This window comes from Micromonospora sp. NPDC050417 (genome assembly GCF_044458865.1).
GTDB lineage: Bacteria > Actinomycetota > Actinomycetes > Mycobacteriales > Micromonosporaceae > Micromonospora_G.
The window spans coordinates 1-57,671 of sequence record NZ_JBITIH010000020.1; the positions used below are offsets into that span (position 1 = coordinate 1).

Annotated in this window: 48 protein-coding genes and 2 pseudogenes (1 of these 50 running past the window's edge); 25 read left to right on the forward strand and 25 right to left on the reverse strand. The window is 71.4% G+C overall.

The genetic code is table 11. The features are described 5' to 3' along the window. The coding region (locus ACIBF5_RS24070) for an IS982 family transposase (protein ID WP_396815128.1) at positions 1 to 543 on the forward strand (543 nt) is incomplete at its 5' end. Between the two features lie 21 nt (positions 544 to 564). Here ACIBF5_RS24070 and ACIBF5_RS24075 read toward each other — a convergent pair. From ACIBF5_RS24075 to ACIBF5_RS24085, 3 genes are all read right to left on the reverse strand, one after another. After that, a complete protein-coding gene (locus ACIBF5_RS24075) occupies positions 565 to 1,485 on the reverse strand; it encodes a DNA-3-methyladenine glycosylase family protein (protein WP_396815129.1) in 921 nt (306 codons plus the stop codon). A 329-nt stretch (positions 1,486 to 1,814) separates the two neighbouring features. After that, positions 1,815 to 2,843, reverse strand: coding sequence for a Pecanex-like protein 1 (locus tag ACIBF5_RS24080; RefSeq protein ID WP_396815130.1), 1,029 nt, complete (start codon positions 2,841 to 2,843; stop codon positions 1,815 to 1,817). A gap of 28 nt (positions 2,844 to 2,871) precedes the next feature. Continuing rightward, positions 2,872 to 3,804, reverse strand: coding sequence for a DUF4142 domain-containing protein (locus ACIBF5_RS24085; protein ID WP_396815131.1), 933 nt, complete (start codon positions 3,802 to 3,804; stop codon positions 2,872 to 2,874). A gap of 336 nt (positions 3,805 to 4,140) precedes the next feature. Between ACIBF5_RS24085 and ACIBF5_RS24090 the strand changes: the two genes are divergently transcribed. Both ACIBF5_RS24090 and ACIBF5_RS24095 read left to right on the forward strand, forming a co-directional pair. Continuing rightward, positions 4,141 to 5,082 (forward strand): ferric reductase-like transmembrane domain-containing protein, encoded by a 942-nt coding sequence (locus ACIBF5_RS24090; protein ID WP_396815132.1) that lies wholly within the window; start codon positions 4,141 to 4,143, stop codon positions 5,080 to 5,082. Next, positions 5,079 to 6,404 (forward strand): NAD(P)/FAD-dependent oxidoreductase, encoded by a 1,326-nt coding sequence (locus ACIBF5_RS24095; RefSeq protein WP_396815133.1) that lies wholly within the window; start codon positions 5,079 to 5,081, stop codon positions 6,402 to 6,404. The genes ACIBF5_RS24090 and ACIBF5_RS24095 overlap by 4 nt, the downstream gene beginning before the upstream one ends. A 74-nt stretch (positions 6,405 to 6,478) precedes the next feature. Here ACIBF5_RS24095 and ACIBF5_RS24100 read toward each other — a convergent pair whose 3' ends face one another. Then, positions 6,479 to 7,132: a hypothetical protein gene (locus tag ACIBF5_RS24100; protein ID WP_396815246.1), complete on the reverse strand. Its 654-nt coding sequence runs from the start codon at positions 7,130 to 7,132 to the stop codon at positions 6,479 to 6,481. A gap of 208 nt (positions 7,133 to 7,340) precedes the next feature. On the opposite strand from ACIBF5_RS24100, the gene ACIBF5_RS24105 reads away from it, so the two are divergent. Beyond that, positions 7,341 to 7,748: a hypothetical protein gene (locus ACIBF5_RS24105; RefSeq protein ID WP_396815134.1), complete on the forward strand. Its 408-nt coding sequence runs from the start codon at positions 7,341 to 7,343 to the stop codon at positions 7,746 to 7,748. Positions 7,749 to 7,751: 3 nt separating this feature from the next. Here the strand turns inward: ACIBF5_RS24105 and ACIBF5_RS24110 are convergent, their stop codons facing one another. Then, positions 7,752 to 8,498, reverse strand: coding sequence for an SDR family oxidoreductase (locus ACIBF5_RS24110; RefSeq protein WP_396815135.1), 747 nt, complete (start codon positions 8,496 to 8,498; stop codon positions 7,752 to 7,754). 102 nt (positions 8,499 to 8,600) lie between these two features. On the opposite strand from ACIBF5_RS24110, the gene ACIBF5_RS24115 reads away from it, so the two are divergent. After that, on the forward strand, positions 8,601 to 9,467 hold the full coding sequence (locus ACIBF5_RS24115; protein ID WP_396815136.1) for a helix-turn-helix transcriptional regulator: 867 nt from the start codon (positions 8,601 to 8,603) through the stop codon (positions 9,465 to 9,467). Positions 9,468 to 9,486: 19 nt separating this feature from the next. Here the strand turns inward: ACIBF5_RS24115 and ACIBF5_RS24120 are convergent, their stop codons facing one another. From ACIBF5_RS24120 to ACIBF5_RS24155, 8 genes and pseudogenes are all read right to left on the reverse strand, one after another. Further along, a complete protein-coding gene (locus ACIBF5_RS24120; RefSeq protein WP_396815137.1) occupies positions 9,487 to 10,254 on the reverse strand; it encodes an anti-sigma factor family protein in 768 nt (255 codons plus the stop codon). Next, positions 10,251 to 10,814 (reverse strand): annotated as a pseudogene (locus ACIBF5_RS24125) (sigma-70 family RNA polymerase sigma factor); the annotation flags it as partial. The gene ACIBF5_RS24120 and the pseudogene ACIBF5_RS24125, both read right to left, overlap by 4 nt. A gap of 252 nt (positions 10,815 to 11,066) precedes the next feature. Beyond that, positions 11,067 to 11,924 (reverse strand): spermidine synthase, encoded by an 858-nt coding sequence (locus ACIBF5_RS24130; RefSeq protein WP_396815138.1) that lies wholly within the window; start codon positions 11,922 to 11,924, stop codon positions 11,067 to 11,069. Positions 11,925 to 11,983: 59 nt separating this feature from the next. Next, entirely contained in the window at positions 11,984 to 12,958 is a 975-nt protein-coding gene (locus ACIBF5_RS24135) for a hypothetical protein (protein ID WP_396815139.1), read from the reverse strand. Beyond that, a complete protein-coding gene (locus ACIBF5_RS24140; RefSeq protein WP_396815140.1) occupies positions 12,955 to 15,453 on the reverse strand; it encodes an AAA family ATPase in 2,499 nt (832 codons plus the stop codon). Before ACIBF5_RS24140 ends, ACIBF5_RS24135 begins: the two co-directional genes overlap by 4 nt. Further along, entirely contained in the window at positions 15,453 to 16,598 is a 1,146-nt protein-coding gene (locus ACIBF5_RS24145; RefSeq protein WP_396815141.1) for an exonuclease SbcCD subunit D, read from the reverse strand. Before ACIBF5_RS24145 ends, ACIBF5_RS24140 begins: the two co-directional genes overlap by 1 nt. A 9-nt stretch (positions 16,599 to 16,607) precedes the next feature. Beyond that, positions 16,608 to 18,377, reverse strand: coding sequence for an ATP-binding protein (locus ACIBF5_RS24150; RefSeq protein WP_396815142.1), 1,770 nt, complete (start codon positions 18,375 to 18,377; stop codon positions 16,608 to 16,610). Between the two features lie 302 nt (positions 18,378 to 18,679). Next, positions 18,680 to 20,014, reverse strand: a complete 1,335-nt coding sequence (locus tag ACIBF5_RS24155; RefSeq protein ID WP_396815143.1) for a PHB depolymerase family esterase — start codon at positions 20,012 to 20,014, stop codon at positions 18,680 to 18,682. A gap of 269 nt (positions 20,015 to 20,283) precedes the next feature. Here ACIBF5_RS24155 and ACIBF5_RS24160 point away from each other — a divergent pair, with 269 nt between their 5' ends. Both ACIBF5_RS24160 and ACIBF5_RS24165 read left to right on the forward strand, forming a co-directional pair. Beyond that, positions 20,284 to 20,889 carry a TetR/AcrR family transcriptional regulator gene (locus tag ACIBF5_RS24160; RefSeq protein WP_396815144.1) on the forward strand — a complete coding sequence of 202 codons (606 nt, stop codon included), beginning with the start codon at positions 20,284 to 20,286 and terminating at the stop codon, positions 20,887 to 20,889. 53 nt (positions 20,890 to 20,942) lie between these two features. Next, the gene (locus tag ACIBF5_RS24165; protein ID WP_396815145.1) at positions 20,943 to 21,557 is read left to right on the forward strand and encodes a hypothetical protein; all 615 of its coding nucleotides are present in this window, start codon (positions 20,943 to 20,945) and stop codon (positions 21,555 to 21,557) included. On the opposite strand, the gene ACIBF5_RS24170 is transcribed toward ACIBF5_RS24165, so the two are convergent. Together ACIBF5_RS24170 and ACIBF5_RS24175 are read right to left on the reverse strand one after the other, a co-directional pair. Further along, on the reverse strand, positions 21,542 to 22,489 hold the full coding sequence (locus ACIBF5_RS24170) for a pyrimidine reductase family protein (protein WP_396815146.1): 948 nt from the start codon (positions 22,487 to 22,489) through the stop codon (positions 21,542 to 21,544). The genes ACIBF5_RS24165 and ACIBF5_RS24170 overlap by 16 nt on opposite strands. Positions 22,490 to 22,614: 125 nt before the next feature. Continuing rightward, positions 22,615 to 22,776, reverse strand: coding sequence for a hypothetical protein (locus ACIBF5_RS24175; RefSeq protein WP_396815147.1), 162 nt, complete (start codon positions 22,774 to 22,776; stop codon positions 22,615 to 22,617). A 34-nt stretch (positions 22,777 to 22,810) separates the two neighbouring features. Here ACIBF5_RS24175 and ACIBF5_RS24180 point away from each other — a divergent pair, with 34 nt between their 5' ends. From ACIBF5_RS24180 to ACIBF5_RS24225, 10 genes are all read left to right on the forward strand, one after another. Then, positions 22,811 to 23,998: an endonuclease gene (locus ACIBF5_RS24180; RefSeq protein ID WP_396815148.1), complete on the forward strand. Its 1,188-nt coding sequence runs from the start codon at positions 22,811 to 22,813 to the stop codon at positions 23,996 to 23,998. Between the two features lie 10 nt (positions 23,999 to 24,008). After that, positions 24,009 to 24,431, forward strand: a complete 423-nt coding sequence (locus ACIBF5_RS24185) for a phosphotransferase (RefSeq protein ID WP_396815149.1) — start codon at positions 24,009 to 24,011, stop codon at positions 24,429 to 24,431. A 206-nt stretch (positions 24,432 to 24,637) separates the two neighbouring features. Beyond that, positions 24,638 to 25,417, forward strand: a complete 780-nt coding sequence (locus ACIBF5_RS24190) for a TIGR03089 family protein (protein ID WP_396815150.1) — start codon at positions 24,638 to 24,640, stop codon at positions 25,415 to 25,417. 160 nt (positions 25,418 to 25,577) lie between these two features. After that, positions 25,578 to 26,738: an alkaline phosphatase PhoX gene (locus ACIBF5_RS24195; protein WP_396815151.1), complete on the forward strand. Its 1,161-nt coding sequence runs from the start codon at positions 25,578 to 25,580 to the stop codon at positions 26,736 to 26,738. Between the two features lie 325 nt (positions 26,739 to 27,063). Next, entirely contained in the window at positions 27,064 to 27,630 is a 567-nt protein-coding gene (locus tag ACIBF5_RS24200; RefSeq protein WP_396815152.1) for a plasmid pRiA4b ORF-3 family protein, read from the forward strand. Positions 27,631 to 27,915: 285 nt separating this feature from the next. Beyond that, complete coding sequence (locus tag ACIBF5_RS24205) at positions 27,916 to 29,229, forward strand: ABC transporter substrate-binding protein (RefSeq protein WP_396815153.1); 1,314 nt, start codon at positions 27,916 to 27,918, stop codon at positions 29,227 to 29,229. Positions 29,230 to 29,323: 94 nt separating this feature from the next. Next, positions 29,324 to 30,313: a carbohydrate ABC transporter permease gene (locus ACIBF5_RS24210; RefSeq protein WP_396815154.1), complete on the forward strand. Its 990-nt coding sequence runs from the start codon at positions 29,324 to 29,326 to the stop codon at positions 30,311 to 30,313. 11 nt (positions 30,314 to 30,324) lie between these two features. Next, complete coding sequence (locus ACIBF5_RS24215; protein ID WP_396815155.1) at positions 30,325 to 31,227, forward strand: carbohydrate ABC transporter permease; 903 nt, start codon at positions 30,325 to 30,327, stop codon at positions 31,225 to 31,227. Further along, on the forward strand, positions 31,224 to 32,615 hold the full coding sequence (locus ACIBF5_RS24220; RefSeq protein ID WP_396815156.1) for a GH1 family beta-glucosidase: 1,392 nt from the start codon (positions 31,224 to 31,226) through the stop codon (positions 32,613 to 32,615). The genes ACIBF5_RS24215 and ACIBF5_RS24220 overlap by 4 nt, the downstream gene beginning before the upstream one ends. Before the next feature lie 83 nt (positions 32,616 to 32,698). Further along, on the forward strand, positions 32,699 to 33,745 hold the full coding sequence (locus ACIBF5_RS24225) for a LacI family DNA-binding transcriptional regulator (RefSeq protein WP_396815157.1): 1,047 nt from the start codon (positions 32,699 to 32,701) through the stop codon (positions 33,743 to 33,745). A 19-nt stretch (positions 33,746 to 33,764) separates the two neighbouring features. Here the strand turns inward: ACIBF5_RS24225 and ACIBF5_RS24230 are convergent, their stop codons facing one another. Together ACIBF5_RS24230 and ACIBF5_RS24235 are read right to left on the reverse strand one after the other, a co-directional pair. After that, positions 33,765 to 34,982, reverse strand: a complete 1,218-nt coding sequence (locus ACIBF5_RS24230; protein WP_396815158.1) for an acyl-CoA dehydrogenase family protein — start codon at positions 34,980 to 34,982, stop codon at positions 33,765 to 33,767. Positions 34,983 to 35,037: 55 nt separating this feature from the next. After that, positions 35,038 to 36,126, reverse strand: a pseudogene (locus tag ACIBF5_RS24235) (phosphotransferase family protein); the annotation flags it as partial. A gap of 251 nt (positions 36,127 to 36,377) precedes the next feature. Here ACIBF5_RS24235 and ACIBF5_RS24240 point away from each other — a divergent pair. Further along, positions 36,378 to 37,100: an amino acid-binding protein gene (locus ACIBF5_RS24240; protein WP_396815159.1), complete on the forward strand. Its 723-nt coding sequence runs from the start codon at positions 36,378 to 36,380 to the stop codon at positions 37,098 to 37,100. Positions 37,101 to 37,207: 107 nt separating this feature from the next. After that, entirely contained in the window at positions 37,208 to 38,296 is a 1,089-nt protein-coding gene (locus tag ACIBF5_RS24245; protein ID WP_396815160.1) for a GNAT family N-acetyltransferase, read from the forward strand. Between the two features lie 106 nt (positions 38,297 to 38,402). Here ACIBF5_RS24245 and ACIBF5_RS24250 read toward each other — a convergent pair whose 3' ends face one another. Further along, entirely contained in the window at positions 38,403 to 39,971 is a 1,569-nt protein-coding gene (locus ACIBF5_RS24250) for an aldehyde dehydrogenase family protein (RefSeq protein ID WP_396815161.1), read from the reverse strand. Between the two features lie 436 nt (positions 39,972 to 40,407). Between ACIBF5_RS24250 and ACIBF5_RS24255 the strand changes: the two genes are divergently transcribed. From ACIBF5_RS24255 to ACIBF5_RS24265, 3 genes are all read left to right on the forward strand, one after another. Then, the gene (locus ACIBF5_RS24255; protein ID WP_396815162.1) at positions 40,408 to 43,080 is read left to right on the forward strand and encodes a glycoside hydrolase family 9 protein; all 2,673 of its coding nucleotides are present in this window, start codon (positions 40,408 to 40,410) and stop codon (positions 43,078 to 43,080) included. Between the two features lie 228 nt (positions 43,081 to 43,308). Next, a complete protein-coding gene (locus ACIBF5_RS24260) occupies positions 43,309 to 44,268 on the forward strand; it encodes a hypothetical protein (RefSeq protein WP_396815163.1) in 960 nt (319 codons plus the stop codon). Continuing rightward, positions 44,265 to 45,956: a M16 family metallopeptidase gene (locus tag ACIBF5_RS24265; protein ID WP_396815164.1), complete on the forward strand. Its 1,692-nt coding sequence runs from the start codon at positions 44,265 to 44,267 to the stop codon at positions 45,954 to 45,956. The genes ACIBF5_RS24260 and ACIBF5_RS24265 overlap by 4 nt, the downstream gene beginning before the upstream one ends. A gap of 12 nt (positions 45,957 to 45,968) precedes the next feature. On the opposite strand, the gene ACIBF5_RS24270 is transcribed toward ACIBF5_RS24265, so the two are convergent. The 3 genes from ACIBF5_RS24270 to bioB are packed head-to-tail and all read right to left on the reverse strand — an operon-like array spanning position 45,969 to position 47,392. Then, positions 45,969 to 46,151: a hypothetical protein gene (locus tag ACIBF5_RS24270; RefSeq protein WP_396815165.1), complete on the reverse strand. Its 183-nt coding sequence runs from the start codon at positions 46,149 to 46,151 to the stop codon at positions 45,969 to 45,971. Between the two features lie 26 nt (positions 46,152 to 46,177). Beyond that, a complete protein-coding gene (locus ACIBF5_RS24275; RefSeq protein ID WP_396815166.1) occupies positions 46,178 to 46,381 on the reverse strand; it encodes a hypothetical protein in 204 nt (67 codons plus the stop codon). Between the two features lie 15 nt (positions 46,382 to 46,396). Further along, positions 46,397 to 47,392 (reverse strand): biotin synthase BioB, encoded by a 996-nt coding sequence (bioB, locus tag ACIBF5_RS24280; protein WP_396815167.1) that lies wholly within the window; start codon positions 47,390 to 47,392, stop codon positions 46,397 to 46,399. Positions 47,393 to 47,650: 258 nt separating this feature from the next. On the opposite strand from bioB, the gene ACIBF5_RS24285 reads away from it, so the two are divergent. Both ACIBF5_RS24285 and bioD read left to right on the forward strand, forming a co-directional pair. Then, positions 47,651 to 48,787, forward strand: coding sequence for an 8-amino-7-oxononanoate synthase (locus tag ACIBF5_RS24285; RefSeq protein ID WP_396815168.1), 1,137 nt, complete (start codon positions 47,651 to 47,653; stop codon positions 48,785 to 48,787). A 111-nt stretch (positions 48,788 to 48,898) separates the two neighbouring features. Further along, the gene (gene bioD, locus ACIBF5_RS24290; protein WP_396815247.1) at positions 48,899 to 49,603 is read left to right on the forward strand and encodes a dethiobiotin synthase; all 705 of its coding nucleotides are present in this window, start codon (positions 48,899 to 48,901) and stop codon (positions 49,601 to 49,603) included. 76 nt (positions 49,604 to 49,679) lie between these two features. Here the strand turns inward: bioD and ACIBF5_RS24295 are convergent, their stop codons facing one another. Continuing rightward, positions 49,680 to 50,870, reverse strand: a complete 1,191-nt coding sequence (locus ACIBF5_RS24295) for a cytochrome P450 (protein WP_396815169.1) — start codon at positions 50,868 to 50,870, stop codon at positions 49,680 to 49,682. Between the two features lie 9 nt (positions 50,871 to 50,879). Then, a complete protein-coding gene (locus ACIBF5_RS24300; protein WP_396815170.1) occupies positions 50,880 to 51,551 on the reverse strand; it encodes a class I SAM-dependent methyltransferase in 672 nt (223 codons plus the stop codon). Positions 51,552 to 51,750: 199 nt separating this feature from the next. Here ACIBF5_RS24300 and ACIBF5_RS24305 point away from each other — a divergent pair, with 199 nt between their 5' ends. Then, positions 51,751 to 52,773: a hypothetical protein gene (locus tag ACIBF5_RS24305; RefSeq protein WP_396815171.1), complete on the forward strand. Its 1,023-nt coding sequence runs from the start codon at positions 51,751 to 51,753 to the stop codon at positions 52,771 to 52,773. Positions 52,774 to 52,888: 115 nt separating this feature from the next. Here ACIBF5_RS24305 and ACIBF5_RS24310 read toward each other — a convergent pair whose 3' ends face one another. Beyond that, complete coding sequence (locus ACIBF5_RS24310) at positions 52,889 to 55,819, reverse strand: M36 family metallopeptidase (RefSeq protein WP_396815172.1); 2,931 nt, start codon at positions 55,817 to 55,819, stop codon at positions 52,889 to 52,891. A 162-nt stretch (positions 55,820 to 55,981) separates the two neighbouring features. Beyond that, a protein-coding gene (locus ACIBF5_RS24315) for an acyltransferase family protein (RefSeq protein ID WP_396815173.1) crosses the window boundary here: on the reverse strand, positions 55,982 to 57,671 show its 3' portion. 440 nt of this gene lie beyond the right edge of the window; only the last 1,690 of its 2,130 coding nucleotides appear in the window; the start codon falls outside the window, past its right edge; it ends in the stop codon at positions 55,982 to 55,984.

The window sequence follows — 57,671 nt, forward strand, 5'->3', positions numbered from 1 at the left end:
TCCAGGCCGACCGTGAAACGGTCTGACCTGGCAGGATGGGCAGGGTACGGCTACTGCGCCTCGCACTCGAGGTTCTTCTGGGGCCTGCGCCTGCACCTGGTCTGCACCCCGTCCGGTCTGCCTGTCGCCTGGGCGCTCGCGACCCCGAAGGTCGACGAGCGGCAGGTCCTGACCGCGATCCTCGAACACGACCCAGACCTCGTCACCGACCGCCCAGGCCTGCTGATCGTGGCCGACAAGGGATACGTCTCCGCCGAGTTGGACCGGTGGCTGACCGAACGTGGGGTCCGGTTGCTGCGACCGTCGTACCGCAACCGCACCCCACGCCCCGGCGAGCACCTACTCAAACCGATCCGCCAGCTCATCGAGTCGGTGAACGACACGTTGAAAGGCCAACTCGACCTCGAACTACACGGCGGCCGGAGCATCGAAGGCGTAGCCGCCAGGGTCGCGCAGCGACTCCTCGCGATGACCGCCGCCATCTGGCACAACCGGACCACCGGCCAACCCGTGACCAGGTCCCTGATCGCCTACGACCACTGACCAGAGATAGGACTTACTCGTCTAGAAGCGGGCGAAGGAGCGCAGCGGCATGCGCGGGCCGAAACGGGGAGCGTGGACGCCGGCGGCGGCCAGCAGGAGGCAGACCCGTCCCCGGTGCCCGCGGAACGGCTCCAGCAGTTCGAGCATCCGGGCGTCGTCCCCGCGCGCCTGCCCAGCCAGCGCCCAGCTCACCATGTTCGGAATGTGGTAGTCGCCCACGCTCACCGCGTCGGCGTCGCCGTAGCCGGTCCGGACCACCTCGGCGGCGGTCCACGGCCCGATCCCGACGATCGCGGTCAACCTCCGGGTCGCCTCGTCCGAGTCGGCGCACCGCTCCAGCCGGTCGGCGACCGCCGCGGCCCGACGTAGCGTCTCGGCCCGGCGCTGCTCGACCCCGAACGGATGGAACACCCAGTACGGGGCGGACGCCAGCGCGGCCGGTTCCGGCGGGGTCCAGAGCGCGGACACCGGCCCCGGGGCAGGGGTGCCGAAGTGCCGGACGGTGGCCGCGTAGCCCCGGAACGCCTCCGTGCCGGTGACCTTCTGTTCCATGATCGTCCGAAGCAGTCGGGGAAAGACCTGCCCGGTACGGGGGATCCGCAGTCCCCGGTGGGCGTGGGCCAGCTCGGCCACCACCGGGTGGGTGGCGGCCAGCGCCGCGAACCCCGTCAGGTCGTCACGGAGTCCGGCGATCGCGTCGGCCCGGTCGAGCACCCACGGGGCACCGGGGCCGTAACCGGTCGCCAGCAACTCCCCGCCGGTACGCCGCAGCGCGAGCGTCGCCGGCCCGTCCGGCGTACGGGTGGCCCACCAGAACGCGCCGTCGACAAAACGGGCACACGGGTCGTGGTTACCCATGGCGAGCAGTCCGACGGAGGCGGCCAGATGGTAGCCGTCGGGCGGGCGGAGGGTCCGCGTCGCCGCTGCTGCCGTTTCGGTCACCCGTTCACTCTGCCACGCTCCGTCGTCCGCGAAGGGCCCGGGCGATCCCGGGCTGACCTGGGCGAACACCGAAACCTGGGCGAACACCGAAACCTGGGCGAACATCGGAAACGGGAAGGCACCGGGACGCCCGTGCGCGTCCCGGTGCCGGTCTTGCCCGGAGCAGGTCGGCTGACCTGGCAGTGGTGCGCCGTCCTTCCTTGTCCGTCCGCTCGGTCGCGGGTCAGCCGTGGGATGGGTGGGGGACCTGATGACACACCGGTCGTGGAGGGGTGACTGACGGTGTGCCCACCTGCTCCGGGAAGTCGTTCCCGTCCGTCGATGGTCGGCTACCGGGTGACGGTCAACCGGATCACGTCGAAGGCGGGGATCTGGTTCGCCCGCTGCATCATCGGCACCCGGTGTGAACCGTCGCCGGCCCAGGAGGCGCACTGCGCCTCACCGGCGGCAGGCAGACCGGGCACGGTCACCGTGACCTCGTCGGCCTGGGCGCCACCCTTGCCGTCCTCGGTCGCCACGAAGAACGCCGGCACCGGCGCCGGGTCCGGTGCGCTCCGGTCGCTGGTCAGCATCCGACAGGCGGTGTGGAAGTGGCCACGGACCAGGCCGTCCTCGGTCAGGAACGAGCTCTCCTTGTAGTAGCCGCCCTGACCGGCCGCGAGGAACCGGTCCCGGACCAGGTTGCGGGTGCTGACCCGGATCGTGAACGACTGGTTGATCCGGACTCGGCGCGGCGCCTGGGTGATCAGCAGCGACGGGTTGTCCTCGGCGGTGCCGACCTCACCGAACTCGGTGCTGACGCAGCGGTCGCCGTTCTGGAAACCGTCGTGCGGCTGCTTCCGGCTCTGCTCGCAACTGTTGCCGAGGATCTCCAGCGGGGCGCCCGGGTTGGCCGGGTTGCCGACCGGGGGAGCGCTGCTCGACGTACCGGGGCGGGGGGTGCAGTTGCGACCCCGGTTGCGGTCCTGCTGACGGTTCTGCGAGCCGGCGATCAGCGGCTCCTGCCCGTCGCCGGGGTGCTGGATCGAGCCGTGGTCGTGGTAGGCCGCCGCGGTGTTGGAGGGGTTCGGCACGCCGCCGGTGGGGGCCGGGCTGCCGGGGTTGAGGGTGGCCGCCGGTGCGCTCGCCCCGGGAGAGGCGCTCGCCCCGGGGGGTGTCGTGGGCCGGGCGGGGGTGGTCGCCGGCGGGCAGAAGTTGTTACGGGGGCGCCAGCCGAGCGTGCCCGCGGAGGAGACCTGGGTGACCGCGACGATTCCGCCGAAGACGACCAACGTGGAGAGTACGGCGATCAGCCGGGTACGGCGGGGCGGTCGGTTCGACCGGCGCTGCCGAGAGCTGCGGGCGGGGGTGTCGTTCACGTGGAGCACCTCTTCCTTCGAGGGTTGATCAGCGGGGGCGGATCAGGCGGACCATGCTGTAGGCACCGGCGATCAGCGCGGCCAGCAGCACGAGCCAGACGACGGTCGGGTTGACGCCACCGGTGGCGGCGCGGGTGTCGACTCCACTGAGGAGCGAGCCGGTGCCGCCCACGACGGCCGCTGCCGCGGCGGCCGGGGCGGGGGCGGGGGGCAGCGGAAGCCGTTCGTAGTCGACCAGGCCGGTGCTCTCCAACAGCGTGATGTGGGTGAGGACGAACGCGTTGGCCTGTGCGGCGAGTTCGCGGACGACCTCGTTCCGGGTGCCGGCGCGTACGGCGCCGATCGCCGGGAAGATCTTGCCGTGGGCCGCCCGCAGCCGCTCCACGAAGACCAGGTCGAACTGGGGGCCGGTGGCGCGCTGCATCTCCGCCAGCCAACCCTTCTGTTCGGGGGTCGGTTCGGTGGGCAGGGCCACGCCGAGCTTGGCCGCCGCCTTGTTCACCAGGTCGTCCAGGGTCATGTGCTGCGGGCCGATCTTGCCGCCGACCTCACGGACCCTGGTGGACGCGCCCTTGGCGACCGCCATGTCGCTGGCCGGCATCTCCCAGAGCCCGGCCAGCTTGACCTTGACCAGCAGGTCCCGGTCGGCTGGCCCGACCGGCCCGGCGGCGGACGCCTTGGCGGGCATCTCCGCGAGCGGATTCGGCACCTCGCCGCTGACCGGGCCGCCCGACGGGTGCGCGGCCACCGGTCCGTACACCAGTGCCGGTGGCACCGCGTGTGCCGGCATCGGCTGGGGCGCCCGTACCGGCTGGGCCTGCGTCGACTGGCCGCCGAGCACGGCGGCCGAGGCCGCCACCGGGGCGCCGAGCACGCCGCCGAGCAGCGCACCCGCAATTCCGGTGATCAGCGCAAACGGCCAGTTCGATCCGCTCCGGGAACGTGGCGGTGCGGTCGACATGGGCTCACCTCCCCCTGACAATCAACAAATCTTCGACTGCCCGGAAACCGTACGGATCGCATTGTCCAACCGTCAATCCGGGGTCAACAAGATAGGGAACTCTTAGGTCTTACTTAACAGGAACTTATGTTGGCGAAGGTCAACCGCAAGCATCGGCCGTTCGACTGGTGGGTGCGGTTCAATGCCCAGGCCACAAGGATGGTCAGGGTCGCCTTGACTTTTGCGCCCGGGCTACCATACTGGCTGGTAGCCCAGATTCATATAGACACCAGGCGTTGGGTTGGTTTCCCTCTGTAACTCTCGACCGGTGCCACCCGGAATAGGAGGACCGCAGGCGTGCGTAGTGCGCAGGAAAGCGTGCATCTCATCGCCGCGACCGTGGGATTTATTTCATTCTTCCTGCTCTGGCTCGCGGTGCTGTCCGGCCTGGTCCTGCGCAACGGCTGGGCGCTCACCCGGATACGACACTCGACCGCTCATGCCACGCACTCCACGATCGCCCTGCTCGGGCTCTGCCTCGGGCTCGTGCACGGCTTTGCCCAGCTCGCGTCCCCCGGTGGCCCGGTCCGGCTGGTCGACCAGTTCGTCCCCTTCCTCAACCCGACCGACCCGATCGGCATCGGCGTCGGCACGGTGGCGCTGGAACTGATGGTGGCCACCACGCTCTCCGTACTGGTCCAGAGGCGGCTGGGATACACCCGGTGGCGGGCGCTGCACGCGTTGACGTACGTCGCGTTCATGCTGCTCGTCGCACACGTGCTGATCTCCGGATCGGATGTCGGGCCGCCCGTCGTCTGGGGCAGCGTGCTGGTGGCCTGGCTCTCCACCGTGGCGGTGTGGATCACGACCACTCCGTGGATCAGTGACCTCCGCCGTGACCTCGGCGACCGGTTCACCTCCCGCCGACACGGGCAGGAGATCGCCGTCGACGTGGACGCGAACCGGTGCGCCCGGTTCGGCTTCTGCGAACACGAGGCACCGGACGTCTTCACTCTGCGCGGTGACGGACGGCTGGCGTACAAGGCCATGGTGTCGGGCGACCAGACCAACGCGGTGCTCCGTGCCGTCGAGGTCTGCCCGGCGCGGGCGATTACCCTCAACCGGGTGCCGACCACCGTGCTCACCCCGCTGCCGGTCGAGCGGGATCCCGATGTGGACGCAGACACCGGGATCGACCGGCCCACCCGCGCCGGACGCCGTCCCCGGCCCCGTCCCGGCCCCGGGTCCGTGCCCTCGGCCAGCGGCACGGGGGTGCACCGACGCGACGGTGGGTCGTGAGGCGGCGACGTGCGCCACGCTCGGCGTACGACCGGGTGGTGGTGGTCGGCGCGGGTCGGGCCGGAGTGGCCGCCGCCGAGGAACTGCGCCGCGCCGGTTTCCGTGGCGAGGTACGGGTGCTCGGCGACGAACCGGGCGCCCCGTACGACCGACCGGCCTGCTCGAAGGGACTGCTCACCGGAGACCGGCGCCCCAGCGACGTACGGATGCCGGTGCTCGACGGCGCCGAGATCGACTGGCACCTCGGCCGTCGGGCGGTGCACCTCGACCCGGACGCCCGGATCGTCACCACCGACACCGGTGAGCGCTTCGGATACGACGGACTGGTGATCGCCACCGGTGCCCGAGCCGCGTTGCCGCGCGACTGGCCGGAGGGCGAGCCGGGGCTGCACACCCTGCGCACGCTCACCGACGCCTGGGCGCTGCGCGGTGCCCTGCGCGACGCCCAGCGGGTGGTGGTGATCGGGGCCGGGCTCACCGGCTGCGAGGTCGCGTCCGCCGTCCGCACCCTGGCCCGCGACTGCGTACTGGTCGACTCGTCGCCGTACGTCCTCGGCCGTGCCGTCGGTGAGACGGTCGGCCGCCTGGTCACCAAGGAGGTGGCCCGCGACGGGGTGCAGTTGCGGCTCGGCCGTCGGGTCACCGGCCTGAACCGGCGTCGCCGAGGCTGGCTGGTGGAGCTCGACGACGGCGACGAACTCCTCGCCGACCTGGTCGTGACCACCACCGGGGAGCGACCCGACGTCGACTGGCTCGACGGTACCGGGATCGACGTCAGCGACGGGGTGCGCTGCGACGAGAGCCTGCGGGTGCTCGGCGTCGAGGGCGTGGTCGCCGCCGGCACCGTCGCCCGCTGGCCGAACCTCCGTTACTCCGCCCGGCCGCGCCGGTACGGGCAGTGGATCGCGGCACTCCAGCAGGGGCGAGCCGCCGCGCACACCCTGCTCGCCGGTGATCGCGAGGTGCCGCCGGTGACCGTGGTGCCGAGGTTCTGGTCCGACCAGTACGGGCTGCGCATCCAGGTCTGCGGCGAGCTTCCCGAGCACGCCGAGGTGATGGTCACCGAGTTGCGACCCGGTCGTCGGGACGTGGCCCGGGCCGGTGTGCTGGTCGGCTACCACGATGACGGCCGACTCGTCGGTCTGGTCGCGGTCAACGCGCCGCACGCCTTCACCTCCATCACCCGATCCATGCTCGCCACCACCACGGTCACCGTGCCGACCCGCGCCACCGCACCGGTCACCGCGACCGCCGCCGTACCGGCCGCCGCCGAGGTGCCGGTTCCCGCGTCGGCCGCCCGGCGGCTCGCCGAGGCGAGCTGACCGGGAACGTCCCCCGGGCGCCGGCCGGCCGCGCCCGTACGGCAACGGCCGGCCGACGCGTCGGGGGCCACCGGTCAGTACGAGTACGCGTCGCCGCCGGTGCTCTCGGCGGCACCGCCCTCGCCCTCGACCGGCGGCGGGGGAACCGCCTTCGGGGTGCCCTCGGGCAGGCAGCTCAGGTTCTTCTTGCCGTCGGGGGCGACGACGAACCAGGTACCACCGACGCCCTGGCCCTTCCACTGGCCCGGCTTCAGGTCGCCGACGTAGCGGTAGAGCGGCCAGCCGCCGAGGGTGAGCTGACGGGTGCCGTCCTCCCGGGTCACCTCGCCGACCTTTTCCTCCTCGACACCGGTCAGTTCGGTGTTGCCGTCGGTCACCGCCGGCGGCCAGACCCGGGCGCAGTCACCATTACAGTTCGTGGTCGGCGGATTCGCCGAGTCCTTGTCGAACCGGTAGAGGATCCAGCCCTTCTGGTCGGTTACCACCGAGCCCATTTTGGCGACCTTCTTGGCGATCAACTGCGTGGTGAGAGGGACGTTCGCCGGGGGCTTGGCCGGAGACGCGGAGGCTTCGGGAGTGGGCGAAGCCGCAGCCGCCACCTCGGCATTCGCCACCGGCTCCGGGTCGGCGGCCTGGGTTCCGTCGTACCCGGCCGGAGCGCAAGCCGTCAGGGCGGCGATCGCGGTCATTGCAGCCAGCGTGCTCGCAACGGTGACGGTTCGCTTCATCAGTGCCACGTGTCCTCCTCAGCTTGGCTGGTCACCCGGAAGTACGGGGAGTCGCGCCGAGCGGATGAGTGATTCACCGTGGACAATTTCACAGCAGGTGGGTTGAACTGTCGCGCGCGATTTCCCGTACCGCGGCGCGCGGCGGGGCGCGGACCACCACGCCGGTGCGGGGGTGACGAGGGAGGGCCCGGATCGGTAGCGTCCCAGCATGCTCAACCTCACCCGTGACGATCTGCTGGCCGGTTTCACCGCCGCCCAGCCGTACACCATCGAAGCCGTCGCCGACGCTCCCAGCTCGCCCGGCGTGCACGTGGTCGTCGACGGTGGCGCGGTCGTCTACGTCGGCTGGACCGGCAACCTGCGGCGCCGGCTCCGCCAGCACCTCACCGGCAGCCGCGGCTCGTCGCCACTGCACGACCAGGTCGGCCAGATTCTCGACACCCCGGGCAGTGCGGCGCCGGCCGCCGACATCGCCGAGTGGCTCGGCCGCTGCACGGTCCGCTGGCAGGAGACCGAGAACCCCGGGGGTACGAAGGACGCGCTGGTCGTGGCGTTGCACCCGTGCTTCAACCGGCAGGTGCCCCGGCAGCGCAGGGCACCCGCCGGTCGGGTCTGACAGCTACCAGGGCAGCACGCCGTACGAGCCGTCCGTCAGGTAACCCCACAGCAGTCCACTCGGCCCGTCCCCGGGCAGGGTGGCCAGGTGCACGCTCACCTCGGCCCCCTGCTCCGAGGTACGGAACCCGCTGTGGTGGTTCAGGTCGGTCGCGCAGTAACCGGGGTTCGCCGCGTTCACCTTGACCACCGTGTCCCGCAGCTCCTTCGCGTACATGGCGGTGACCATGTTGAGCGCCGTCTTCGACGACGGGTACGGCACCGAGGTGAGCGGGAACAGCGGGTTCGTCGGGTCGGTCATGACCCCGATCGAGCCGACCTCGCTGGAGACGTTCACGATCCGGGCGCCCGGCGCGGCCAGCAGCAGGGGCAGCACCGCGTTGGTGACCGCGACGACGCCGAAGACGTTCGTCTCGTACACCGTCCGCAGGGTCGCCAGCGTCGTCTCACTCGGCAGCGCGCTCCCGTCGGCCCGGACGATCCCCGCGTTGTTCACCAGTACGTCCAGGTGGCCGTACCGGTCCTCGATCCACGTCGCGGCGCCGGCCACCGACTCCTCGTCGGTGACGTCCAGCGCCACGGTGTGCGCGTCGGCGCCGCCGTCGCGCAGCGCCCGCTCGGCCTCCCGGCCCCGTTCCGGATCACGGGCCCCGACCAGCACGGTGAAGCCGCGTCCGCCGAGCTGCCGGGCGGTGGCGAATCCGATTCCCTTGTTCGCCCCGGTGATCAGGGCGGTCATCTTCGTGGTCATGGGAGCGAGCCTGTCGACCGGCGCGGCCGGGCGGGAGAGACCGGCCGAGGCTGGTACCGCCGGTACCACCCACCCCGCCGCCGGTTGGGGCACCCTTGGCTGATGGGTGGGGTGGATGCGGGGGCCGGACCGCGGCGCGACGAACTGGCGGCGTTCCTGCGGAGCCGACGGGCGCGGCTGCGCCCGCGCGACGTCGGGCTGCCCGACGGCATCCGACGCCGGACGCCGGGGCTGCGCCGCCAGGAGGTGGCCCAGCTCGCCGGCATGTCGATCGACTACTACATCCGGTTGGAGCAGCGTCGGGGCCCGCACCCGTCCCGGCAGGTGCTGATGGCGCTGGCCCGGGCGCTGATGCTGAACCGGGACGAACGCGCCTACCTGTTCCAGATCGCAGGCGAGAGCGCGCCCGCGACGACGGGTCCGAGCCGGGAGGTGGCCCCCGGCGTACGGCACCTGATCGACGCGATGACCGAGACACCGGCGTACGTCGTCGACGCCAAGTACGACGTGCTCGCCTGGAACCGGTTGGCGGTCCACTTCGTCGGCGACCTCGACACGGTGCCGACCGCTGACCGGAACATGATCCGCTGGATGTTCCGTGGGCACGACTCGGACCGGCACTGGGACGACCCCGACACGCTGCGGTTCGTACGCGGTTCGATCGCGGACCTACGTGCCGCGTACGGGCGCTACCCGGGGGACCGGAGCATCGAGGAACTGGTCACCGAGCTGCTCGGCACCTCGCCCCGGTTCGCTCGGTTCTGGGCCGACCACGAGGTGGAGGTCCGCCGAAGGATCGTGAAGCGGGTGCCGCACCCCGAGTTCGGGCCGCTGGAGTTCGAGTGCCAGATGCTGCACGTACCCGACGCCGACCAGCGGATCATCGTCTACGTGCCGGAGCCGGGTTCGCCCACCCAGGCGGTGTTCCGACGGCTCGCCGACCGGGTCGGGCAGTCCCCCGGAGCCTGAGGCCCCGGGGGTCGGACGGCTACAGGGGAACGGTCACCAGCGCGGTCGGCGTTCCCTTCGCGTCGACCGCCTGCACCTGCATCCGGTCGATGTCGGTCCGCTGCGCCGACGTGGTGCTCTGCAACAGCAACGGCTCCGGGTGGGCCGGGGTGCCGTAACCCTCCGGTGGCACGGTCCAGCTCGACAGCACCTCGGGGTCGCCGTTCTTGCGCAGCACCACCAGCCGGCAGGTACGCGGACCGGTGAGGTTGCTCAGCGCGAACGACACCTGGGTGCCGAACGGCCGGGCGTCCAGCAGCAGATCCGCCTTCACCCCGGTGTCCTTGTCGGTCACGGTCAGCTTCTCCGCGTCGGCCATCTCGGGGCCGCCGAACCCACCACCGGTGAACGGCGAGGTCGACGGGACCGGCAGTGCGTTGTTGTTGGTGGCGTTGTTCGTGCCGCCGACCCAGCTCGCCCCGGCGACCAGGGCCAGGCCGCTCAGCAGTGCCACCACGACCACGCCCGCGGCGAGGCTGAGGACCCGCTGCTTGCGGGCCCGGCGCCGGTCGAGGCTGACGACGTTCAACGCCCGGGTGACGAGCTGGTCGTTGGCGGTGGACCGCTCCATCACCGCGAGGTCGTCGCCGTCGACCTCGGCGAGCAGGTCGACCACCGGCAGCATCGATTCCAGTTCGCCGGCGCAGGCCCAGCAGTCGGCCAGGTGCTCCTCGAACCGTAGGGTGTCCTCCTCGTCGAGCACACCGAGGGCGTACGAGGCGACGTCGAAGTGATCGGACCGGCTCATTCGGTCACCCCCCGCTGTTGCAGCGCGGTCCGCAGGGCGCGTAGCGCGTAGTAGACCCGGGACTTGGCGGTGCCCAGTGGCAGCCCCAACTCCTCGGCGGCTTCCGGCACCGTACGGCCCCGGAAATAGGTCGCGACCAGGATTTCCCGGTGCGAGTCGCTCAGCGTGCGGAGTGCGTCGGTAACCGTCATCAGGCGGAGCACCCGTTCGGTTTCGTCAGCTTCGGAGAATGTTTCCAGATCACGGTCGTACGTTTCCGCTGGCCGGGCCTGACCGCTTCGGTGTTCGTCGATGACGATTCGTCGGGCGACGGTGACCAACCAGGGCCGCAGGGACGTCTGTCCCTGGGCACCGAGCCGGTGCGCGTTGCGCCAGGCACGCAGCAGCGTCTCCTGTACGACGTCCTCGGCCCGTTGCCGGTCCCCGCCGGTGAGGCGGAGCACGAACATCAGCAGAGGGCCCGCATGCTGCTCGTACAGAAGCCGAACCAAATCGTCCGAACGGTTGGCCTCGGCTGATCCGGATTGGTGGCGGCCGGTAGCCGATCGTGGCGTCACGCGCCCATCATTGCCGGCCGCGTTTCGGACGTCGATACCGCCCCCGGCATCAATTTCTCTTCGCGGTCGGGGTACGCGCACCCAGTCCGCCCGGACCAGATCGGCAGGCCGCTCTTCGGTCACCGTACGCATTCACCCCTCCGCTTCCCGTCATCAGGCACCGAGGGGTACGGATTCCGTCCGGCAACGGATCAAACAATTTTTCTTCCGGCTCCGGCCCGGGTGCGGCGGTTGCGCCCACTCAGCCGGTACAGGTCACCCGGCGACGCCGAAGGCGCCGGCCGGGGGCGGGGCGGAGGCCGTGGCGGTGGCGTCCACCACCACCTTGGCCCCGCCGGCGAAACGATCGAGTTCGTCATCGGCGAGGACACGGCCGGGGAACCAGTCACCGGCCGCGCGACGGGTCAGTTCGGCCACCGGTGGGGCCACCCGGCCGGCGACCAGCACCAGGTTGCCGAACCGCCGGCCGCGCAACACCGCCGCATCGGTGACCAGGCAGACCATCGGCAGCACCGAGCCGACGGTGGCGACCTGCGCGCGTACGTGCCGCAGGTCGCCACCGTCGGCGACGTTGACCAGGTAGGTGCCGGCCGGCCGGAGCACCCGGGCCACCTCGCCGGCGAACTCCACCGAGGTCAGCCGGGCGGGAGTTCGGGCACCGGCGAAGACATCCGCGATGACCACGTCGTAGGAGTCGTCCGGGGAGGACTCCAGGGCCTGCCGGGCGTCCGCCACCCGTACCTTCAGCCGGGCCTGCGGGGGCCAGGGCAGTTCCCGCCGGACCAGTTCGACCAGGGCGGCGTCGACCTCGACCACCCGCTGGGTGGAGCCGGGGCGGGTCTGGGCGACGTACCGGGGCAGGGTCAGCGCGCCGCCGCCGAGGTGCAGCACCCGCAGCGGCTGCCCGGCCGGGGCGATCAGGTCGATCGCGGCGGCCATCCGACGGACGTACTCGAATTCGAGGTGGGTCGGGTCGTCCAGGTCGACGTGCGACTGCGGTGCGCCGTCCAGGTGGAGCGTGAACGCGCGCGGCCGGTCGGGATCGGGCACCAGTTCGGCGAGGCCGGTGTCGACCCGTACGGCAAGTCGGTCCGGACCTCGTTTACGTGCCATGGCGACCAGTATCGCCGGTCAACCGGTAGCGGGCCGTCGACCATGGTCAGGATCACCGGTCAGCGGGACGCCCGCCCGGCGGCCACGGTCAGCGTCCGGTGCAGCAGCCGGGCGTCGCCGAGCAGGGCCCGCAGCCGACGTTCCAGGCCGGCGATCGGGATCAGGTTCTGCGGCGCACGCGGGTCCTTGTACGGGGACGAGGCGAACCGGGGCAGGGTCACCAGGGACCGGTCGGCGAGCCCGACCGCCTCCGACGGATCCAGTTCGGCGGAGCACTCGACCCGGACCACACCGGCCCACGGGGCACCGGCGGTGCCCGGCAGACGCAGATACCAGGAGTAGCCGCCCCAGGCGGTGCCGAGCTTGAACACCGGTGACCGTTCGCCGGGCGCCAGCCCGGTGACCACGGCGGTGAGCCGGGCGTCGAGATACTGGCTGTGCTGGGTCTTGATGTAGCCGATCGCACGCGGCAACTGGCGCCGGTTACGCAACGGACCGTCGACCACCAGCAGGTCGTCGTCGCTGCGGGCGGCGCCGGAGACCTCGACCTCCAGCGCGGTCAGCGGACCCTGCACGGCGGCCGGCAGCTTGCTCAGCTCGCCGGTGCCGCTGACCCGGTGCAGCGAGTAGCGGACCTGCCCGGCGACCACGTCCCCGGCGGACGGGCTGGCGGTGAAGAGTCCCCGGGCGACCCGGGCACCGGCCAGTTCGGCCGCCCCACGCCGCAGGTCGCAGCGGACCACCCCGGCGGCGTACGAGGCGGCGATGCCGGGGTAGGAGGCACCGTCGTGTTCCCGGGTCCAGACGCTGGCGTCGATCCGGCGTACCCCGTCGACGAGCAGCACCACGTCCGGTGGGCGCAGCCCGTCCGGCGGGGCGACCGCGCGCCACTGGTCGGCCGGCATCTCGACGCTCGGGTCGACCTGGGCGCTGCTCGGTGTCGCCGGCCCGCCGGCCGCCTCGAACGAGGCGCCGTACGAGGGGTCCCAGCCGTCGACGAAGAGCCGGGGCGGGGGCGCGTCGGGACTGGTCATCCGACCCGCTCCACCCTGGCCGTACGCGCGTCCTTGCGGATCTCGTACCGGACCGGCACCCGTTCCGCCAGGGCCGGTACGTGGGTCACCACGCCGACCATCCTGTCCCCTCGGGCGGCGAGTGTCTCCAGGGTCGCCGCCACGGTGTCCAGTGTGGCCACGTCCAGGGTGCCGAATCCCTCGTCGAGCAGGATCGACTCCAGGCTGGCGGTGGTGGTGGAGAGGCCGGCGAGCTGCTCGGAGAGGGCGAGCGCCAGGGCCAGGGACGCCTGGAAGGTCTCCCCGCCGGAAAGCGTGCGTACGCCCCGGCGCAGCCCGGCGTCGTGCTGGTCGATGACGGAGAACTCGCCCTTGTCGTGGCTGAGTTCGTACTGCCCGCCGGTGAGTTCCCGCAGGATCCGGGAGGCCCCGTCGACCAGCAGGTCGAGTGCCTCGGCGAGCAGCCAACGTTCGAAGTTGTTGGCCCGCAGGTGCCCGGCGAGGGAGCGGGCGGTCCGGGCGGCGTTCTCGTGCTCGACCCGCTTCGCGGTGAGCGCCTCGGCCTGCTCGCGCCGCTCGGTGAGGCGCCGTACCTCCGCTTCGGCCGCCACCACCGCGACCGCCGCGGCGGCGACCGGGTCGGACGCGGATCCGCCCGCCGCACCGCCGGTGATGCGGTGCACCCCGGCGTCGGCGAAGAGCGCGTCGATGCCGGCGGCGACGGTCTCGGTGGCGGCCCGCGCCTGCGTGACCGAGGCCGCGGCGTCGACCCGGTCGGCCCGGCGACGCTCCGCCTCCCGGGAGGCCCACTCCCGCAGGTGGGCCCAGGCGGCGGCGAGGTCGTCGCGGTCGGCGGCGGGTGGGCCGAGCCGGGCGATCCGGTCCCTGGCCGTGTCGAAGTCCCGACCGGCGAGCCGGACGCGTTCCTCGGCCGTCTCGACCCCGACCCGGGCCCGCCGGGACGCCTCGCGGGCGGTCCGCACCGCCGTGCCGGCCTGGTCGAGCTGCCCCCGCAACCGGTCCAGGGTGGCGAGTTCGCGGCGCAGGGCGGCCGGGCCGGGCGAGTCGGCGAGCCGGCCGTCGAGTTCGGCCAGGGCGGCGGCGAGCTGGTCGTGGCGGGCCCGCGCCCGGTCCAGGTCACGCTCCAGCGCGCGGGCCGCCCGGTCCCGTTCGGTGAGAAGCTTCGCGGCGGCGTCGGCGGCGGTCCGGGCGGCGTGGCCGGCGGCCTCGGCGGCGGTCACCGCCGAACCGGCCGGCAGCGCCGGCACCACGTGCACCTCCTGCTCGCAGACCGGGCACGGTGCCCCCGCGCTGAGGTGACCGCGCAGCGCGGCGGCCCGGTCGGCGGTCTGCGCCTCCTGGTACGCCCGGCGGGCCGCCTCCAGTTCGGTGTCGGCCCGTGCGGCGGCGGCCCGTACCTGGTCGAGTGCGGCTACCGCCTGCGCGTGTTCGGCCTCGGCGGTGGCCAGCCCGCCGCCGAGCGACTCCGCCTCGGCGGCCACCCGGTCCCGTTCGGTGTGTGCCTGGAGCAGCAGCCGCAGCGTGGTGGCGTCCCCGGTGGCGGCGAGCTCGCCGCGTACCTTCTCCTCGGCCTCCTCGGCGAGCGTGACCGCCGACGCGGTCTCGGCCGCGGCGGCGCGTGCGTCGACCACCGCACGGGTGACGGCGGCGACGTCGGCCGGCGGGTGGATCCGGTCGAGTTCGGCGAGTTCGTCGTCGAGGGCGGTGAGTCGGCCGGCCGCGGCGTCCGCCGCCGCGCGGGCCCGGTGCAGTTCGGGTACGGCGGCCCGGACGTCCGCGTCGAGCCGGCGCATCGCGTCGAGGTGTGCGGTGGCGGCGGCGAGGGTCTGCTCGTCGGCGTCGGTGAGCCCGTGCAGCACCTGGTCGACGGCGGCGAGTCGCGCCTCCGCCGCCACCGCGCGGGCCGTCGCCGCCTGCTGGACCTTCTGGTAGACGCCGAGGCCGAGCAGGTTGACCAGGATCTCCTGCCGGGCGGCCGGTTTGGCGTGCAGGAAGTCGGCGAACTGCCCCTGCGGCAGCACCACACAACTGGTGAACTGCTCGTACGGCAGGCCGACCGCGGTCAGCACCGCCGCCTCCATCTCGGCCGGGGTGCCGGCGATCACCTCGCCGAGATCCTCCGGGCTCATCCCGGTGTCGAGTTTGGTCACGTCGAAGCCGTCGGGCATCAGTTGCAGCCCGGCGTTGCCGGTCTTCACGTTGCCCCGGCTGTCCCGCCGGACCACCCGGGTCGCCACGTAGCGGGCACCGGCGGAGTCGAAGACCAGTCGGACCCGGGCCTCCACGGCGGACGGGGCGAGCGCGTTGGCGATGCCCCGGGTGCCGCCCCAGCGGGGCACGGTGCCGTAGAGGACGAAGCAGATCGCGTCGAGCACCGTCGACTTGCCCGAACCGGTCGGCCCGACCAGGGCGAAGAAGTCGGCGTCGGTGAAGTCGATGGTGGTGGGTTCACGGAAGACGGTGAAGCCTGCCAGGTCGAGCCGGAGCGGACGCACTACCCGCCCACCTCCTCGTACAGCTCGTCGAACAGGTCGCGTACGTCGTCGGCTTCCGGCTCCCGGCCGTCCAGGTAGTCGCCGAAGAGTTCACGCGGGGAGCGGCCGGCCCGGGGCGCCGCCCGGGTACGGCTCGCGGCGGCGAGCAGCTCCGGGTCCACCCGTACCTCCAGGGCACGGGGGAGCAGCGCCTGCACCTCCTCGCGCAGCCCGGCTCGGGGCGTCTCCCGTACGTACACCCGCAGCCAGCCCTCCGGTGGTGCCAGTTCGGCCAGTTCGGCCAGGGTGCCTCGGACGGTACGCAGCGGTGCGGCGGCGGTGATCGGCACCTGACGTACCTTGGCGGCGGTGCTGGTGGTCACCTCGACGATGGTGACCGAGGGGTGGTTCTCCTCCTCGCCGAAGTCGATCGCCAGCGGGCTGCCGCTGTAGCGGATCGGCGCCGGGCCGGGCACCTGCTGGGACCGGTGCAGGTGGCCGAGGGCGACGTAGTGGGCGTTGGTCGGGAAGACCGTCGCCGGAACCGCGTAGCCGAGCACGGTCTGCGACTCCCGCTCGCCGCCGCCGGTGGTCGCGCCGACCACCGTCAGGTGGGCGGTGACCAGGTGCACCCGGTCCGGTTCGGTGAAGCTCTCGGTGAGCCGCCGGAACAGCCGTCCGATGTGGTCGGCGTAGGTCTGGTTCGCCTCGGCGGCGGTCAGCTCGTACATCTCGGTGGCGCGGACCGCGTACCGCTGGGAGAGGAACGGCAGCGCGACCAGCCGCCACCGTTCGCCACCGTCGGTCACCCCGTCGACCAGGTGCTCGTCCGGGCTGTCCCGGACACTGCCGCGCAGCGCCACCCCGGCCGCGTCGGCCCAGGGTCGCAACGCGTCCAGTGCCGGGCCGTTGTCGTGGTTGCCGCCGACCGCGACGACCTGCGCCCCGGTGGCGCGCAGCGCGGTCAGCGCACGGGTGACCAGCCGGGTCGCCTCCGGGGTGGGCGCGGCGGTGTCGTAGAGGTCACCGGCGACGATGACCAGGTCGGGGCGCTCGGCGCGGGCGACCTCGACCAACTGGGCGAGCACGGCCACCTGCTCGGCGACCCGCGACTGTCCCTTGAGGACCTTGCCGATGTGCCAGTCGGAGGTGTGCAGGATCTTCACGGGGGGTCCTCAGAACGGGATGTCGTCGTCGGTCAGCGCGCCGGCCCCGGAGCCGACCACCGCGAACGGGTCGGCCGCCTGGGTGATCGAGCGCAGCGTCTCCGACGGGGCCTGGCCGGCCTCGGAGACCCGGGTGGCCCAGGCGGGGAAGGGGAACTCCAGGCAGAGCGGGACCGGGATGTCCGGCTGGTTGACGAACATCGTGCCGGGTTTGGCGAGCAGGGCCCGCTGGCGTTGGGCCGGGGGGAGGAAACCGTACTCGGGGCGGGACGCCTCGGCCGGATCGAGCCGGCCGACCACCCGGATCGCCGAGTTGGTGACGATCCGCCGCTCGACCTCACTGGCGGTCTGCTGGGCACCGATCAGGATCACCCCGAGGGAACGGCCGCGCTCGGCGATGTCGAGCAGCACCTCCTTGATCGGGGAGGAGCCCTCGCGCGGGGCGTACTTGTTCAGCTCGTCGAGGACGACGAAGAGCAGCGGCTTGGCGGTGCCGGTCTTCTCCTTGTTCTCGAACTCGGTCTTGAGCGTCACACCGACCACGAAGCGTTGCGCCCGGTCCGGCAGGTTGTGCAGGTCGACGACGGTGACCTGGGCGCTCTCGGCGGTGTTGATCCGGTGCGGGCGGCGGGTGGCCAGGTCGCCCCGGATCAGCCGGCCCAGGTCCTTCTTGCTGTTGATCAGTCGTCGGGCGAAGGCGTTCACCGTGCCGGTGTTGATCGCGCTGCCGGCCCAGGTGGAACGGGTCTCCTCGTCGGTGAGCTGTTCCACGATGTGGTCGACCAGGTCGGGGTAGGAGTGCACCCGGACTCCGTCGATGCTCACCCCGCCATCGGCCGGCTGGGCGTAGCGGTGCAGGTGGGCGGTGACCGAGTGGACCACCATCGTGTACTGCTGCCGTTCGTCGTCGGCGTCGGCGAAGACGTACGGCAGCAGCCGGTCGGCGCAGAACTCGGTCAGCGTCCAGTAGAAGCTGTCCACCCCGGTCAATCGGCTGCTGACGTCCGGGGTGCCGGAGGCGTCCCCGGCCCTCGGCGGGGCGTAGACCCGCACGTCGGGGAAGGCGCCGGCGGTGAGCCCGAGTTTCGCGTACGCCGCCGTGGTGGCCGCGTCGAGTCGGGTGTTCGGGTGGTCCAGGAAGAGCAGGTCCTCGCCCTTGACGTTGAAGATCAGCGCCTTCGCGTTGACCGCGTCGCCGCCGAGCACGCCGGAGCGGAACACCGAGTAGAGCAGGAAGGTGGCGAAACTGGTCTTGGTCGCCACCCCGGAGATGCCGGAGATCGAGACGTGTGCGCCCCGGCTGCCGTCGAGGAAGTCGGCGTTGAGGAAGACCGGCACCCCGTCCCGGCCGGTCCCCATCGGCACCCGCCGCTCCATCCGGTCGAAGTGCAGCGCCGAGTCGCGCGCCTCGCCCTGGGCCCGGTGCACCAGCGCGCCGGGGGAGGGGGGCACGTAGAACTCCGGGTCGACCCGGGTGGTGGTGATCTCGGCGGCCTCCTGGACCTGGGCCGGCAGGGTGCCGTCGGCGATGGCGAAGACGTCGGAGTCGAACTGGGCGCCCTCGTGCCGGGCCCGGACCTGGGTGACCACGCCGGCGATCGTCACCGGTTCCCGGTCGGGCAGCTCCCGGCGGGTCACCACCACGTCGTCGAGTTGCAGGTAGCTGCCGGGGGCGACCGCGGTCCAGAACTGCAACGGGGTGGCGTCGGCGGTGCCGAGCACCCGGCCGACCTCCTCGCCCGGGTTGTCCGGCGTGCCGCCGGCCAGCGGGTCGCTCATCGCCGGCCCCTGACCGGACCCGGCCGGCGGGCCGGTCCCTGCGCGGCGGGGAGCCCTACGCCGGCGATGATGATCGACTTTCGCGGGAGATACAACACGAGATGCATCCTGCCCCACCCGTACGACAGCGCGCCAAGTCGACGCGCCTGCCGGCGGGGTCGGCCCGTGCCGGCGGTGGTGGGTGTCACCTCGCCGCCCCGGCCGGGGTGACGCGACGCGGCCCCCAGCCCCCGGCGCCCGGCGCCCGGCGGTTCGTCGGGAGTTGTCGCGTCACCCCGGCCGGGAGCCGGACGGGACGGGGGTCAGGTGAGGGTGCAGGCGACGCCGTTGAGCGTGAACGACGCCGGCCGGCCGGTGTTGCCGGTGTGGGTGGCCTGGAAGCCGATGCTGGTGGAGCCGTTCGGCGGGATCGTGCCGTTGTAGCTGACGTTGCGGGCGCTCACCGCGCCGCTGCTCGGGCTGTAGGAGGCGTTCCAGCCGGAGGTGATGGTCTGGCCTCCGGGCAGGGTGAAGGCCAGGGTCCAGCCGTTGACCGGGGCGCTGCCCCGGTTGCTGATGGTGATCGCGGCGGTCAGGCCGGTGTTCCAGGCGTTGACGGTGTAACCGACGGCGCAACCGCCCCCGGCCGGCGGCGGAGTGGTGGTCGGCGGCGGGGTGGTCGGCGGCGGGGTGGTGGGCGGTGGGGTGCTGGTTGGCGGCGGTGTGGTCGGCGGGGTGGTGGTGTTCAGGCCGAAGAACCGGATCGCCTCGGCGGCGTTCACCGGCAGGTTGTGCGGTACGCCCTGCATGCTGATCGCCTCGACCGGCGCGGTGGGGCCGCTGCCGCCGTACCGGGTCCGGGTGTAGCCGGACTGCGGGGTGTCGGTGAAGGTCGGCGTCTGGCTCAGCCCGTGGACGTTGGTCCACTGCTTGATCTCTTCGCCGAAGTTCGGGTAGCGCAGCGTCTCGTCGTTCGTGCCGTGCCAGAGCTGCATCCTCGGACGCGCTCCGGTGTATCCGGGGTACGCGTTGCGGACCAGGTCACCCCACTGCTGGGCGGTACGGATCACCTGCCCGTTGGCGCACTGGCTGTTCCAGGTCGAGCCGTCGGTGGTGGCGAAACAACTGTGCGGTACGCCGGCGAACGCGGCGCCGGCCTTGAACACGTCGGGATAGTTGCCGAGTAGGACGTTCGTCATCATCGCGCCCGAGGAGACGCCGGTCGCGTACACCCGGTCGGGGTCGCCGTTGTGACGCTGCTGGACGTACCGGACCATCGACAGGATCGAGACCGGGTCGCTGCCGCCGTCACGGCGCAGCGCCTGCGGCGAGTAGACGTCGAAGCACTGGCCGCTCCGGGTCGCCGAGGGATAGATCACGATGAAGCCGTACTGGTCGGCGAGCGAGGCGAACTGCGTGCCGGAGTAGAACGCCGGGCCGGTTCCGGTGCAGTAGTGCACCGCGACCAGGATCGCTGGTCGGGCCGCGACCCGGTCCGGCACGTAGAGGTGCATCCGCAGGTTGCTCGGGTTGGTGCCGAAGTTCGTCACCTCGGTCAACGTGGCCGCCGCCGCCGGTGGGGTGGCCACCGCCAGGCTGAGCAGCGCCAACGCCGCCGCGATTCCGGCGGCGCCGAGCAGGCGGGCGAGTCGTCTCATGCGTCTTCCTTTCGTCTGGCTGCGTCGACCGGGTGCGAGGCTTGCCGATCGACCGGTGGTGGTGAAACATTCCGCAGTATGGATCGAAACATTTCACTGCACAAGACATAGAGCAACATGAGTAATTCAAGGTAGTTGGCGGTTTTGCGGCCCGTAAGTTTTCGGTCTACGGTGAATTGGCGCCCTGGTTGGGTCGATCGCGGTGTGGTGCTCCGGCGGCTGCCTCCGCGATAATCTGGACCCGCAAGTCCAGACCAAGGAGCTGAGCGGTGACCCGGAACCTGACCCCGAAGGGGGCCGCCACCCGGCAGCGGATCGTCGAGGGCGCCGCCGCCGAGATCCGTGAGCGCGGCGTCGCCACCACCACCCTCGACGACGTACGCGCCCGCACCGGGACGAGCAAGAGCCAGCTCTTCCACTACTTCCCGGACGGCAAGGAGGAGCTGCTGCTCGCGGTCTCCCGGTACGAGGCCGGCCGGGTCCTGATCGACCAGCAGCCCTTCCTCGGCGACCTCACCTCCTGGTCGGCGTGGCACGCCTGGCGGGACGCGGTGGTGGCGCGCTACCGCGCACAGGGGCAGCAGTGCCCGCTCAACGTGTTGGTGTCGCAGTTGGGGCGCAACACCCCGGGCGCCCAGGCGGTGGTGCACGAACTGATCCGACAGTGGCAGTCGGAAATCGTCGTGGGGATCCGGCACATGCAGGGCATCGGTGAGATCGACCCGGAACTGGACGCCGACCGTACGGCCGCCGCCCTGATCGCCGGGATCCAGGGCGGCGTGACGATGATGCTCTCCACCGGTCGGCTCACCCACCTGGAGGCGGCCCTCGACGTGGGCATCGACAACCTCCGCCGCGTCCACGGGGGCCGTTGAACGACGACCCGGAGGGTGTGTTCCGGGGATTCTGAGCCAGCTAGCGTGGCACGGTGCAGGTTGCCCCGGATGACGCCGAACTGATCGCCGCCTCGCTGGCCGAGCGGATCTCCGCGCTCATCTTCCTCGACCGGACCCCGGAGCAGGTCACCGAGTTGCTGGTCGAGGAGATCGCGGACTGGGCGGTGGGGCGGGGCTTTCGGGTCTACCGCCGCGCGGCCAGTGTCCTGCCCCTGCCCCCGCCGTACGCACACCGACACTCCTTCCTCGATGTCGCCTGCGCCCGCCCGGACGGGCCACCGCTCGCGATCGAGATCGACCGTGGTAACCGGCGCCGGTCGGTGGAGAAGTTGTTGGCCGAGGCGGAGGCCGGGCGGATGCCGATCTGGGTCCGCTGGGGTCTGCGGGGCTTCGACCCGCCGCCGTCGCCGATCCAGATGGTGACCTGCCCGGTCACCTCCCGCCCGGGCCCGGACCCCAAGACACCGCTGTACTCCCGGCTGCCGGTGACCGAGCGTCCCGCCCCACCGCACACCGCCGCCGACCTGCGGGTCGACGAGCAGACCGACCTCTTCGCCGGCCCGGCTGAACTACCCGGCGCAGGGACCCGGCCAGCCACCCAGCCCGGGGTCGGCCGGGCGGGGCGGCGCGATCAGTCGCGGGCGTAGCGCAGCAGCAGGGTCGACTCGGCGGCGAGCAGGTGCCGCAGCGCCATCCCGCGCGGCGGGCTCGGCGTCCCGGCGGTGATCCGCCCGGCTCCCGCACCCGCCAGCAGTGGCGCCACGGTCAGGCAGACCTCGTCGACCAGGTCACTGGTGGTGAGCGAACCGAACAGGTACGGTCCGCCCTCGCAGAGCACCTGCCCCAGACCACGGCGGTGCAGTTCGGCCAGTCCGGCGGTGAGGTCGACCCGGTCCACCAGGTCGATCCGGTCGTTCTGGTCGACCACGCCGACCTGGTTCACCAGGCCGATCTCGGTGGACTCCTCGAACCGGGTCTTCGGGTCCAACGGGTCCGCACTGACCCGGATCAGGTCGGCGACGGCGGTCAGCCCCGGCGGCGGGGTGGCCCGGCCGTGGGTCAGCACCAGCGGGCGGACCGGTGCCTGCGCGAACGCCGCCTGTCCGGGGTCGAGGTCCAGCGCTCCGGAGACCACGACCAGGGTCGGGTACTCGTGCAACCCGTGGGCGCGGCGCCAGGCCCGGCGCCGCTCGTCGAGGCGGAGCGGACCGTAGTTCTCCTGGCGCAGGGTGCCGGCACCGACCACCAGGGCGTCACAGAGCATCCGGAGTACGCCGAAGACCCGCTTGTCCGGCCCGCTGGAGAGCCCGGCGGAGAAGCCGTCGACCGCCACCGCGCCGTCGATACTCGACACGAAGTTGACCCGCAGGTGCGGCTTCTCGGTCCGGCCGTAGAGCGCGGCGAGCGCGGCGTCGTCCAGCGGGGTGTCGTCCGGCGCCGGCCAGAGGCGGCGGATCGGGACCCGTGGGTCGGTCGTCGGGATCGACGGACCGGTGCCGTCACCGCCCGGCGTCTTCGGTAGGGACTCGGCCTCGCCCGGTGTGAGTGGCGTCGACTCGGCCTGCATCGGGTCGTTCATTCGCCGGCCGGGCCGGTGACCGGTGGGGTCGGCACCGGGACCCGGTGCTGGCAGTCGCACCAGTTCCGGCCGGGGCACTGGTCATGCCGCCGTTCGCGGCACGCTCGGCAGATCATGTCGAAACCCTATGCGGTACGGTCGGTTCGGGCCCGCTGGTCGGCCCGACCTGTGGCGAACAGCTCCAGGGTCGGCGGGAGTTGGGAGTGCGGCGGCTCGGGTAGCGCGTCGACGGTGAACCAGCCGAGCCGACTGTCATGACGCTGCTCCAAATGATCGACTCGTGCCATCCCAGCACAGTCGACTCCACTAGCATGGCCGGGTATGGACCTGAAGCGGATCGCCGGTTCACGCTCGTGGCGGCTGGCGATCGGGCTGGTGCTCGTCCTCGGTGTCGGGGTGCCGGTCGTGGCGATGTCGGCCTCGTCGGAGACCCTGACCGTCGCTGAGGCACTGGCGTCCCAGGACGGCGGATCCGCTTCGGTCACCGGTTATGTCGTCGGTCAGCCGACGGCGACCGACACGGTGCTCCGCGCGGATTTCACCTCGGACACGGCGATCGCTATCGCCGACCTGGCCAGTGAGCCCGCCACCGCGAAGATGCTCTACGTGCAGGTCACCGGTTCCTACCGGAGCACCTTCGGTCTCCGGTCCAACCCGTCGTCGCGGGGACGCGCCGTCACCGTCACCGGCACCCTGACGGCGTACTTCTCGCACGGGGGGCTGAAGAACCCGACCGCGATGAGCGTCGACGGTTCCGAGCCGCCCGCCGAGCCCACCCCCACCCCGACGCCCGGTACGACGCCCGGCGGCGACGACTACGACCGGACGTACTACGCGAGCGCGGTCGGCAAGTCCGGTGTTGCGCTGCGTACCGCCCTGCACGAGGTGATCAGCGTGCAGCGGACGGTCACGTACGACCAGGCGTGGGAGGCGTTGAAGGAGACGGACCAGGATCCGGCGAACCCGGGCAACGTCATCCTGCTCTACAGCGGGCGGTCGCAGCGCAAGGACGTCAACGGGGGCGACCCGGACGACTGGAACCGTGAGCATGTCTGGGCCAAGTCGCACGGCGACTTCGGCACCGCGACCGGTCCCGGCACCGACCTGCACCACCTGCGACCGGAGGACGTGTCGGTCAACTCGGATCGGGGCAACAAGGACTTCGACAACGGGGGCAGCCCGGTTCGGGAGGCGCCGGGCAACTTCACCGACGGCGATTCGTGGGAGCCGCGTGACGCGGTCAAGGGCGACGTCGCCCGCATGATCATGTACATGGCGATCAGGTACGAGGGCGGCGACGGCTGGCCGAACCTGGAGCCGAACGAGTCCGTACGCAACGGCAGTGCCCCGTACATCGGGAAGCTCTCGGTCCTGTTGCGGTGGAACCGGGCGGACCCGCCGGACGCGTTCGAGAAGCGCCGCAATCAGCTCATCTACGACCGTTGGCAGGGCAACCGTAATCCGTTCGTCGATCATCCCGAGTGGGCGACCGCGATCTGGGGCGGCTAGCGTCGCGGCCGTGAGCGACGGAACCCTTCTCGCGTCGGGCCGGGACGCCGACGTCTTCGCGCTGGACGACGCGCGGGTTCTGCGCCGCTACCGGGACGGCGGCGACACCGCCAGCGAGGCGGCGCTCATGGCGTACCTCAGTGCGCTCGGTTATCCGGTGCCGGTGGTCCACGCCGCCGACGGCCCGGACCTGGTGCTGGAACGACTCGACGGCGCAACCCTGCTGGACGCGCTGCTCACCGGCGCGATCGACACCGAAGGCGCCGCCGAACTCCTGGCGGAACTGCACGTACGGTTGCACGCGTTGCCGCCCCGGCTCGGCGTCGACCCGGCCGACTTCGACGTGGCCATGACGGCCCTCATCTTCGCCGAGGTCGCGGTCGGCGAGGAGATCCCGCTCGCCGACGCCCTGGTCCAGACCCGCGCCGACTGACCCCGCCCGTCCCACTCCCGGGCCGCCGCCGCCCGTTCCTGTCGCCTGTCCCGGCTCCGGTCACGATGTGTAACCTCGCCAGACGCGGTACCGCTTCTTTCCCTTACCTCTCCAGGCGAGTACGTACATCGTTTTTGATGTACGACAAATTCGTGTTACCGCTCTGGGCGAGCCCCTTTCGGGTGGGATTCGGTATCGTCGCCCCGATGGACGTGACTGCTGCACGCCGTACCGAGGAAGTTCCCGCTCTGCTGGACGCGGCGGCGGTCGACACCTCGCGACCACTGCTCACCTATTGTGACGACGCGACCGGAGAGCGGATCGAGCTGTCCGCAGCCGAGTTGGGCGGGTGGGCGGCCAGGACGGCGAATCTGCTCGTCGACGGTTGCCGCCTGCATCCCGGTGACCGCGCGGCGGTGCTTCTCCCGCCACACTGGCAGACCGCCGCAGTGCTGCTCGGCGCCTGGTCGGCCGGCGTGTCGGTGGCCTACCACCTGGTCGCCACCGCCGGTCTGCCGCGAATCGGCCCGGGTGCGGACCTGCCGGCCGACGTCACCTTCGTGGCGCACCACCGGATCGACAACTGGCTGGAGGACGTGCCCGAGGCAGCGCACCAGTTCGTGCTCGGGCTCGCACCGGGGGCGGAACCGATGCGCGAGGTGCCCGCCGGCTACCGGGACTACCTGGTCGAGGTCCGCGGGCACGGTGACAGCGCGCCGGCGTACGCCTCCGTCAGGCCCACGGACGCGGCCACGGTCGACGGCACCAGCTACCGGGAGTGGGCGACGGTGGCCCAGGGGATCGCCGCGTCCCGCGACCTCCGGCCGGGCGACCGGGTGCTGGTCGACACGGCAGGGCAGGAACAGCCGGTGATCTGGCTGCTCGCCCCGCTGTTCGCCGGCGCGTCGGTGATCCTCTGCCACAACCTCGCGCCCGGCACCGCCGAATCCCGCGCCCGCGCCGAAGGCGCCACCCGCGTCTTTTGAGCACGACGTCGGCGCTGGATCCTGTCGGACCATTCACGTAGCCCGCCGCCCGGCGAACCGCCCGATCGTTCATCTATCGATGACGGTCGTTCATTCACGTATCGTTTCCCCGCAACAGCGGAACGTTACGTTCCTCGGACCCATCCTCAAGGAGGTCCAGATGGATCGACGGAACATGCTGCGTGCCACCGTGCTCGGCGCAGGCGCGGTAGCGCTGCCGTTCACCGCCTGGTCAGCGGCGTACGCGGCACCGGCGCAGAACGCAACCGGCCCGTACGGTCCGCTCCAGTCGGCCAACAGCCACGGCATTCAGCTCCCGGCCGGCTTCACCAGCCAGATCGTCGCCCGTTCCGGCCAGGTCGTGCCCGGCACCTCGTACACCTGGCACAGCGCGCCCGACGGCGGCGCGGTGTACGCCAACGGCAGCGGCTGGGTCTACGTCTCCAACTCCGAGACCAGCGCGGGTTCCGGTGGCGGTGCGTCCCGGATCCTGTTCGACGCGAACGGCGCCGTCACCGGGGCGTCCCGGATCCTGTCCGGCACCAACAACAACTGCGCGGGTGGCAAGACCCCGTGGAACACCTGGTTGTCCTGCGAGGAGGTCAGCCTCGGCCGGGTGTGGGAGACGTACCCGCTCGGCGGCACCGCCGTGGTCCGTCCGGCGATGGGTCGGTTCAAGCACGAGGCCGCCGCCGCCGACCCGGACCGGCGGGTCATCTACCTCACCGAGGACGAGACCAACGGCAAGCTCTACCGTTTCATCCCGAACACCTGGGGCGACCTGTCCGCCGGCGCGCTCCAGGTGCTGGTCGCCGGCAGCGCCACGTCCGGCTCGTTCACCTGGGCCGCCGTACCCGATCCGGACGGCTCCCCGACGGTGACCCGGTCGCAGGTATCCGGCGCCAAGTCGTTCAACGGCGGGGAGGGCTGCCACTACTCCGACAACACCCTGTGGTTCACCACGAAGGGCGACAACCGGGTCTGGCAGCTCAACCTCGCCAACAGCACCTACGAGCTCGCCTACGACGACAACCTCGTCAGCCCCGGCTCGGCACCGCTGACCGGTGTCGACAACATCACCGGTTCTTCTTTCGGTGACCTCTACGTCGCCGAGGACGGCGGCAACATGGAGATCTGCGTGATCACGCCGGACGACAAGATCTCCGTGTTCCTCCGGATCACCGGCCAGGGCTCGTCGGAGATCTGTGGTCCGGCGTTCACCCCGGCCGGGAACCGTTTGTACTTCTCGTCCCAGCGCGGCACCTCGGGCTCCTCCTCCGGCGGCATCACGTACTGCGTCACCGGCCCGTTCCGCACCTGAGCCCCATCGAAACAGACGATCGGGAAGCGGAACCTCGGCCCGTCTGGCCGGAGTTCCGCCGCCCGGTGGCAAGCTGCGGGTCGCCTGGCCGGTGACGACGACCTGGATGGCTTCGAGATCCTGTGTGAGTGGAGCTGTCGCAACTGCCCGCCGAGCTGCCAGCGAGCGATGGTGGGGCCGTCCTCTGACCCCTTCGGGGATCGCTTGCGGCTCCCGGCGCGTCGGGCGAGTCGCGGCGGGCGAGTCGCGTCGGTTACCCGACAGATAGATCCGGGGCTATTCGGTTGAGTCTCCGGTGTGGCGTTGACCTGCATGGTATTGATTGATGGTGCGCGAACTGTCGAGCCCGCAACGGCAGATCTTCCAACTGAAGGTCTCGCTCTCCGATGTCACGCCCCTGGTGTGGCGGCGGGTGCTGGTGCCGGGTGGCTACACCCTGGACCGACTGCACCGCGTCCTCCAGCATGTGATGGGTTGGCAGGACTGCCACCTGCACTCGTTCGAGATCGACGGGTTGCAGTACGGCGAACCTGACCCGGACGGCGAGCTGACCGTGCGCGACGAGCTGGACACCCGGCTGGACGCGGTGGTCGGCAAGGGCAGCCGGTTCCGTTACACCTATGACTTCGGCGACTGGTGGGAGCACGACATCACGGTCGAGGACGCGTTCGGTGCCGACCCGGGGGAGCGCTACCCGATCTGCGTGACCGGTGCCCGCGCCTGCCCGCCCGAGGATGTCGGCGGGCCGTTCGGTTACCGCACCTTCCTGGTCGCGCTCGCCGACTCCGGGCATCCGGACCATGAGCCGATGCGGGAGTGGATCGGACGCCCGTTCGACGCCGAGGCGTTCGTGGCCGATCGTGCCACCACGCTCGCCCGCCGCCTCTGCTGAGCCCGCGCGACGTTCCGGCCCTTGCCGGTGGCTGGAACCGGTAGCTGGCTGCCGTTAGCACACCTTCTTTGCCCGCGCTGACCCGGTTCGTGGCGGTAACGAAATGGGAACGCTCCCATCGGGCTATTGACACTCCGGTAACCCAACGGCAATCTCATGGGAGCGCTCCCGGCCACTGTGTCTCGCGCCACACGACCGAGCACGACGTCCACCGGGGCAGCCGTTCCCGCGCCAACCCGCACCACCGCCCCCACCACACATACATGCGACCTGAGAGGGGTCAGGATGAGCGTCACGTCCCGCCGTCGGCGGTTCGCGGCTATCGCAATCGCGTCCGTCGCGGTGTTCGCCACGACGGCCTGTGGCGACGACTCGTCGGGAGATTCCGCCGATCCCAACGCGCCCGTCACGCTGATCGTCGACGTCTTCGGCGACCAGGGTTTCGGGTACGAGGGCCTGTACGAGCAGTACAAGAAGGACCACCCGAACGTCACGATCCAGGAGCGCGGCAAGGGCCTCGGCCTCGGTGACTACAACACCCGGCTGACCCAGCAGATCACCGCCGGCTCCGGCGCCGGTGACGTCGTCGCCCTCGAAGAGGGCACGATCGTGCAGTTCTACGCGCAGGCCGACAAGTTCGTGAACCTCGCGGACGAGGGCGCAGGCGACCTCAAGGCGAACTACCTGCCGTGGAAGTGGGAGCAGGGCACCACCCCCGACGGCAAGGTGCTCGGCCTCGGCACCGACGTCGGCTCGATGGCGATCTGCTACCGCAGCGACCTGTTCAAGGCCGCCGGGCTCCCCACCGAGCGGGAAGCGGTCGGTGCGCTCTGGCCGACCTGGGACGCCTTCATCGAGCAGGGGGCCAAGTTCGCCGCCGCCGACTCGAAGAACAAGTTCGTCGACTCGGCGACCAACTTCTTCAACGTCGTACTGAGCCAGGTGGCGGGCCAGGGCACCGGCTACACGTACTACGACAAGAGCAACAAGCTGGTCCTGTCGAGCAACCCGGACGTCAAGACGGCGTTCGACCTGACCACCAAGATGATCAACGCGAAGCTCTCGAACAACCTCCAGTCGTTCTCCAACGAGTGGAACGCCGGCTTCAAGAACGGCACCTTCGCCACCATCGCCTGCCCCGCCTGGATGACCGGCGTGATCAAGGGCCAGGCCGGTGACGCGGCGGCCGGTAAGTGGGACGTGGCCAAGGCCCCCGGCAACGGCGGCAACTGGGGCGGCAGCTTCCTCGCCGTGCCGAAGTCGAGCAAGCACCAGAAGGCGGCGGCGGAGCTGGCCAAGTACCTGACCAGCGCGCAGAGCCAGATCGAGGTCTTCAAGAAGCTGGGCAACCTGCCCTCGCAGCCGGCCGCGCTCAACGACCCGGCGGTCACCGCCGCGACCAACGACTACTTCAGCAACGCGCCGATCGGCAAGATCTTCGCCGCCGGTGCCACCGACCTGAAGCCGGTCTACCTCGGCCCGAAGAACCAGGCCGTACGGACCGCGGTGGAGAACGCGCTGCGCGCTGTCGAGCAGGGGCAGGCCGCCGACGCGGCCTGGCAGGACGCGCTGAAGAACGGTGCGGCCGCCGGTAAGTGACCCGGTGAGTGACGTACGTACGGGTGGCGCCGACAGGTACCCGCTGTCGGCGCCACCCCGGCGTGAGACGTCACCCCTAGTTGAAGGACTTCCGATGAGCCTGGATCTCGACCCGGCCCCGGCGGCCGGCCGGCACAGCCGCTCGGCGGACGACGAGCGGCGGCCCCGGCCCACCCGTGGTCGTACGCTCACCCGGCTGGACCTCAAGGTCTCGCCCTACCTGTACATCCTTCCGTTCTTCGTCATCTTCGCGGTCTTCAGCGCCTATCCGATCGGTTACACCGTCTGGATCGCGCTGACCGACCGGTCGCCGATGAACGCCACGATCAGCTTCGTCGGGCTGGACAACTTCGTCGAGCTGATCACCCAGGACCCGCAGTTCTGGAACGCGGTGGTCAACACGTTCGGCATGTTCGTGATGTCGACGGTCCCGCAACTGCTGATCGCGCTGCTGCTGGCGAACGCGCTGAACCGGAAGATCAAGGGCCAGACCTTCTTCCGGATGGCCATCGCGATGCCGATCATCACCTCGACCGCGGTGGTGGCGCTGATCTTCTCGATGCTCTACGCCCGGGAGTTCGGGCTGGCCAACTGGCTGCTCGACCTGGTCGGCATCGACCCGATCGACTGGCGGGCCAACCGGTACGCCTCCTGGTTCGCCATCTCCACGATGGTCGACTGGCGCTGGATCGGCTACAACGCGCTGATCTACCTCGCCGCCATGCAGTCGATCAACAAGGACGTCTACGAGGCGGCGGCGCTCGACGGCGCCTCCAAGACCCGGCAGTTCTGGTCGATCACCATTCCGCAGCTCCGCCCGACGATCATCTTCACGTTGATCATCTCGACCATCGGGGGCCTGCAACTCTTCACCGAACCGCTCCTGTTCACCAGCGGTTCGGGCGGCATCTCCGGCGGTTCACAGGGCCAGTTCCAGACGATCACGATGTATCTGCTCGACGTGATGAACACCCGCTTCCGGTGGGGCTATGCCGGTGCGGTCGCGCTCGTGCTCTTCGTACTGATCGCGTTGATGTCGACCATCAACTACCTGCTGGCCCGTCGCATCAGCTCGGACAAGTGAGGGACGCGAGAATGACCACCACCACGCTCGGGCCCCGGCCCTCGCCGCTCGCCCCGACCAAGGACCGCCCCCGCAACCGGGCCGAGCGGCTCTGGAAGGCCAGCCCGCTGACCTGGGTCGGCCTCGTCCTCGCCGTGATCCTGTCGCTCTTCCCGTTCTACTGGATGATCGTCATCGCGTCACGTACGAACGACGCGGCCAACTCCTGGCCGCCGCCGTTCCTTCCCGGCGGCAAGCTCGGCGAGAACATCGAACGGGTACTGGCCAACGGCGACGCGAACATCGTCAAGGGACTGATGAACTCGTTCCTCGTCTCCGGCACGATCACCGTCGCCACCGTGTTCTTCGGCTCGCTCGCCGGGTTCGCCTTCGCCAAGCTCCGGTTCAAGGGCAAGAACGCGCTGCTGCTGATCATCCTCGCCTCGATGATGGTGCCGATCCAACTCGGTGTGCTGCCGCTCTACATCCTGATGGCGAAGCTGGAGTGGCTCAACACCATGCCGTCGGTCACCGTGCCGTTCCTGATCGGCGGCTTCGGGATCTTCATGATGCGCCAGTACGCCGAACAGGCCGTACCGAACGAGTTGATCGAGGCGGCCCGGGTCGACGGCTGCTCCACCTGGCGCGTCTACTGGCACGTGGTCGCCCCGGCGCTGCGGCCGGCCGCAGCCGTCCTCGGCCTGCTCACCTTCATGGAACAGTGGAACCAGTTCTTCTGGCCCTTCGTCGTGCTGGCCGACCCGGCCAACCCGACCGTGCAGATCTCGCTGCGCAGCCTGAACTCGGCCTACTTCGCCGACAACTCGCAGATCTTCGCCGGCACCCTGATCGCCACGTTGCCGTTGTTCATCGTGTTCATTCTCTTCGGCCGCCAGATCATCGGCGGCATCATGGAAGGCGCCGTCAAGTCGTGACCAACCAGCTCATCTTCCCGAGCACCTTCCTCTGGGGTGCCGCCACGGCGGCGTACCAGATCGAGGGTGCGGCAACCGAAGGCGGCCGTACCCCGTCGATCTGGGACACGTTCAGCCACACCCCCGGCCTGACCAAACTGGGGCACACCGGGGACGTGGCCTGCGACCACTACCACCGGTTCCGCGAGGACATCAAGCTGATGACCGAGATGGGGCTGAAGTCGTACCGGTTCTCGCTCTCCTGGCCCCGGATCCAGCCCAACGGCAGCGGACGGGCCAACCCCGAGGGAGTCGACTTCTACCAGCGGCTCGTCGACGACCTGCTCGAAAACGGCATCGAGCCATGGGTGACGCTCTACCACTGGGACCTGCCGCAGCCGTTGCAGGACGCCGGTGGCTGGCCCGCCCGGGACACCGCCGAGCGCTTCGCCGAGTACGCCGCCCTCTCCCACCACGTCCTCGGCGACCGGGTCCGCTACTGGACCACCCTCAACGAGCCCTGGTGCTCGGCCTTCCTCGGTTACGGCTCCGGGGCGCACGCCCCCGGGCTGAGTGACCCGGAGGCGGCGGTGAAGGCCGGTCACCACCTGATGCTCGGCCACGGTCTCGCCGTCCAGGCGATCCGGGACGTCCGGCCCGACCACGAACTCGGCATCACGCTCAACCTGTACGCGGTCTCGCCCCAGCAGGACACCCCGGCCGACGTCGACGCCGCCCGCCGCATCGACGGACTGGCCAACCGGTTCTTCCTCGACCCGATCCTGCGCGGGGAGTACCCGGCCGACGTGGTCGAGGACCTGGCGAAGGTGACCGACTTCGGACACGTACGCGAGGGCGACATGGAGATCATCTCCACCCCGCTCTCGGTGCTCGGGATCAACTACTACAGCCGGCACGTGGTGGCCGCACCGATCGAGGGGGTCGAGCCGGAGCCGTACTGGCGGGCACCGTCGAACTGGCCCGGCAGCGAGCAGGTCCGGTTCGTCACCCGGGGTGTGCCGGTGACCGACATGAACTGGGAGATCGACGCCCCCGGCCTGGTCGAGGTGCTGGAGCGGGTGCACCGGGAGTACCCGGAGGTGCCGCTCTACATCACCGAGAACGGGGCGGCCTTCGTCGACGAGGTGGTCGACGGGGAGGTCGACGACGTCGACCGGGTAGCGTACTTCGACGCCCATCTCCGGGCCTGCCACACCGCGATCGAGGCGGGCGTGCCGTTGCGTGGATACTTCGCCTGGTCCCTGATGGATAATTTCGAATGGGCATGGGGCTACACGAAGCGTTTCGGCATGATCCACGTCGATTACGACAGCCAGCTTCGTACCCCCAAGTCCAGCGCCAGGTGGTACGCCGACGTGATCCGACGTAACGGTCTGGCCGCACAATAACCAGGCCAGTCAGAAGCGGGGTGCCGGCACCGACCCATCGACGGAGTCGGTGCCGACCCACCCCAACGTCGGAGGAGCAGACCATGACAACCCAGCGCACCCGGTCACTCGGGCGGCCCACCCTGGACGCGGTTGCCGCCCGTGCCGGGGTCGGCCGGGGAACGGTCTCCCGGGTCGTCAACGGCTCGCCGCAGGTGAGCCCGGAGGCCAGGGCCGCCGTCCAGCAGGCCATCGCCGAACTCGGCTACGTACCCAACCGCGCCGCCCGCGCGCTGGTCACGCAGCGTACGGACTCGGTGGCGTTGGTCGTCTCGGAGTCGGAGGAACGGGTCTTCGGCGAGCCGTTCTTCGCCGGCATCGTGCGCGGCATCAGCTCCGGCCTGCTCGACACCCCGATGCAGCTCTGGCTCGCCATGGCCCAGTCACCGGCCGAGCGGGAACGGGTCGAGCACCACCTCACTCCGCAGCACGTGGACGGCGTACTCCTGCTCTCCCTGCACGACGCCGACCCGCTCCCGACCCTGCTGGAGCAGCGGTCGTTGCCGGCGGTGCTCGGCGGACGGCCCGCCCGGATGCTGCAACCGGGCGCCCAGGCCGCCTACTTCGTCGACGTCGACAACGCCGGCGGTGCCCGTCAGGCGGTGGAACACCTGGTCCAGCGGGGCCGGACCCGGGTCGCCACGATCGCCGGCCCGCAGGACATGGCGGTCGGCGTGGCCCGGCTCGCCGGCTACCGGCAGGCGGTCCAGGCCAGCGGCCGGCCGGTCAGCGAACACCTGATCGCGTACGGGGACTTCAGCGAGAGCAGCGGCACCTCGGCCATGCGGCGGCTGCTGGAGCAGTGCCCGGACCTCGATGCGGTCTTCGTCGCCTCCGACCTGATGGCCTGCGGTGCGCTGCGCGCCCTGCGGGACGCCGGTCGGCGGGTGCCCGAGGACGTGGCGGTGGTCGGGTTCGAGGACGCGCCGATCGCCCGTCAGGCAGACCCGCCGCTGACCACCGTTCACCAACCGGTGGAGGAGATGGGCCGGCAGATGGCCCGGTTGCTGATGTCCCGGATCCGCCGCGAGGACCTCCAGACCCCGTACGTCCTTCTCGACACCCACCTGGTCCACCGCGCCTCCGCCTGACCCCTCCCGCTGGCGGGGATCAGGACGGGGCCCAGCGGCGCAGTTCGCGGCGGGCGAGGGAGGCGCGGTGGACCTCGTCGGGGCCATCGGCCAGGCGGAGCGTCCGGGCCTGGGCCCAGAGTGCGGCAAGCGGGGTGTCCTGGCTGACGCCGGCCGCGCCGTACGCCTGGATCGCCTTGTCGATCACCCACTCGGCCATCGCCGGGGTGGCGATCTTGATGGCCTGGATCTCGCTGTGCGCTCCCCGGTTCCCGACCGTGTCCATCAACCAGGCGGTCTTGAACACCAGCAGCCGGGCCTGCTCGATCCGAACCCGTGATTCCGCGATCCAGTCCCGGATCACCCCCTGCTCGGAGAGCGGCCGGCCGAACGCGACCCGCTGCGAGGTACGCCGGCAGAGCAGTTCGAGGGCCCGTTCGGCCATCCCGACCAGGCGCATGCAGTGGTGGATCCGGCCCGGCCCGAGTCGCGCCTGGGCGATCGCGAAACCGTTGCCCTCGCCGCCGATCAGGTTCTCCGCCGGCACCCGTACGTCTTCGAAGCTCACCTCGGCATGGCCACCGTGGGCGCCGTCGGTGTAACCGAACACGGTCATGCCGCGCCGTACCGTCACACCCGGGGTGTCCCGGGGCACCAGCACCATGCTCTGCTGCCGGTGCCGGTCGGCGTCCGGGTCGGTCTTGCCCATCACGATGAAGATCTCGCAGCGCGGGTCCATCGCCCCGGACGACCACCACTTGCGCCCGTTCACCACGAACTCGTCGCCCTTACGGTCGATCCGGGTGGCGATGTTGGTGGCGTCCGAGGAGGCCACCTCCGGCTCCGTCATGCAGAACGCCGAGCGGATCTCCCCGTCCAGCAACGGGTGCAGCCAGCGCTCCCGCTGGGCCGGCGAGCCGAACTCGGCCAGCAACTCCATGTTGCCGGTGTCCGGGGCCGCGCAGTTGAGCGCCTCCGGCGCCAGGTGCGGGCTGCGTCCGGTCAGCTCGGCCAGCGGTGCGTACTGGAGGTTCGTCAGGCCGGCGCCGTACCCGGGGTCGGGGAGGAAGAGGTTCCACAGCCCGCGCTCCCGGGCCACGGCCTTGAGTTCGTCGAGCACCGGCGGCCGGGACCACGGATCGGCCTCCTCGGCCACCTGGGCCGCGTGCACCGGCTCGGCCGGGTAGATGTGCCCCACCAGGAAGTCGTGCAACTTCTCGTGCAGCTCGGCGGTGCGGGCGTCGAATCCGAACTCCATCAGTCTGTCTCCCTGTCGCGTCGGTCGGTGCCGTCACGGCTCGGCGGCCACCGCATCAACCCCGCCCGACGGCGGCCAGCCCGTGCGCGACGAGCGGTTGCACCATCTCGCCGATCCGGTCGAACCCGTCGCCGACGGTCTGCCCGAGGGTGTGCCGGTAGTGGATGCCCTCGCAGATCACCGCGAGCTTGAAGCAGCCGAGCGCGATGTGCCAGTCCAGCGGTCCGACGTCCACGTCGGCGCGGCTGGCGTAGCGGTCGATGAGTTCGGCGCCGGACGGAAAGCCGGCCCGGGGCCCGAGCCCGTCGGCGACCGGGTTGCCGGCCGTCTCGTCGCGGTCGCCGAGCACGTCCCAGTACGTCAGCAGCAGCCCGAGGTCGGCCAGGGGGTCGCCGAGGGTGGCCATCTCCCAGTCGAGCACCGCCCGAATGGTCGCCAAGGCCGGTGGCGCCGTGGTGGCGGTCGGGGCGGCGGAGTCCGTGGCGGTGGTCGTGGCCGGATCGGGTGCGGGCTCGGCGAGCAGGTTGTCCAGGCGGTAGTCGCCGTGCACGATGCGGCCGGCGGTGGCCCCCTCGGGAGCGCTCGCGGCCAGCCGTTCCCGCAACTCGGTGACACCGGGCAGGGGACGACTGCGTGACTGGTCGAGCTGACCGCCCCAGCGACGTACCTGCCGGGCGAGGTAGCCCTCTGGTCGACCGAAGTCGGCCAGACCGACCAGGGCGGGGTCGACCCCGTGCAGGGTGGCCAGGGTGTCCATCATGGACAGTGCCAGTCCGCGCCGCTGGGCTCCGCTGAGCCGGTCGGTCTGCGCGCGGTCGCGGAAGACCACCCCGGGCACCCACTCCATCAGGTAGAAAGGCGCCCCGACCACCCCGGGATCCAGACAGAGCAGCAGTGTCGCCGGCACCGGGACACCGCTGCCGGCCAACGCCGAGATGACCCGGAACTCGCGACCCATGTCGTGCGCGGTGGCGAGTACGTGTCCCAGCGGCGGCCGGCGCAGGACGAACTGCCGGGAACCGGAGTGCACCCGGTAGGTGAGGTTGGATCGACCCCCGGCGATCAACCGGGCCGTCAGCGCCCCGTCGAGCAGCTCCGGCCGGTGCACCCGAAGGTGGTCGGTGAGCCGGTCGAGATCCAGACCGGCTCCCGTCGGGTGAGCAGGTGGGCCAGTATCGCGTGCGGTCGGACCCGGTGGGTGCGAATCCGACACGGTCATCCGAACAGTTGATGGCAGCTTGACTAACTTGTCAAGGACGGCTTGTTGCGGCCGAGACACGGTGCGGCAACAGGGGCGAAATGGTCTGCGGGCACCCTGGACCAGGTAAGCCGGCGACCAGATGCCGCGTACAGGCCCGGGGTTCCCGCGCTGACTCGTTCGACGGGAGAACAGAGATGTTGCTGAGGGTTCGGGTGACGCTTCCCGACCGACCTGGCGCGCTCGGGCAGGTGGCCCGCACGCTGGGCGTGGCGGGTGCCGACATCGTCCAGGTCGTGGTCCTGGAACGGCTCGGCGGGCGGGCGGTCGACGACTTCACCGTGGTCTGGCCCGGGGCATCCCGGGTCGAACGACTGCTCGCCGGGATGGCGGCGATTCCCGGCGTGCAGGTGGACGGCGTCTGGCGGGCGATCGGCGCGCCCACCAGCGGCGGCCAGGACGCCGAGTTGTTGGCGCAGGTGGCGGGGAACCCGGCCGACGGGCTGGCCACGCTGGTCGACGCCGTGCCAGGACTGTTGGCGGCGGACTGGGCGGCGGCTGCGGTGGTTCCGGCCGACTGGGCGTCCCGGAGAGGATCGGCGCTCCCCGGGGCGCCCGGTGGGGCACCGGCGGTGGCGTACGCGAGTTGGCGTGCGCCGAGTCCGCTGACCCTGCCGGAGGTGACACCGCTGCGGGCCCGTGCCATGGACGGGCCGGTCGGCACGCACTACGTGGCGGCACCGTTCGGTCGGGCCGGGCTGGTGCTCATGGTGGCCCGGGTGGACACGGAGGGCCTGTCGGCGGCGGGCTTCCACGTCACCGAGGTGGACCGGGTGGCGCAGCTCGTCCGGGCGGCGGCGGTCATTCTCGGTGACCGGCTCGACCTGGTCAGCGCACCTCCGGCGGCCGTCAGATCGTGACCGCTCAGCGCTGAGCGGGTGACCCGGGAGACCCGGCCGGGGCGGGCCGGCGGGTTCCCGGAGTGGAACCAGCCGGCGGGCCGGCGGGTTCCGGGAGAGGAGCTGGGATGGCGCTATGGCGGATCAGGGCGACGGTCGACGACCGGCCCGGATACCTGGCGGTGTTGACCGCCAGTCTCGCGCTGCGCGGAGTCAACATCCTCACCGTGCAGGTACACACCACCGAGGCGGGCGCGCTCGACGACTTCCTCGTCGACGCGCCGGAGCGACTCACCGCGGCCGACCTGGTCACCGCGGTGGAACGTGGCCGCGGGCGGGACTGCTGGGTGGCGCGCAGTGAGGCGCGCGGCCTGGTCGACCAGCCGACCCGAGCACTGGGCCTGGCGAGCCGGCTCGTACGCGACCCGGACGCACTCGGCGAGGTGCTGCGTACCCTGCTCGGTGCCGACACGGTCACCTGGCGCCCGGCACCGGGGCAGGACCGGCCCCGGGCCGGTGCCGAGACGATGCGGCTGGCCGACCCGGCCGGCGGCTCCTACGAGGTGCTCCGGGCCGCTCCGATGTTCACCCCGGCCGAGTACGCCCGCGCGCAGGCGCTGGTCGACCTGGCCGCGAACGTGGAGCGGCGGGCTTCGGAGCAGGTGACCCTGGTGCTGCCGGACGGGGCGGAGCTGACCGTACGACCGGCGACCGGGGACGACCTGCCGGCGGTGGCGGCGATGCACTCCCGCTGCTCGGCCGAGAGCCGGCGACACCGCTACCTCGGTGCCACCGAACCGACCCCGCAGCGGTTGCGTCGACTGCTGGAGCCGGCGCGCGGGATCACCCTGCTCGCCGTGGCCGGCGGTGTCGACGGCACCCCGGAACGGGTGGTGGCGATGGCGAACCTGGTCGGCGAGGGGGTGGCCGGCGCGGTGTCGCTCCTGGTCGAGGAGGACTGGCAGCGGCGCGGCCTCGGCGGCGCGCTGGCCCGGCGGCTGGTCGCGTACGCCGGGCGGTCCGGCCATGCCGTGCTGGTGGCCCACGCGTACGCGGACAACCTGGGCCTGCTCCGGGTGCTGCACCGGGTCGGGCGGCTGGAGCCGGTCGACACCGACGGCGACCTGATGACCGTCACCGTGCCCCTGGTGGCCGTGACGGACCAAGACCCCAGCGGCCCGGCACCGATGCGGTGCCGGGCCGCCGGAACAGCCTGATTGGGGCGAAGGGAAGAGGGTTCCTTCCTGTGGGACGGCAGGAAGGAACCCTCTTTCCGGTTCCGGGAGGTCGACCGCTGGCCGGTCGGGCCCGGCCGGTCGCGACTCAGGTGGCCGGGTAGCTGTTGTAGTCCGGGAAGTTGCCGAAGAGCCGCTGTCCGGGGACGCCCTGGGTGACCGCGTGCACCAGCAGGTCGCCGCCGACGAAGGCACCCTTCCAGGAGGCACCGCGACCGCCGAAGGGCTCGTCCCGGTCGCCCCGGGACCGGGGCTTGTTGATGCCGACCTTGAACGCCTGTAGGTCCACCGCCAGCTTTGCCGCCTCGTCCTCGTCGTCGCAGGCGAGGCTCGCGACCAGGGCACCGTTGGAGGCGTTCATCGCGGCGAGCAGTTCGTCCCTGGTGTCCACCACCACGATGGTGTCGACCGGGCCGAACGGCTCGGCGTGCATCAGCCGGGACCGGCCGGGTGGGGCGAGCAGCACCGCCGGCGCGACGTACGCCGAGGTGTCCTGGCCGTCGAGGAACGGTGCCCCGTCGAGTCGGCCACGGTAGAGCGGGATGGCGCCGCCCCGGACCGCCTCCTCGACCTTGCGGCGCAGTTCGTCGGCCTTCGCGCCGCTGATCAGTGGCCCGAAGTCCAGTTCCGGCAGGGCGTCGCCGTCGACCCAGTCGTCCGCGACGGCGAGCGGGTGGCCGAAGCGTACGGAGCGCACCACCGGCAGGTACATGTCGAGGAAGCGGTCGACCAGGTCCCGCTGCACCACGAACCGGGGGTACGCGGTGCAGCGCTGCTTGCCGTACTCGAAGCCCTTCTTCAGGTGCTTGGCGAGCATGTCCCACTGGGAGAACTCCCAGACGCCCCAGGCGTTCAGCCCTTCCTGTTCGATGAAGTGCCGCTTGTCGGAGTCGAGCAGCGCGGCGGCGACCTTGCCGCCGTTGGAGCGACCGCCGACGAACGCGACCGCGCCGATCTCCGGCGCCCGGACCAGCGCCTCGGAGAGATCCTCGCCGCCGCCGGAGACGAGGGTGGCGGGCAGGCCGGCGCGGCGCATCAGCGCGTGCGCCACGGTGAGGCAGACCGCGCCGCCCTGCGACGGGGTCTTGGCGATGACCGCGTTGCCGGCGAGTAGCTGCACCAGTTCGGCGTGGACCAGCACACTCATCGGGTAGTTCCAGCTCGCGATGTTGCTGACCGGGCCGGCGAGCGGTTCGCGGCCGTCGGCGAGCATCCGGTCGATCTCCTCGACGTACCAGCGGACGCCGTCGAGGGCCCGGTCGACGTCGGCGCAGGCCAGCCGCCACGGCTTGCCGATCTCCCAGACCAGCAGCAGGGCCAGCAGGTCGCGGTGGATGGTCAGCTCGTCCAGGGCCTCGGTGACCCGGGCCTTCCGTACGGTCAGTGGCGTCCTCGCCCAGTCGCGGTGTTCCTCGACGGCGAAGGCGACCGCGGCGCGTGCCGAGTCGCCGTCGAGTCGGGGAAGGTTGACCAGCACGGTGTTGTCGACCGGGGTACGGACCGGGGCCGGGGTGCCGACCGACTGCCATGCACCCTGCACCAGGTTGCGGAGGGTGGCTGGGCCCGAGGTGTTCGGGTCGAATGCCTCGGGAGTCGCGGTGACCGCCCGGGCGAGGGTCTCCTGCCACCCGGTGCCGTCGGCGAGACGTAGTGCCATCGTTGCCTCCTGGAACTCGTGACGAGTGCAAGAGCGGCAGCGTCGATGGCACCGCTGATCTGCGCGTACTGTCTCGCGGGTCGGGGCCGGGCGGCAACCGTACGCCCGTATCCCAGGACGTTCCGGCCCACCGGTTGGTCACTGGCGCTCGCGTCGGCGTCGAGCAGTCGGCGTCGAGTAGTTGACCGGAGCGGTCGGTCGGGCCGGGTCGCTCCGCGCGGCGGGCCCGGGGACCCTTCACAAAGCGGCAACAGGCCGGCTACATTGACAAATGTCCATGGGAGCGCTCCCGTGGCTTCCCGCAAGCCCACATCATGCCGTCGTGTACGCGTTGGCCCGGGACGGGCGAAGGGGCGGATGCGCCCACATCCGCCCCTTCAATGTCCTCCGCTACGCGTTGCCGCGCGCGGCTCCACGGACAGGAGCGAGTCTAGTGTTGCCCAGCATCACGCCGGCCTGGCCAAAAGGTCAACTTGGCCAGCCCACCGGTAGGGTCCGGCCCGGACGGTGGTACCGCGCAGTCGCCACTTTCGGTTTACTCACGGTAACCGCTGCGGCCCTTCTCCCCGTCGGCCCGGCAGCCGCTGTCCCGACCGGCGCCGACCGGACAGGCGGCGCGGTCGCGCTCGACGCGTCTCGTCTCGGCACCGCTGCGGTCGCCGTCGCGCCGGCCTACAACTACGCCGAGGCGTTGCAGAAGTCGCTCTACTTCTACGAGGCTCAGCAGTCCGGGGCGCTGCCCGACTGGAACCGGGTCCCGTGGCGCGGCGACTCCGCGCTCACCGACGGCGCCGATGCCGGCCTGGACCTGACCGGCGGCTGGTACGACGCCGGCGACCACGTCAAGTTCGGCTTCCCGATGGCCTTCAGCGCCACCATGCTCGCCTGGGGTGCGGTCGAGTACCGGGACGGGTACGCCGCCTCCGGGCAGTTGCCGTACCTGCTGAACAACCTGCGTTTTGTCAACGACTACTTCATCAAGGCGCACCCGTCGCCCAATGTCCTCTACGGACAGATCGGCAAGGGCGACGACGACCACAAGTGGTGGGGGCCGGCCGAGGTGCTGCCGATGGCGCGGCCGGCGTACAAGATCGACGCGAGCTGTGGCGGCGCGGACCTGGCTGGTGAGACGGCCGCCGCGATGGCCGCCTCGTCGATGGTGTTCCGGCCCACCGACCCGGCCTACGCGGACCGGCTGGTCAGCCACGCCCGGCAGCTCTACACCTTCGCCGACACCGTGCGCCGCGCCTACCACGAGTGCATCACCGACGTGACCAGCTTCTACCGCTCCTGGAGCGGATACCAGGACGAACTGGTCTGGGGTGCGGTCTGGCTCTACCGGGCCACCGGTGAGGCCGCGTACCTGGCCAAGGCGGAGAGCGAGTACGACCGGCTCGGCACCGAACCGCAGTCCACCACCCGGCTCTACAAGTGGACCGTCGCCTGGGACAACAAACAGTTCGGCACGTACGTGCTGTTGGCGAACCTGACCGGCCGGCAGAAGTACGTCGACGACGCCAACCGCTGGCTGGACTACTGGACCGTCGGCGTCAACGGGGAGAAGGTGCGCACCTCCCCGGGCGGGATGGCCGTGCTCGACACCTGGGGTGCGCTGCGCTACGCGGCCAACACCGCCTTCGCCGCCCTGGTCTACGCCGACCGGACCTCCGACACCGCGCGTCAGGCGCGCTACCACGACTTCGCGGTCAAGCAGATCAACTACGCGCTCGGTGACAACCCGCGCCAATCCAGCTACCTGATCGGCTTCGGCGCCAACCCGCCCCGCAACCCGCACCACCGCACCGCACACGGCTCCTGGTGGGACAGCCAGACCGTACCGGTCCAGACCCGACACGTGCTCTACGGTGCGCTGGTCGGGGGACCGTCCGCGCCGAACGACGCGTACACCGACAGCCGGGGTGACTACGTGATGAACGAGGTCGCCACCGACTACAACGCCGGTTTCACCTCCGCGCTGGTCCGGCTCTACCGCGAGTACGGCGGCACCGCGCTGGCGAACTTTCCACAGCCGGAGCCGCCGGACATCGACGAGCTGACCGTGGAGACCACGGTGATGCAGAACGAGACCCGGTCAACCGGGATCAAGGCGATCGTCTACAACAAGTCGGCGTTCCCGGCGCGCGCGCTCAAGGCCGCCACCTTCCGTTACTACTTCCGTCGGGAGGGGACCAGCGCGATCGAGGTGACCGCCGGTTACACCCAGGGTTGCCCGTCACCGAGCGCGGCGCGGCAGGCGTCCGGCGACCTCTGGTACGTCGAGGTCAACTGCGCCGGGTACACCATCGCCCCGGCCGGTCAGTCGGCGCACCGGATGGAGGTCCAGTTCAAGATCGGCGTACCGGAGGGCGGCACCTGGAATCCGGCGAACGACCCGTCGTACCAGGCCACCGCCGGGCCGAACGCGAACGTGCCGCTCTACGAGGGCGGGGTACGGGTCTGGGGCGCCGAACCGGGTCCGACCACCCCGGACAACACCGCCCCGACCGTGCCCGGAACTCCCACCGCCGCGGCGGTCACCGCCAGCGGTGTCACCCTGGGCTGGGCCGCGTCCACCGACGCCGGGGGGAGTGGACTCGCCGGCTACGACGTCTACCGGGAGGCCGGCGCGACCGACATCCTCGTCGGGTCACCGGTGACGGCGTCGCTGGCGGTCACCGGGCTCACCCCGTCCACCGCGTACCAGTTCTACGTCGTGGCCCGCGACGGTGCCGGCAACTCCTCGGCCGCGTCCGGCCTGGTCAGCGTGACCACGCTGCCGGCCGGACCGGGTGGCGCGTGTCAGGTCGGCTACAGCACCAACGACTGGAACAGCGGCTTCACCGGCACCGTCACCATCCGCAACACCGGCAGCGCGGCGATCAACGGCTGGAGCCTGGTCTTCGCCTACGCCGCCGGACAACGGGTCACCCAGTCCTGGTCGGCGACCGTGACCCAGGCCGGGACCACGGTCACCGCGACGAACCTGTCCTACAACGGCTCCCTGGCGCCGGGCGCGTCCACCAGTTTCGGCTTCAACGGTACGCACACCGGCAGCAACCCGAGGCCGACCGCATTCACCCTGAACGGCGCGACCTGCACCATTGCGTGACCGGACCGGTGCGTTCCCCGGGGTGGCTCCTCCGGTCGTCCCAGGTGAGGCGGAGCGCGCGTACGGGCCGGGAGGCGTCGCCGCCGTCCGCGGACGGCCACGCCTCCCGGCCCGGGGACGGGTAGGTGGTCGGCCAGTCGCGGGTACGCCGACGCGTCCTCCGGTACGCCGACGCGGGTGCCCGCTGAGGGGATCCCAGGGGCGTTCGTGATCACCTATGATCCCGCAATGCCCGCCCCTCTTCCCGCGCCGAACTTCGACCCCGCAGCCGCCTTTCCCGAGGTGACTCCCTTGCGTGCGGCGCTGAGCGGGACTGACTGGCAGACCGTCGAACGGATCTTCGCCGGCCGCGACGCGGCCACGGTGTCGCGCCTGCTCAATGTCGCCGCCGACGTGCCAGGGACCGAGGATTTCCTCCGCTGGGCGGTGTCCCAGCGGCCCGGCGATCCACTGTCGGCGACCATGCTCGCCGCCCGACTCGTCATCGTCGGCTGGGAGATCCGCAGCGGCCGGCGGGCCAACCAGGTCAGCCAGGAACAGTTCGACCAGTTCCACGCCTACCTGCGCCAGGCCGAGACGATCCTGATCGACGTGACCGCCCGGCACCCGGGCTACGTACCGGCCTGGTCCTGGCGGGTGACCACGGCGCGGGGGCTCCAGATGGGACAGTCCGAGGCGCGGCGCCGCTACGACCGGCTCGCCCGCCACGACCCCCACCACGTGCTGGCCCAGGAGTCGTTGCTCCAGAAGCTCTGCCCGAAGTGGGGCGGCACCTGGGACGCGGTGCACAGCTTCGCCCGGGACTGCATGCGCGCCGCACCCGAGGGCGCGCAGAACGCCATAGTGGTGCTGGACGGTCACCTGGAACGGGCCTTCGAGCTCGACACCCTGGAACAGGCCGAGCAGTACCTGCTCGGAATGGAGGTCTGGCAGGAGATCCAGGAGGCGGCTCGCCGCTCGGTCTGGCACCCCGCCTTCCGGCACGACTGGGGCTGGGTCGGCACCCGCAGCAGCTTCGCCATGGTCTTCTGCCTGACCGGGGACTGGCGCTCGGCCGCGACCCAGTTCACCGTCCTCGCCAACGCCGGCAACGTCGCCAGCGTGGGGATGTTCGACGCCCTCGGGGACGCCTCCGAGGTGTTCCAGAGGCTCCGTGCCGAGGCGTACGCGAAGGGTGGCGCGCGATGATCCGCGAGTTCCAGGTCGACGGCGTACCGACGCTGCTCGCGCCGACCGACGGGCCGATGCAGGCCGGACTGGTGTTCCGGGTCGGCACCGCCGACGAGACGCTCGCCCGCAGCGGCATCACCCACCTGCTGGAACACCTGACGCTGGCGCCGATCGCCCTCTCCGACTACCACTTCAACGGCGCCACCGGCCCGGTCACCACCTCCTTCCAGCTCCAGGGCTCCGAGACCGACATCGGCACCTTCCTCGTCGGCGTCTGCCGAAACCTGCACGACCTGCCGATGCAACGCCTGGAGATGGAGAAGGAGATCCTGCGTACGGAGTGGAGCAGCCGGTCGCGGGGCGTGATGGACGGGGTGCCGCTCTGGCGGCACGGTGCCCGCGATCACGGGCTGGTCAGCTACCCCGAGTTCGGGCTCGCCATGCTCACCCCGGACGACCTGCGTGCCTGGGCGAGCCACTACTTCACCCGGGAGAACGCCGTACTCTGGATCGCCGGTGACCGGATTCCCGCCGGCCTGCGCCTGCCGCTGCCGGCCGGTCGGCGACACCCGGTCCCGGCCGCGTCGTCCGCGCTGCCGACCACCCCCGCGTACTTCACCAACGGATCCCGGGCGGTCGCGGTCGACGCGCTGGTACGCCGCAGCACCGCCGCCGGTGCCTTCACCGAGGTGCTGGAACGGGAGCTGTTCCGCTCGCTGCGGCAGGAGGACGGGCTCTCGTACACCGCCACCGCCGTCTACGAACCGCGCGGCGACGGCTACGCCAGTCTCCGCGCCCTCGCCGACGCGCTGCCGGAGAAGCAGTGGGCGGTACTCGGCGGGTTCGTCGACGTACTGGCGAAGCTGAACGTCGGCCGGATCGCGCAGGCCGACCTCGACGCCCACGTCGGCAAGGTCGAGGAAGCGCTCAGTTCCGCCGCCGTGCACGCCGCGCGGCTTCCCAGCTTCGCCTTCAACCTGCTGGTCGGACACCCCAACCTGAGCATCGAGCAGTACCGGTCGGAGTTGAAGCAGGTCACCGTCGCGGACCTGCACCAGGTGGCCCGGGAGGTGATGTCGTCCGCGCTGCTGATGGTGCCGGACGGCTGCCGGGCGGACTGGGCGGGGTTCGTCGAGGCACCCACCCACTCCACCCACGCCCTCCCGGGTACGGCGTACGCCGCGATCGAGGGCGACGCCGAGCTGCGGTTCGGCGCGGACGGGATCAGCCTCCTCGGCCCGGGCGGCCCGCTCACCGTGCGGTACGCCGAAACCGCCGTGCTGCTCGCCTGGCCCGACGGGGCACGCCAGGCGATCGGTCACGACGGTATCGGGATCCGGATCGAGCCGACCATGTTCCACCTGCACCCGGACGCGATCCCGATCCTGGACCGGCAGGTCCCGGCCGACCGGCGGGTCGACATGCAGGCGCGGACACCGGAGCAGATCCCGGCACCCCAGCCGACCCCATCGGCCGCGAAACCGCCGCTCCAGCCGTTCGGCTGGCCCGCCGTCACCGCCATGGTGATCAGCGGTATCGCCACGGTCGCCATGGGCGGCTTCAGCGCTCTGGCGACCTTCGGCATGTTCCTCGTCGACGACGTCGGAGCCGTCGAGTGGGCGGCCGTGGTCTTCTTGTGGCTGGTCACCGCGCTGCTCGCACTGCCGATCGTCCTGATCCGCCGGCGACGGCGCCGCGCACGCTAGGACCGGAGGTGCTCACGGCCGGACCAGCGGCGTGATCACGTCGGCGCGACCCCGGGCTTCGGCCTGCGCGGCCTTGCCCGGGGACATCAGCGCGTACGGCGGGACCTCGTCTACGGCCCGGTCGTCCCGTCCGGCTGGCGGATCGAGGCGTTGTTTCCGCTGCCCGTGGCGGTGGGCGCGGGTCAGCGGTGACATCCCCCGAGCAGGTCGGCGGGGTGGGTTCAGCCCTGTTCGGCCTGGTGGGTTTCGCCGTGTTCGACGCAGACCGCCGACCAGCCGGTCGGCAGGACCTGCACCTTCATCCGGCGCCGGCACTGCGGGCAGAACCGGGGCGGCTCCAGCACGCGGGCCGCGGTGCAGCCGTCGTGTGAGCCGTCCCCGGTCGAACGCCCGCACCGGTCACACCAGAGTCCGGTCGTCGTCATCACAGGCGTCCTTGCTCAGAGCGTCGCGGAGAGGGCCTTGACCGGCATTTTCAGCTCGTCCAGCAGAGCCAGGTCGGCGTCGGCCGGACGGCCCAGCGTGGTCAGGTAGTTGCCCACGATCACCGCGTTGATGCCGCCGAGCAGCCCGTCACGGGTACCCAGGTCGCCCAGGGTGATCTCCCGGCCACCGGCGAACCGGAGGATCGTACGCGGCATCGCCAGTCGGAACGCCGCGATCGCCCGCAGGGCGTCCTTCCCCTCCACCACCGGCTGGTCACCGAGCGGGGTGCCCGGACGCGGGTTGAGGAAGTTCAACGGCACCTCGTGCGGGTCCAACTCGGCGAGCTGTGCGGCGAACTCGGCCCGCTGCTCCACCGACTCGCCCAGCCCGAGGATGCCGCCGCAGCAGACCTCCATGCCGGACTCGCGCACCATCCGCAGGGTCTCCCAGCGCTCCTCGAAGGAGTGCGTGGTGACCACGTTCGGGAAGTACGACCGGCAGGTTTCCAGGTTGTGGTTGTACCGGTGCACGCCCATGTCGACCAGCTCGTCGACCTGCTCCTGGGTGAGCATGCCGAGCGAGGCGGCGACCTGGATGTCGACCTCGGCCTTGATCGCGGCCACACCCTCGCGCATCTGCTTCATCAGCCGCGCGTCCGGACCGCGCACCGCCGCGACGATGCAGAACTCGGTCGCCCCGGTCTTCGCCGTCTGCTTCGCCGCCTCGACCAGCGACGGGATGTCCAGCCAGACCGAACGCACCGGCGAGGCGAAGAGCCCGGACTGGGAGCAGAAGTGGCAGTCCTCGGGGCACCCGCCGGTCTTCAGCGAGACGATCCCCTCGACCTCCACCTCCGGACCACACCAGCGCATCCGCACGTCGTGGGCGAGTTGCAGGGCGGCGGGCAGGTGCTCGTCGGGAAGGCGCAGTACGGCGAGCACACCGGCCTCGTCGAGGCCGACGCCTTCACCGAGCACCTGGGCACGCGCCCGGTCGAGGATCTCTGGCATGGTCGTACCCTACAAGGCGGTTCGAGTATCGATGGGAGCCGCCGGCCGCTGGCGTGACCGTGTCCACCGGTGCCGTCGCGTGCGGCGGTGCCGCGCGGACCGGCTAGGGTGACCGTCGCCTATTGCCGCCGGCCGGGAACGCCCGTGGCGTACCGGCCTGCCGCCCGGGTCGGTTCCGGCCGAAGTGGTAATTTTCGCCGGTCGGGCCGGTTCCCTCAGGGCGGTCGGGCGGGGCGGACGGGGAGACGAGGAGTCGACGTGGCGAGCTGGCTGGAAGCGCTGGACCGGCGTGCCCAGCTACGCGCCAAGGCGGGACTGACCCGGCGGCTGCGCCCCCGGGGCGCGACCGATCCGGTGGTCGACCTCGCCGGCAACGACTACCTGGGGCTCGCCCACCATCCGGCGGTCACCGCCGCGGCCACCGAGGCGCTGCGGACGTACGGGCTGGGCGCCACCGGTTCCCGACTGGTCCGGGGTTCGACCGACCTGCACTCCGCGCTGGAGCAGACCCTCGCGGACTGGTTCGGTGCCGCGCGTGCGCTCGTCTACTCCTCCGGTTACCTGGCCAACCTCGGCGCCGTACGCGCCCTGGTCCGCCCCCGTACGCTGCTCGTCTCCGACGCGCACAACCACGCCTCGCTGATCGACGGCTGCCGGCTCTCCGGTGCCCAGACGGTGGTCACGCCGCACGGTGACGTGGCCGCCGTGGCGGACGCCCTGGCGGCGGCACCGGGCCGGCCGGCGGTAGTCGTCACCGAGTCGGTCTTCTCCGTCGACGGCGACCTCGCCCCGCTGGCCCGGCTGCACGAGGTGGCCCGCCGACACGGTGCGTTGCTGCTCGTCGACGACGCGCACGCGGTCGGCGTACGCGGTCCGGGTGGTGCCGGCGCGGTGGTCGAGGCCGGGCTTGCCGGCGCACCCGACGTGGTGATCACCGCCACCCTGTCGAAGGCGCTCGGTGGGGCCGGCGGCGTGGTCGCCGGTCCGGCGGAGCTGATCCGGCACCTGGTGGAGACCGGCCGGACCTTCATCTACGACACCGCCCTGCCGCCGGCGATCGCGGCGGGCGTCGGCGCCGCCGTGGAACTGGCCCGCAACGGCGACGCCCTCCGGGACGAGCTGGCCGATCGGGCCGCCACCGCCGTACGTCACCTCGGCCACGCCGGACTGGACGTGTCGACCCCGGCCGCCGGGGTGGTCTCGGTGACCGCCCCCGGTCCCGAGGCAGCCGCCACCTGGGCCGCCGACTGCCTCGACCGGGGCGTGGCGGTGGGCTGTTTCCGCCCGCCCTCCACGCCCGACACCCGGTCCCGGCTGCGGCTGACGGTCAACGTCGGGGTGCCGCGCGCCGAGTTCGACCGCGCCCTGGACGTGATCGTGGAATGTGCCCCGTGACCGCCGCCCCGCGTGGTTGCCCGATCGTGGAGGGTGCCCGGTGAGCGACACCTCGTGGCGTGGCCCGATCGTGGAGGGTGCCCGGTGAGCGACACCTCGTGGCGTGGCCCGATCCTGGTCACCGGCACCGACACCGATGTCGGCAAGACGGTGGTCACGGCGGCGATCACTGCCGCCGCACAGGCCGCCGGGCTCCGGGTCGCCGTGATCAAACCCGGTCAGACCGGTACGGTCACCGGCGCCCCGTCCGACATCGACACGGTCAACCGGTTGGCCGCCCCGCTGACCGCCCGTACGCTGGCGAACTTCCCCGAACCCCTCGCCCCGCTGGCCGCGGCGAGGGTGGCGGCGGCAGAGCCGCTGGAGCTGTACGCGGTGGTCGACGCGGTACGGGCGGAGACCGACAAGCACGACCTGGTGCTGGTCGAGGGGGCCGGCGGGCTGCTCGTCCCGATGGGCGTACGCCCCTCCGGTGAACCGTGGACCGTCGCCGACCTGGCTGTCTCGCTCGGCGCACCGGCGGTGGTGGTGGCCCGCGCCGGCCTGGGCACGCTCAACCACACCGCGCTCACCCTGGAGGCGCTGGAACGGCGGGCGGTGCCGGCCGGGGTGGTGCTCGGAGCCTGGCCGAACGAGCCGGAACTGGTGCACTGGGCCAACCTCAGCGAGCTGGTGCCGAACATGGTCGGCGCGCTCCCCGACGGGGCCGGGACGATGGACCCGGGCGTCTTCCGGCGCTCAGCCCCGGGCTGGCTCACCCCGGCGCTCTACGGCGTCCTCGACGACTGGCGGACCTGGGCCGACGACGTCCACTGACCGACGACGTCCACTGACCGTCGGCGTCCAGCGAGCGTCGATTCGCGGTCAGGCGGCAGGCGTTGGGAGGGGCCCCTTATACATCGGAATCCGATAACAGGGGGCCCTTCCTTACCACCAGGGCGTCGGGCATGCGGAAGGAGAGGTTGTCGGGGCACCAGGGGGCGCGTACGACGGTGACGCCGTGGAGCAGGGGAGCGGTCTGCGCCACCACCACGGCGGCTTCCATCCGGGTGAGCTGGGCACCGACGCAGCGGTGCGCGCCGGCGCCGAAGGCGAGGTGTCGGCGCGATCCCGGCTGACCGGGCCGGAACTCCTCCGGCTCGGCGACCACCGCCGGGTCCCGGCCGGCACGGGCGAGCCACAGTACGACGCTGCGCCCGGCCGGTACGTCGACCCCGCCGAGGGTGGTGTCCCGGGCGGCCACCCGTCGCCAGGTGACGATCGGCGGCTCCAGCCGCAGTCCCTCCTCGACCACGTCGGCCACCTCGACCGTGCCGTCGGCGAGCCCGCGTCGTACCTCGGGTTCGGCGGTGAGCCGGTGCAGCAGCAGGGTGAGGAACTGCGAGGTGGTCTCCTGTCCGGCGACGAGCAGGAAGAAGAGCGCGCCGACCACCACATCGGACGGGTGCCCGGCGTCGCGCAGGCGCGCGGCGAGCCCGGAGCCGGTCGCCGCGAAGTCGCGCAGCACGGTGTGGAAACGGCCGACGATCTCGGCCAGGGTCCGTTGGCGTTCGGCGTCGACCGGGGCCCAGAAGAGTTCCAGGGCGGCCCGGGTGAACTCCTTGACCACCTCGACCCGGGTGTCGGGTAGGTCGACCAGCCGGGCCAGGACCAGCAGCGGAAGGTCGGCGGCGAGGTCGGCGTAGAGGTCGACCGGACGGCCGGCGGCGAGGTCGGCGCCGAGTCTGGCGACCCGGGTACGGACCACGCCGGTCAACCATTCCTGCTGCTCGGCGACCCGCTTGGGGTGCAGGGCGTCGGCGACGATGGCGCGGATCGCCGGGTGACTGTGCCCGCTGTTGTTGGCCAGTGTCGGTGGCAGTCGGAACCCGTACCCGGCGAGGATCCGCAGGGCGGCGACCGGCATCGGGCTCATCGCGTCGAGGGCGTTGTCCGGCCGGTACGTTTCCGGGTCGGCGAGGACCTGACGGACGAGCGCGTGCCGGGTCACCACCAGGTGGTCGACGTCGACGTGGTCGGCGACGGTCGCGACGTCCGGCCATTGCCGGTCCACTGCTCCCACGGCCCAGCTGCGGAACAACACGCCGCTACGCTACCCAGCGCCGCCCGGCCGACCCGGGTCGAGTTGCCAGACCGTGGTGGGCTTCACCCGTACGCTCTCCAGCGCGGGCGGGACGGGCACCTGGTACGTGGCGAGCGCGGTGAAGCGGGAACGGGGCAGGAAGGCCCGGTCGGGGTCGCCGACGAGCACCCGGGCACCGCCACGGGCGGCGCGCAGCAGGAAGCGCAGCACCCGGTTGGCCATCGCCTGGCTGTAGAAGACGTCCCCGGCGAGGACCAGGTCGGCGTCGCCGGCGTTCTCGTCGTCCAGGATGTCGGCCACGGTGATGTCGACCCGGACGTCGTTGGCCTTGGCGTTCAGTTCGATCGCGGCGCCGGCCCGCTGGTCGATCTCGACGGCGCGTACGTGGTCGGCGCCGGCCCGGGCGGCGGCGACGGCGACCAGGCCGGAGCCGGAGGCGAAGTCGAGTACCCGCCGGCCGGTCACCTCGTCGGGGTGGTCGAGCAGGTAGCGGGCCAGGGCCTGCCCGCCGGCCCAGGCGAAGGCCCAGAACGGTGGGGGCTGTTCGCTGCGGAACTCGCCCTCGGTGAGCTGCCACAGACCGATCGGTTCGTCGGCCTGGTGCAGTTGGACCTCCGGGATGAACGCGACGGGGGCCAGGCGGGCATGCAGGCGGACGAACGCCGCCGAGGTTTCGGACACCTCCCGGATTGTGCCGGGGCGGGGGTGTCGGCGTGTCGCGGGGGTTGGGTGACCGGTTCACTACGTCGGGTGAAAGTGAGGGGTTTCATTGGCGCTGGGTGCGGGATCTCGCCCTTTTCCCACCACCTAATCCCGTTCTAGCGTTGCGGGGAGTAGTCGGATCACCGACTGGTGACAGCGGAATGTGAATGGAGGCGTGGTGGCGGTACGTCGGTTCATCGGCCGGCTGGGCGCCGTACTGGCGTGTGTGACCGGGGTCGGTCTGGTCGCCACCGGTACGCCGGCCGGCGCGGCGCCGGGATTCGACACCCGGCTGGAACTGCCGGGTCAGTTCACGGCGGGCGGTGCCCCGGTGACCGTCGCGGCCGTGGTCTCCACCACCGATCGGGGCGACTGCCGCAAGGTCCGTTGGTCCATGGTGTTGCGGGTGGACGGATTCCGGCTCGACCAGGTGCGCGTGGACCGGGTCGAGGAGACCGGTTCGTTCCCCGTACGGGTCCAGGCGGAGGGGAACGTCGCCCGGTTGACCGACACCGACCTCGACCCCGGCCAGCTCTGCCGTGACCGTACGGTGACGGCCCAGTACCGGATCGCCTTCCCCGCCGAGGCCGCCGGTGGCCGGGTGACGGTCACCGCGGAGGCGTTCGACGCCCGGTCCCGTCTGCTCGCCAGTGGATCCGCCACCCGGACGGTGGCGGGTGACCGGGGCGCGCCGACCCCGTCGAGGACCCGCTCCTCACCGACCCCGACCCCGTCCCCGGAGCCGTCCGAGTCGGAGGAGTCGACATCGGAGCAGGAGGCGTCCGAGGAGCTGATCCCGGTGCCGTCGGACACCCCGGCGGTGGCGTCCGGCGCCGGCGGCGGGCGTACCGACCCGGCGGCGAACTCGGGCCGGCTGGGCCTGGTCCAGGCGGGTTTCCTGACCGGGGCGCTGATGCTCTTCCTCGGCGTCGGCCTGCTGATGCGGGTCCGGCACCGGCTGCTGAACGCGATGACCAGCCGTGGCGGCGGTCGGGTCGACCAGCCGGAGTACGCCCACCCGCGTCGGACCGCCCGCCCCGGCGGTGGGCTGTTCCGCCGGCGCGGCCGGTCCGCGGATTCCGGTGCCGACGGCACCATCGACCTCGGCGCGACCAACGGGACCGGGTACGCCCGACCGGTCTGGCAGACCGACGAGTCCACCGGCCCGGTCTGGCGCCCCCAACGGCGAGGACGTCGCTGACGTTTCCCCACCGACCGCCCGGGTGCCGTGTTGACCTCCTCCGGTCACGCCCCTGCCGCGGCCCCGGGCGCGGGTCCGGTCCGGCCGTCCGTTCTGGCCGGACCGGACCCGCTACCTACCGCTCGAACGCCTGGAACTCGGCGATCCGCACCTGGGTACGGAACGGACTGCCGGTGGCGCAGTCGGTGGTGGTCGCCGGGTCGCTGTCCTGCTCACCGGCGTAGAGCGGACCGCCGGTGCACTGGCTGGCGGTCACCTCCAGCCGCAGGTGGGTCGCGGTCGTCTTGGGAATGTCGAACGACCGCAGGTTCAGGTCCCGGGTGTACGGCCGGAACGCCCCGCCGGGGAACGCGTCGGACCGGCTGGTGTAGACCCTCCGGTAGTTCGCGTCGTCGGCGCAGTTGGCCCGACGGGAGTCGCAGGACAGTACGGTGAACGACCGCAGCGCCGTGAGCGCGTTCTGGCTGCCGGTGTCGACGTCGCCGGTGATCGCCGGGCGCAGGAAGGCGCTGACGTTCACCCGCCGTACGGTCTGCGCGCCGGGCAGCGCCACCGTCACCCGCTTGCCGGCGACCCCGTCCAGGGAGGCCCAGTTGGTGGTCTCGGTGTCGTCGGCGATCTGGTCGAGGTTGACCCCGTCACCGCTGATCACCGCGCCCCCGGCGAGCGAGGCGAGGTTGCGCTCCAGGTCCAGGTCGAACTTCTCCCGCTCGCCCGAGTGGAACTTCTCGGTGAACCGGGAGTGCCCGAAGCCGGGGGCGACGGCGAGGAAGGAGAACTCCTTACCGGGCACGATCTCGAAGGTGTCCGGCAGCGCGGTGGCCGGGTCGGTGTCGGCGATCGGCACCGCACGGGCCTCGTACTCGCCGACGTAGAGCCGGATCGGCGCACCGGCGCTGTCGCCCTTGCCTCGGAGGGTGACCGTGGCGTTGCGGGCGTGCGGGGAGGCGAAGCTCGGCGTCGGGTCGGTGTCCGCGGAGTTGACCGTGGCGGCGTCCCGGCCCATGCCCGACTCGGCGAAGGCGTTCCAGATGATGTCCTGGTTGCGACCGCCGAAGCGGAGCTGGTCGGCGGCGAGCATGTTGTCCCGCATGTCGAGCATGCTCACCTGGCTGACCGCCTGGAGCAGCATCGAGTCGAAGACGAGCTGCGACCAGCGCCGGTTGCCCGGGCACTTGTCGACCGCCAGCTTGCCTTCGGCACAGGCGAGTTGGGTCGACTCCTTGCCGTCGCCGTACCGGTCGACGAAGGCCGAGCGGACCCGGTAGTTGGTCGCGCCCCAGATCTCACCGTCGGCGTGCACCGCCGGGCCGGAGAGGGCGTAACCGACGTCGGAGTAGTTCAGCGGGCTGCGGCTCAGGTCGTAGTTGCGGATGCCGCTCTCGTTGTTGCCGGTGACGTAGGCGCCGACGATGAACGGGGTCTTGCCGGCCGGCCGCATGTCGTGCTGGTAGAGGTATTCGGTGCCGAGCAGGTCGCTCCACGACTCACCCATCGCGCCGCCCTGGTGGCCGCCGATGCCGGCGTCCGGACCGGCGATCATCCGGTTGCTGATCGCGTGGGTGTACTCGTGCCCGATCACCGTCATGTCGTAGTCGCCGTCCACGCAGGGCGGGTACGACGTACCGGCGATCGGCTGCCAGAGGTACATGTTGGTGCTCGGCGGCAGGCCGTCGCGCGGGGTGGACTGGTTGGCGTTGTTCCGGTTGCCGGTCAGCGCGCCCTGCTGGGCGCGGCCCTGTTCGGCGTCGCCACCGAGTCCTTCACCGGTGAGGTTGACCGCCTGGAGGTTCCACGCGCCCTCGTCGAAGCCGAGGTGGTACGCCCAGTCGTGCATCCGGTTGTGCATGGCGAACAGGTTGGCGGTGGCGGCGTCGATGTCGTTGCGCTCCGGCGAGGTGAACACGTCGGGGCTGCACCTGCTCTGCTTCCACTGGTCGGTGAAGGGGTAGATGTAGTCCCGGGTCGGGCTCGGCGTGGCCGGCACCGCCGGGGTGCCGGCACCCCAGGAGACGACGTTGTTCGCCGAGTTGCCCCGGGTGGTCTCGGTGGAGGTGCCGGTGGCGAGGTCGACGTCCCACGCCTCGCCGCTGGCGGCGTCCTTCACCGTACGCTCACAGCCGCGTTCCCACTTCTGGCACCAGACGACCCGGTCGTCGTGACGCGGGTGCGACTTGCTCGGCGGGTTCGCCGGGAAGACGGCCCACTGCGGGTTGTCCGAGTCGTAGTCGACCAGGTCCTCGCGGATCAGCACGCTGCGGTCGGTGCCGTCGACGAAGGTGGTGAACGCCGCCGGCTCCTCGCCGCTCTTGCCGATAAGGGTCACCTCCCAGGCGGCCCGGTTGCCGTCGACCGGCGTCGGCACCGCGACCTTGCGCAGGTCGTGGGTGGCCACCTGGTCGGCGGTGAGGCCCGCGTCGGCGAGGGCGGCGGCGTACGCCTCGTCGGCGGTGATGGTGAGCGGGGCCGGGGCGCTGCTGTCGCGGGTGAGCGAGGAGCTGACGTGGATCACGCTGCCCCGGTCGACCGCGATGCTGACCAGCCCGTCGAAGCCGGCCGGCAGGTCACCGAGACGCTGCCGCAGGGTGACCACGGCACCGGTGCCGATCTGGCGGACCAGCAGTTTGTCCATGGCGGCGACGGCGGCGGCGTCCAGACCGAACAGGTCGCGCTGGGAGACCAGGTACTGCCGGGCGGCGGTTTCCGGGTCGGCGGCCAGGCCGGTGGCGAGCGCGGCGGTGCCGGGGCCGAGCGCGTGCGGGGTGCCGAGGGCGTTCCACCGTACCGACGGGTCGACCTTGCCGGCGACGGAGCGCTGGGCGCTGCTCGGGGCTGCCGTACCCCTGCGGTTGTCCTTGTCGCGGGCCTGGTGGTCGTGGTCGAAGGCGTCCTTCGCGGCGGCGGGTGTCGCCGGCGTCGCCGTCTCGGGAGCGGCGGCGGTGGCCGGGGTGGCTCCGGGCAGCGTGGCCGCGAGTACGACGGCCGTGACGAACGCGGGCATCGCCCGCCATCTGGTGCCGAACACTGTCCGCTCGGGTTGGTGCAAGGGGTCCTCCTCGGACGGCGCCGCGAAAGAGCCGACCGGTCAGGTCGGCTCCGCGCGATGGTGTAGGTGCATAGGTTTAGATATGTGAATACCAGCCGGCACCCGATCATGGCAAGAAGAGATCACGTACGGTGGTCCGACCGTGATCTCTGGTGATGACGCTCAGCTCAGCGCGAAGTCGATTTCGGCGCGCAGCCTCGGCGAGAGGCTGCGGGCGTAGCTGGCGGTCAGGTGGTTGGTGTCCCGGTAGACCAGCATGCCGCCGATCACCGCCGCGCACCGGTCGGTGGGGCAGATCGCGTCGTTGAGACCGACCAGGTGCACGCCGCTCAGCCCGTCCGCGGCCTTCGCCTGGATCGGGCCGACCCCCTTCTCAAGGTCGGCGCGGGCGGTGGTGCACTCGGTCAGCCGGTCCGCGTGCGTGGAGACGCACTCGACGATGTCGATCCCGGGCTGCGGCGTCCCCTGGAGCACGATGGTCGGCACCTTCGCCTCCGCCATCGCCGACCAGGTCTGCCGGAACCCCTGGGCGAGCGCGGTCCGACCGGCGTTGCCGTTCACCACCCGGCCGTCGCGCACCGGGCTGTAGAGCGAACTGCTGGTGACCAGGAGTTTCGGCCGTTCGGCGCCGGTCAGCCGGTCGCGTACGCTGCGGTTCCACTCGGTACAGCTCGTGTTGGGCCGCCCCGCCCGGGCCACCGTGATGCCGAGCAGCGGGCAGGCGGCCTTGGTGTACGTGACCACACGCCAGCCGTTCGCCTCGGCGATCTCCTGGAGGGTCGGCAACCACTGGGCCGCGTGGGAGTCGCCGGCGAGCGCGACGGTGAAGTCGGAGTCCCGCTTGCCGTAGACGCAGGTGCGTACCTTGCTCTCCTGCTGTTCTGACAGGCAGTCGTCGTCGTACACGTCGGGCAGGTCCTTGCGGGCGGCCATCGGCGCCGGGAAGATCGTGTCGACCCTGTCGACCGGTGCGCCGGCCGGATTGTCCCGTGGCTCCGGACCGAGTACGGCGGCACCGAGCGGCCCGGTCGGGGCTGCCGGAGCCGTGCCGGAGGCGGTCGACCGGGGAGTCAGGGAGCTGGCGGTGGTCACCTGGGCCGGCGGCCAGACAGTGAGCGGGAAGAGCAACCCCATCACCACGGTCGTGACGGTGCAGACCAGGCCGAGTTGCAGGGCCCGTACCGGTTGCAGAGTGAACCATGTCGCCCGACGTGCCGGGTTCTCCACGTACCGGTAGGTCAGCCAGGCCAGGGCGACGGAGAGGAGCACCACCACCAGGCCGGCACCCACTCCCAACTCGCCGAACCGGGCCTCGGCGGCGACCAGCAGCGGCCAGTGCCACAGGTAGAGCGAGTAGGAGATGGCCCCGACCGCGCGGATCGGCCGTAGCCCGAGTAGTCGTCCCGGACCGCCCTGACCAGCGGCGGTTCCGGCGGCGATCAGCGCGGCGGCGCCGAGGGTCGGTACCAGGGCCCGGTAACCGGGGAACGGACTGGCCTCGGTGAGCAGCAGCGCGCCGAGCATGATGGTGGCGAGCCCGGCCCAGCCGAGGACGACTGCGGCGAGCCGGGGGAGCGCGACGAGGCGCCGGCTCAGGATCGCCAGCCCGCCACCGACGGCCAGTTCCCAGATCCGGGTGGTGGTGACGAAGAACGCCGACTCGGGGTTGCTCTGGGTGAGGTGTACCGACCAGGCGAACGATCCGACCGCGACCAGGCCCAGGCAGAGCAGCAGCCGGGGACGCAGCCGCCCCGGCCAGCGGTGCGCCACCCACACCCCGACCAGGATCAGCAACAGTGGCCAGAGCAGGTAGAACTGCTCCTCCACGGCGAGTGACCAGTAGTGCTGGAGG

Coding starts and splice junctions, on each gene's coding strand:
- ACIBF5_RS24085 (WP_396815131.1), bottom strand. CDS start 3,804: ATGTCGACCGCACCGCCACGTTCCCGGAGCGGATCGAACTGGCCGTTT.
- ACIBF5_RS24150 (WP_396815142.1), bottom strand. CDS start 18,377: ATGAGCGACCCGCTGGCCGGCGGCACGCCGGACAACCCGGGCGAGGAG.
- ACIBF5_RS24180 (WP_396815148.1), top strand. CDS start 22,811: ATGGACCTGAAGCGGATCGCCGGTTCACGCTCGTGGCGGCTGGCGATC.
- ACIBF5_RS24210 (WP_396815154.1), top strand. CDS start 29,324: ATGAGCCTGGATCTCGACCCGGCCCCGGCGGCCGGCCGGCACAGCCGC.
- ACIBF5_RS24110 (WP_396815135.1), bottom strand. CDS start 8,498: ATGACCACGAAGATGACCGCCCTGATCACCGGGGCGAACAAGGGAATC.
- ACIBF5_RS24100 (WP_396815246.1), bottom strand. CDS start 7,132: ATGAAGCGAACCGTCACCGTTGCGAGCACGCTGGCTGCAATGACCGCG.
- ACIBF5_RS24270 (WP_396815165.1), bottom strand. CDS start 46,151: ATGTCACCGCTGACCCGCGCCCACCGCCACGGGCAGCGGAAACAACGC.
- ACIBF5_RS24275 (WP_396815166.1), bottom strand. CDS start 46,381: ATGACGACGACCGGACTCTGGTGTGACCGGTGCGGGCGTTCGACCGGG.
- ACIBF5_RS24265 (WP_396815164.1), top strand. CDS start 44,265: ATGATCCGCGAGTTCCAGGTCGACGGCGTACCGACGCTGCTCGCGCCG.
- ACIBF5_RS24130 (WP_396815138.1), bottom strand. CDS start 11,924: ATGGCACGTAAACGAGGTCCGGACCGACTTGCCGTACGGGTCGACACC.
- ACIBF5_RS24245 (WP_396815160.1), top strand. CDS start 37,208: ATGGCGCTATGGCGGATCAGGGCGACGGTCGACGACCGGCCCGGATAC.
- ACIBF5_RS24175 (WP_396815147.1), bottom strand. CDS start 22,776: ATGGCACGAGTCGATCATTTGGAGCAGCGTCATGACAGTCGGCTCGGC.
- ACIBF5_RS24105 (WP_396815134.1), top strand. CDS start 7,341: ATGCTCAACCTCACCCGTGACGATCTGCTGGCCGGTTTCACCGCCGCC.
- ACIBF5_RS24190 (WP_396815150.1), top strand. CDS start 24,638: ATGGACGTGACTGCTGCACGCCGTACCGAGGAAGTTCCCGCTCTGCTG.
- bioB (WP_396815167.1), bottom strand. CDS start 47,392: ATGCCAGAGATCCTCGACCGGGCGCGTGCCCAGGTGCTCGGTGAAGGC.
- ACIBF5_RS24260 (WP_396815163.1), top strand. CDS start 43,309: ATGCCCGCCCCTCTTCCCGCGCCGAACTTCGACCCCGCAGCCGCCTTT.
- ACIBF5_RS24205 (WP_396815153.1), top strand. CDS start 27,916: ATGAGCGTCACGTCCCGCCGTCGGCGGTTCGCGGCTATCGCAATCGCG.
- ACIBF5_RS24120 (WP_396815137.1), bottom strand. CDS start 10,254: ATGAGCCGGTCCGATCACTTCGACGTCGCCTCGTACGCCCTCGGTGTG.
- ACIBF5_RS24200 (WP_396815152.1), top strand. CDS start 27,064: ATGGTGCGCGAACTGTCGAGCCCGCAACGGCAGATCTTCCAACTGAAG.
- ACIBF5_RS24240 (WP_396815159.1), top strand. CDS start 36,378: ATGTTGCTGAGGGTTCGGGTGACGCTTCCCGACCGACCTGGCGCGCTC.
- ACIBF5_RS24230 (WP_396815158.1), bottom strand. CDS start 34,982: ATGGAGTTCGGATTCGACGCCCGCACCGCCGAGCTGCACGAGAAGTTG.
- ACIBF5_RS24115 (WP_396815136.1), top strand. CDS start 8,601: ATGGGTGGGGTGGATGCGGGGGCCGGACCGCGGCGCGACGAACTGGCG.
- ACIBF5_RS24215 (WP_396815155.1), top strand. CDS start 30,325: ATGACCACCACCACGCTCGGGCCCCGGCCCTCGCCGCTCGCCCCGACC.
- ACIBF5_RS24195 (WP_396815151.1), top strand. CDS start 25,578: ATGGATCGACGGAACATGCTGCGTGCCACCGTGCTCGGCGCAGGCGCG.
- ACIBF5_RS24225 (WP_396815157.1), top strand. CDS start 32,699: ATGACAACCCAGCGCACCCGGTCACTCGGGCGGCCCACCCTGGACGCG.
- ACIBF5_RS24135 (WP_396815139.1), bottom strand. CDS start 12,958: ATGACCAGTCCCGACGCGCCCCCGCCCCGGCTCTTCGTCGACGGCTGG.
- ACIBF5_RS24155 (WP_396815143.1), bottom strand. CDS start 20,014: ATGAGACGACTCGCCCGCCTGCTCGGCGCCGCCGGAATCGCGGCGGCG.
- ACIBF5_RS24250 (WP_396815161.1), bottom strand. CDS start 39,971: ATGGCACTACGTCTCGCCGACGGCACCGGGTGGCAGGAGACCCTCGCC.
- ACIBF5_RS24170 (WP_396815146.1), bottom strand. CDS start 22,489: ATGAACGACCCGATGCAGGCCGAGTCGACGCCACTCACACCGGGCGAG.